The organism is Amycolatopsis sp. NPDC059235 (assembly GCF_042754125.1).
In the GTDB taxonomy this organism is placed as follows: Bacteria; Actinomycetota; Actinomycetes; order Mycobacteriales; family Pseudonocardiaceae; genus Amycolatopsis; species Amycolatopsis albidoflava.
On record NZ_JBHZAG010000051.1, the window covers coordinates 26378 to 70901 of the forward strand.

General features: G+C 70.4%; 47 protein-coding genes. 7 read left to right on the forward strand and 40 right to left on the reverse strand.

Annotated features, from left to right (window positions below; translation table 11 throughout):
* Positions 1 to 180: 180 nt before the first annotated feature.
* From ACFXI3_RS28540 to hemL, 3 genes are read right to left on the reverse strand one after another with little or no spacing between them, the layout of a single operon-like run.
* Complete coding sequence (locus ACFXI3_RS28540; protein WP_378403577.1) at positions 181 to 762, reverse strand: redoxin domain-containing protein; 582 nt, start codon at positions 760 to 762, stop codon at positions 181 to 183.
* Positions 759 to 1385 (reverse strand): histidine phosphatase family protein, encoded by a 627-nt coding sequence (locus ACFXI3_RS28545; protein ID WP_009071997.1) that lies wholly within the window; start codon positions 1383 to 1385, stop codon positions 759 to 761. The genes ACFXI3_RS28540 and ACFXI3_RS28545 overlap by 4 nt, the downstream gene beginning before the upstream one ends.
* On the reverse strand, positions 1382 to 2686 hold the full coding sequence (gene hemL, locus ACFXI3_RS28550; protein WP_378403579.1) for a glutamate-1-semialdehyde 2,1-aminomutase: 1305 nt from the start codon (positions 2684 to 2686) through the stop codon (positions 1382 to 1384). Before hemL ends, ACFXI3_RS28545 begins: the two co-directional genes overlap by 4 nt.
* Positions 2687 to 2816: 130 nt before the next feature.
* On the opposite strand from hemL, the gene ACFXI3_RS28555 reads away from it, so the two are divergent.
* Positions 2817 to 3302 carry a TspO/MBR family protein gene (locus tag ACFXI3_RS28555; protein WP_378403581.1) on the forward strand — a complete coding sequence of 162 codons (486 nt, stop codon included), beginning with the start codon at positions 2817 to 2819 and terminating at the stop codon, positions 3300 to 3302.
* Here ACFXI3_RS28555 and ACFXI3_RS28560 read toward each other — a convergent pair.
* The 17 genes from ACFXI3_RS28560 to ACFXI3_RS28640 all read right to left on the reverse strand — a co-directional run bounded on the left by ACFXI3_RS28560 (position 3299) and on the right by ACFXI3_RS28640 (position 19165).
* Positions 3299 to 3847: a DUF5666 domain-containing protein gene (locus ACFXI3_RS28560; protein ID WP_378403583.1), complete on the reverse strand. Its 549-nt coding sequence runs from the start codon at positions 3845 to 3847 to the stop codon at positions 3299 to 3301. The two genes, ACFXI3_RS28555 and ACFXI3_RS28560, sit on opposite strands and share 4 nt — an antisense overlap.
* 7 nt (positions 3848 to 3854) lie before the next feature.
* Positions 3855 to 5057 carry an ABC transporter permease gene (locus tag ACFXI3_RS28565; RefSeq protein WP_378403585.1) on the reverse strand — a complete coding sequence of 401 codons (1203 nt, stop codon included), beginning with the start codon at positions 5055 to 5057 and terminating at the stop codon, positions 3855 to 3857.
* Positions 5054 to 5752, reverse strand: coding sequence for an ABC transporter ATP-binding protein (locus tag ACFXI3_RS28570; RefSeq protein ID WP_344288210.1), 699 nt, complete (start codon positions 5750 to 5752; stop codon positions 5054 to 5056). The genes ACFXI3_RS28565 and ACFXI3_RS28570 overlap by 4 nt, the downstream gene beginning before the upstream one ends.
* Positions 5749 to 7008 (reverse strand): efflux RND transporter periplasmic adaptor subunit, encoded by a 1260-nt coding sequence (locus ACFXI3_RS28575; protein ID WP_378403587.1) that lies wholly within the window; start codon positions 7006 to 7008, stop codon positions 5749 to 5751. Before ACFXI3_RS28575 ends, ACFXI3_RS28570 begins: the two co-directional genes overlap by 4 nt.
* Before the next feature lie 65 nt (positions 7009 to 7073).
* Entirely contained in the window at positions 7074 to 7412 is a 339-nt protein-coding gene (locus ACFXI3_RS28580; RefSeq protein WP_378403589.1) for a hypothetical protein, read from the reverse strand.
* A gap of 49 nt (positions 7413 to 7461) precedes the next feature.
* Positions 7462 to 7938 carry a hypothetical protein gene (locus tag ACFXI3_RS28585; RefSeq protein WP_344288206.1) on the reverse strand — a complete coding sequence of 159 codons (477 nt, stop codon included), beginning with the start codon at positions 7936 to 7938 and terminating at the stop codon, positions 7462 to 7464.
* Positions 7938 to 8510: a hypothetical protein gene (locus ACFXI3_RS28590; RefSeq protein ID WP_378403591.1), complete on the reverse strand. Its 573-nt coding sequence runs from the start codon at positions 8508 to 8510 to the stop codon at positions 7938 to 7940. Before ACFXI3_RS28590 ends, ACFXI3_RS28585 begins: the two co-directional genes overlap by 1 nt.
* Positions 8511 to 8530: 20 nt before the next feature.
* On the reverse strand, positions 8531 to 9502 hold the full coding sequence (gene hemB, locus ACFXI3_RS28595) for a porphobilinogen synthase (protein WP_344288203.1): 972 nt from the start codon (positions 9500 to 9502) through the stop codon (positions 8531 to 8533).
* Between the two features lie 21 nt (positions 9503 to 9523).
* Complete coding sequence (locus tag ACFXI3_RS28600; RefSeq protein WP_344288201.1) at positions 9524 to 9937, reverse strand: type II toxin-antitoxin system VapC family toxin; 414 nt, start codon at positions 9935 to 9937, stop codon at positions 9524 to 9526.
* Positions 9918 to 10148 carry a type II toxin-antitoxin system CcdA family antitoxin gene (locus tag ACFXI3_RS28605; protein WP_344288199.1) on the reverse strand — a complete coding sequence of 77 codons (231 nt, stop codon included), beginning with the start codon at positions 10146 to 10148 and terminating at the stop codon, positions 9918 to 9920. The genes ACFXI3_RS28600 and ACFXI3_RS28605 overlap by 20 nt, the downstream gene beginning before the upstream one ends.
* Before the next feature lie 99 nt (positions 10149 to 10247).
* Positions 10248 to 11780 carry a bifunctional uroporphyrinogen-III C-methyltransferase/uroporphyrinogen-III synthase gene (locus tag ACFXI3_RS28610; protein WP_344288197.1) on the reverse strand — a complete coding sequence of 511 codons (1533 nt, stop codon included), beginning with the start codon at positions 11778 to 11780 and terminating at the stop codon, positions 10248 to 10250.
* Positions 11781 to 11862: 82 nt separating this feature from the next.
* Positions 11863 to 12810, reverse strand: coding sequence for a hydroxymethylbilane synthase (gene hemC / locus ACFXI3_RS28615; RefSeq protein ID WP_378403595.1), 948 nt, complete (start codon positions 12808 to 12810; stop codon positions 11863 to 11865).
* Entirely contained in the window at positions 12811 to 14124 is a 1314-nt protein-coding gene (locus ACFXI3_RS28620; protein ID WP_344288193.1) for a glutamyl-tRNA reductase, read from the reverse strand. It abuts the gene before it with no gap.
* Positions 14125 to 14925 carry a redox-sensing transcriptional repressor Rex gene (locus ACFXI3_RS28625; RefSeq protein WP_344288314.1) on the reverse strand — a complete coding sequence of 267 codons (801 nt, stop codon included), beginning with the start codon at positions 14923 to 14925 and terminating at the stop codon, positions 14125 to 14127. It abuts the gene before it with no gap.
* A gap of 872 nt (positions 14926 to 15797) precedes the next feature.
* Positions 15798 to 17354 (reverse strand): molybdopterin-dependent oxidoreductase, encoded by a 1557-nt coding sequence (locus ACFXI3_RS28630; RefSeq protein WP_378403597.1) that lies wholly within the window; start codon positions 17352 to 17354, stop codon positions 15798 to 15800.
* 58 nt (positions 17355 to 17412) lie between these two features.
* Positions 17413 to 17628 (reverse strand): glutaredoxin family protein, encoded by a 216-nt coding sequence (locus ACFXI3_RS28635; RefSeq protein WP_378403599.1) that lies wholly within the window; start codon positions 17626 to 17628, stop codon positions 17413 to 17415.
* Positions 17629 to 17659: 31 nt separating this feature from the next.
* Positions 17660 to 19165 (reverse strand): AMP-binding protein, encoded by a 1506-nt coding sequence (locus tag ACFXI3_RS28640; protein WP_344288188.1) that lies wholly within the window; start codon positions 19163 to 19165, stop codon positions 17660 to 17662.
* Positions 19166 to 19446: 281 nt separating this feature from the next.
* Between ACFXI3_RS28640 and ACFXI3_RS28645 the strand changes: the two genes are divergently transcribed.
* The 3 genes from ACFXI3_RS28645 (at position 19447) to ACFXI3_RS28655 (ending at position 22471) form a co-directional block, all read left to right on the forward strand.
* A complete protein-coding gene (locus ACFXI3_RS28645) occupies positions 19447 to 20157 on the forward strand; it encodes a sigma-70 family RNA polymerase sigma factor (RefSeq protein ID WP_344288187.1) in 711 nt (236 codons plus the stop codon).
* A gap of 97 nt (positions 20158 to 20254) precedes the next feature.
* Positions 20255 to 21343, forward strand: a complete 1089-nt coding sequence (locus ACFXI3_RS28650; protein WP_378403602.1) for a DUF5667 domain-containing protein — start codon at positions 20255 to 20257, stop codon at positions 21341 to 21343.
* A 219-nt stretch (positions 21344 to 21562) separates the two neighbouring features.
* Positions 21563 to 22471, forward strand: coding sequence for an HAD-IB family hydrolase (locus tag ACFXI3_RS28655; RefSeq protein WP_344288310.1), 909 nt, complete (start codon positions 21563 to 21565; stop codon positions 22469 to 22471).
* A 7-nt stretch (positions 22472 to 22478) separates the two neighbouring features.
* Here the strand turns inward: ACFXI3_RS28655 and ACFXI3_RS28660 are convergent, their stop codons facing one another.
* On the reverse strand, positions 22479 to 22886 hold the full coding sequence (locus tag ACFXI3_RS28660) for a RidA family protein (RefSeq protein WP_344288183.1): 408 nt from the start codon (positions 22884 to 22886) through the stop codon (positions 22479 to 22481).
* A gap of 70 nt (positions 22887 to 22956) precedes the next feature.
* Between ACFXI3_RS28660 and ACFXI3_RS28665 the strand changes: the two genes are divergently transcribed.
* Entirely contained in the window at positions 22957 to 23568 is a 612-nt protein-coding gene (locus ACFXI3_RS28665; protein WP_378403604.1) for a TetR/AcrR family transcriptional regulator, read from the forward strand.
* A gap of 3 nt (positions 23569 to 23571) precedes the next feature.
* On the opposite strand, the gene ACFXI3_RS28670 is transcribed toward ACFXI3_RS28665, so the two are convergent.
* From ACFXI3_RS28670 to ACFXI3_RS28725, 12 genes are all read right to left on the reverse strand, one after another.
* Complete coding sequence (locus ACFXI3_RS28670) at positions 23572 to 24600, reverse strand: lysophospholipid acyltransferase family protein (protein ID WP_344288179.1); 1029 nt, start codon at positions 24598 to 24600, stop codon at positions 23572 to 23574.
* A complete protein-coding gene (locus ACFXI3_RS28675; RefSeq protein WP_354746159.1) occupies positions 24597 to 25643 on the reverse strand; it encodes an NAD-dependent epimerase/dehydratase family protein in 1047 nt (348 codons plus the stop codon). The genes ACFXI3_RS28670 and ACFXI3_RS28675 overlap by 4 nt, the downstream gene beginning before the upstream one ends.
* A 261-nt stretch (positions 25644 to 25904) precedes the next feature.
* Positions 25905 to 26006, reverse strand: coding sequence for a 30S ribosomal protein bS22 (locus ACFXI3_RS28680; protein ID WP_007030867.1), 102 nt, complete (start codon positions 26004 to 26006; stop codon positions 25905 to 25907).
* Between the two features lie 142 nt (positions 26007 to 26148).
* Positions 26149 to 26364 (reverse strand): helix-turn-helix domain-containing protein, encoded by a 216-nt coding sequence (locus ACFXI3_RS28685; protein ID WP_033291067.1) that lies wholly within the window; start codon positions 26362 to 26364, stop codon positions 26149 to 26151.
* Positions 26365 to 26754: 390 nt separating this feature from the next.
* Positions 26755 to 27567 (reverse strand): pyrroline-5-carboxylate reductase, encoded by an 813-nt coding sequence (gene proC, locus ACFXI3_RS28690; RefSeq protein ID WP_344288171.1) that lies wholly within the window; start codon positions 27565 to 27567, stop codon positions 26755 to 26757.
* Between the two features lie 23 nt (positions 27568 to 27590).
* Positions 27591 to 28421: a thioesterase family protein gene (locus ACFXI3_RS28695; RefSeq protein WP_344288169.1), complete on the reverse strand. Its 831-nt coding sequence runs from the start codon at positions 28419 to 28421 to the stop codon at positions 27591 to 27593.
* A gap of 212 nt (positions 28422 to 28633) precedes the next feature.
* Positions 28634 to 29437, reverse strand: a complete 804-nt coding sequence (locus ACFXI3_RS28700) for a sugar phosphate isomerase/epimerase family protein (RefSeq protein WP_344288166.1) — start codon at positions 29435 to 29437, stop codon at positions 28634 to 28636.
* 34 nt (positions 29438 to 29471) lie between these two features.
* The gene (locus ACFXI3_RS28705) at positions 29472 to 31196 is read right to left on the reverse strand and encodes a hypothetical protein (protein WP_378403608.1); all 1725 of its coding nucleotides are present in this window, start codon (positions 31194 to 31196) and stop codon (positions 29472 to 29474) included.
* 148 nt (positions 31197 to 31344) lie between these two features.
* Entirely contained in the window at positions 31345 to 32328 is a 984-nt protein-coding gene (locus ACFXI3_RS28710) for a Ppx/GppA phosphatase family protein (RefSeq protein WP_344288162.1), read from the reverse strand.
* A 187-nt stretch (positions 32329 to 32515) separates the two neighbouring features.
* The gene (locus ACFXI3_RS28715) at positions 32516 to 33205 is read right to left on the reverse strand and encodes a response regulator transcription factor (protein ID WP_344288160.1); all 690 of its coding nucleotides are present in this window, start codon (positions 33203 to 33205) and stop codon (positions 32516 to 32518) included.
* Complete coding sequence (locus ACFXI3_RS28720; protein ID WP_344288158.1) at positions 33202 to 34440, reverse strand: ATP-binding protein; 1239 nt, start codon at positions 34438 to 34440, stop codon at positions 33202 to 33204. The genes ACFXI3_RS28715 and ACFXI3_RS28720 overlap by 4 nt, the downstream gene beginning before the upstream one ends.
* 151 nt (positions 34441 to 34591) lie before the next feature.
* A complete protein-coding gene (locus tag ACFXI3_RS28725; RefSeq protein WP_378403610.1) occupies positions 34592 to 35470 on the reverse strand; it encodes an oxidoreductase in 879 nt (292 codons plus the stop codon).
* Positions 35471 to 35545: 75 nt separating this feature from the next.
* On the opposite strand from ACFXI3_RS28725, the gene ACFXI3_RS28730 reads away from it, so the two are divergent.
* Both ACFXI3_RS28730 and ACFXI3_RS28735 read left to right on the forward strand, forming a co-directional pair.
* Complete coding sequence (locus ACFXI3_RS28730; protein ID WP_344288154.1) at positions 35546 to 36172, forward strand: DNA-binding response regulator; 627 nt, start codon at positions 35546 to 35548, stop codon at positions 36170 to 36172.
* A gap of 50 nt (positions 36173 to 36222) precedes the next feature.
* Positions 36223 to 37083 carry a hypothetical protein gene (locus ACFXI3_RS28735; RefSeq protein ID WP_378403612.1) on the forward strand — a complete coding sequence of 287 codons (861 nt, stop codon included), beginning with the start codon at positions 36223 to 36225 and terminating at the stop codon, positions 37081 to 37083.
* Positions 37084 to 37228: 145 nt separating this feature from the next.
* Here ACFXI3_RS28735 and ACFXI3_RS28740 read toward each other — a convergent pair whose 3' ends face one another.
* The 7 genes from ACFXI3_RS28740 to ACFXI3_RS28770 all read right to left on the reverse strand — a co-directional run bounded on the left by ACFXI3_RS28740 (position 37229) and on the right by ACFXI3_RS28770 (position 44375).
* Positions 37229 to 37978 (reverse strand): phosphoglyceromutase, encoded by a 750-nt coding sequence (locus ACFXI3_RS28740; protein ID WP_378403614.1) that lies wholly within the window; start codon positions 37976 to 37978, stop codon positions 37229 to 37231.
* Positions 37979 to 38398: 420 nt separating this feature from the next.
* The gene (locus tag ACFXI3_RS28745; RefSeq protein ID WP_378403616.1) at positions 38399 to 39220 is read right to left on the reverse strand and encodes a DUF4349 domain-containing protein; all 822 of its coding nucleotides are present in this window, start codon (positions 39218 to 39220) and stop codon (positions 38399 to 38401) included.
* Positions 39221 to 39285: 65 nt separating this feature from the next.
* Positions 39286 to 39798 (reverse strand): YbjN domain-containing protein, encoded by a 513-nt coding sequence (locus ACFXI3_RS28750; protein WP_344288147.1) that lies wholly within the window; start codon positions 39796 to 39798, stop codon positions 39286 to 39288.
* Positions 39795 to 41093, reverse strand: coding sequence for a D-inositol-3-phosphate glycosyltransferase (mshA, locus tag ACFXI3_RS28755; RefSeq protein WP_378403618.1), 1299 nt, complete (start codon positions 41091 to 41093; stop codon positions 39795 to 39797). Before mshA ends, ACFXI3_RS28750 begins: the two co-directional genes overlap by 4 nt.
* A 13-nt stretch (positions 41094 to 41106) precedes the next feature.
* Positions 41107 to 41928 (reverse strand): alpha/beta fold hydrolase, encoded by an 822-nt coding sequence (locus ACFXI3_RS28760; protein WP_378403620.1) that lies wholly within the window; start codon positions 41926 to 41928, stop codon positions 41107 to 41109.
* Between the two features lie 28 nt (positions 41929 to 41956).
* Complete coding sequence (locus ACFXI3_RS28765) at positions 41957 to 43144, reverse strand: Ig-like domain-containing protein (protein ID WP_378403622.1); 1188 nt, start codon at positions 43142 to 43144, stop codon at positions 41957 to 41959.
* A 175-nt stretch (positions 43145 to 43319) separates the two neighbouring features.
* Entirely contained in the window at positions 43320 to 44375 is a 1056-nt protein-coding gene (locus tag ACFXI3_RS28770; RefSeq protein WP_378403624.1) for a UDP-N-acetylmuramate dehydrogenase, read from the reverse strand.
* Between the last annotated feature and the right edge of the window lie 149 nt (positions 44376 to 44524).

Consider the following 44524-nt stretch of genomic DNA (forward strand, 5'->3'; position numbering starts at 1 on the left):
CAACGCCACATTGGGTGCGCCACATGCACCCAACGCCACATTGGGTGCGCCACATGCACCCAACGCCACATTGGGTGCGCCACATGCACCCAACGCGGCGTTGGGGCGGAACTGGGCGGGCTGAGGCGGAGCGGGCCAGGGCGGAGCGGGCCCGCTCGCGCGAAGGAGCGCGGGTCGCGGCTACTTCTCCGCGCTCAGCCGCTGCACCACCGGCACCAAGTCCGAGGCCAGCACCTGCCGCAGGAACACCGCCGCCACCCGGTGCTGCTTGTCCAGCACCAGCGTCGACGGGATGATGTTGCGCGGATATCCGGCCAGCTGCAGCAGCACGCGTCCGGACGGGTCCCAGATCGACGGGTACGTCAGGCCGCGGTCGCGCACGAAATCCTGGGCCACGTCGCGCGCCGGGTCGCGGACGTCGAGTCCGATCACCTGGGCGCCGAGCGGGGCCATCTGCTTGCTCGCGGTCTCCAGCTCGGGCGCTTCGGCGCGGCACGGGCCGCACCACTGGCCCCACAGGTTGATCACCAGGGCCTTGCCGGGGAAGTCCGCGATCGAGAGCTGTTTGCCCTCGTGCATCAGGTCGTCGCCGGCCAGCGTCGGGGCCTGCTGGCGCTCGTTCAGCGGATAGGTGATGTCGACCTTGCCGCCGGGCGAGACGAAGGTGAAGGTGCCGCCCGAGACGACCGCGTCCTTGCCGGTCGAGCAGCCCGTCACGACCAGCGCGGCGGCCAGCACCACCCCGAGCAGCCGCCGTTTCATGCGCCGGTCACCTTGGGGTCGGTGGTGCCCGCGGGCTCGCTGTAGACGATCTCCAGCAGCTCCTCGCCGTCGAAGACCAGGCTGGTGAGCGACGCCAGCGAGCACTGCCGCTGCCGCGGGTCGTGCCACAGCCGCTTCGCTTCCAAGAAGCGACGAAGCGTCCAGATCGGCAGCTGGTGCGACACGCACAGCGCTTCGCGCCCTTCGGCCTTTACGCGCGCACGGTGGACCGCGCCGAGCATGCGGTGTGCGATCTCGACGTACGGCTCGCCCCACGACGGCTTAAAGGGATTCACCAGGTGCGGCCACGCTTTCGGCTGCCGCAGCGCGCCGTCGCCCACTGCCACGCGCTGGCCCTCGAAGACGTTCGCCGCTTCGATGAGACCTTCGTCCGTCGCGATGTCGAGACGGTGCGCGCCCGCGATGGGCGCTGCGGTCTCCTGCGCGCGCTGAAGCGGCGAAGCGACGACGTACGCGAGGTCGTGCCCCGCGACCGCTTCGGCGACGGTGAGCGCCTGGCGCTGCCCGCGCTCCGAAAGCCGGAAGTTCGGCAGCCGCCCGTAGAGGATCTTCTCCGGGTTGTGGACCTCGCCGTGCCGCAGCATGTGGACAACGGTGGTCACGGGCGAACCGCCTCAGCCGCCGCGCGCGCCGCAGCCGGCAACGCAGCCTCGATGACGCCGAACGCTTCGTCGTCCATCGCGGCGTTCACGAAGTACACCTCGTACGCGCTTGGCGGCGGGTACACGCCCGCTTCGAGCAGCGCGTGGAAGAACGCGGGGAAGCGCCATGTCTCGGAGGCCTGCGCGTCCGCGTAGGTGCGTACGGGCTTGTCGGTGAAGAAGATGCTCAAGAGGTTGCCCGCGTACTGCACGGTGTGCGTGACACCCGCTTCGCTGAGCGCCTTCTCGAAGAGCCCGCCGAGACGCTTCGCGTTGGCGTCGAGCTTCGCGTACACCGCGTCGTCGGCTTCGCGCAGCGCGGTGAGACCGGCGGCGACCGCGACCGGGTTACCGGACAGCGTGCCTGCCTGATAGACGGGACCGCCGGGCGCGAGCTTCGCCATGATGTCCGCGCGACCGCCGAACGCCGCCGCGGGAAGCCCGCCGGACATCACCTTGCCGAAGGTGTAGAGGTCGCCCGCGACGCCTTCGAGGCCGAACCAGCCGGCGCGCGAGACGCGGAAGCCGGTCATCACCTCGTCCATGATCAGCAGCGCGCCGTTTTCGTGCGCGAGGTCACGCAGTGCGGCGTTGAAGCCGGGGTCCGGCGGCACCGCGCCCATGTTGCCCGCGGCGGCTTCGGTGATCACCGCGGCGATCTGGCCCTCGTTCTCCGCGAAGGACTTCCGGAGCGCGTCAAGATCGTTGTACGGCAAGACAATCGTGTCCGCGGCCTGCGCGCCGGTGACACCCGGCGAAGTCGGCGGCCCGAGCGTCGCGACGCCAGAGCCCGCTTCGGCGAGCAGCGCGTCGACGTGGCCGTGGTAGCAACCGGCGAACTTCACGATCTTGGCGCGGCCGGTGAAACCGCGGGCCAGCCGGATGGCGCTCATCGTGGCTTCGGTGCCGGAGTTGACCAGCCGGACCTGCTCGACCGGGCCGACCCGGCCGATGATCTCCTCGGCCAGTTCGACCTCGCCGATGGTCGGCGTGCCGAAGGAGAGCCCGTGCTCCGCGGCCGCGCGGGCGGCGGCCACCACCTTGGGGTGCGCGTGCCCGAGGATCATCGGGCCCCACGAGGAGACGAGGTCGACGTAGCGGTTGCCGTCGGCGTCCCACAGATGCGGGCCCTCGCCGCGGACCATGAACCGCGGCGTGCCGCCGACCGAGTTGAAGGCGCGCACCGGCGAGTTCACCCCGCCCGGAACGGCCGCCTTGGCGCGTGCGAACCATGCTTTGGACTGCTCGGTGCCAGTGCTCACCGCCCCAGTCTTGCAAATCCTCCGTTCGGGTGTCGGCGGCGCCCAAGCTGCCACCCGATTGCCACCCGGCACACCGGCCTTACCCCTCTTAAGATGGGCGCGCATGGACGGGGCGAGCCATGGAGGAGACGTGACGGCGCCCACACACCGCCGGAACCCGTGGCTGATGCTCGCGGTGTTCTTCGGGCTGGTCGGCGTCATCGCACTGGTGGGAGCGCTGGCCGCGACGACCGCGCCGGACGCCTACAACCGGTACGTGCTGCCGGAGTGGGCCCCGCCCTCGTCCCTGTTCAGTCCGGTGTGGACGGTGCTGTACGTCGTGCTCGCCTTCGCCGGCTGGGTTTATTGGCGCACCGACGGCGAGAACCAGGGCTTCGCCGCGTACGGCATCGGCCTGCTGTTCAACCTGATGTGGATCTCGCTGTTCTTCGCGGGCGGTTCCACGCAGGTCGCGTGCGTGGACATCGTGCTGCTCGATTTCACCGTGATCGTGACGATCGCGCTCTTCTACCGCCGATCCCGCACCGCGGCGCTGCTGCTCTTGCCGTATCTGGCGTGGCTGCTCTACACGACCGCGCTGAACGTCGCGATCATCGCGCTCAACGACGTTCCCTAACGGCCCGGCTGCGCCACGATCGCCTGCGCGGTCACCGAACCGTCCGATCCGGTGCGGCCCTGAACGGTCACCGTCTGGCCCGGCTTGAGGTCGCTGAGCTTGCCCGGCTGGGTCACCCCGACGGTCGTACTGTCCGAAGTGGACACTGTGACTTCGCTGCCCTGCACGGTCTTCAGCGTGACCGTGCTGCCGTCGATCTTCTCCACGGTGCCGACCGTCCCGCGACCGCCTGCCGTGCGTCCGCCGAAGCCTGCCCCCTGTTGCCCGGAACCCGCCCCAGTACCCGGACCGGCGGCCGTTCGGGCGCTGGAAGAGCCGCCCGACGGGCCGAACGCGGCATGCGTCCACGCGCCACCGGCGAACGCCAGCGCCAGCACGAGCAATCCGGCGAGCACGAGCGTCGGCTTGCCGAACGGCCGCGCGACCTGCTTCAGCTCGGCGGTGAGATCGCCCTCGACGGCGGGCTCGGCGATGAGGTCTTCCGGGCGCGGCGCGGCGGGCTCCTCCGGCGGGGTCGGAATGGGCTGGGTGGTCGACGCGGACATGACGCTCCTACTCGTGCCGGAGGGCGTCGATCGGCCGCAGCCGCGAAGCCCGGTTCGCCGGGAAACTGCCGAAGAAAAGCCCGATCAGGGCGGACACCGCGAAGGCCAGCGCGATCGACGACGGCACCACCACCGGCTGGATGCCCGCGATGCTGAACCGGCTGCCAACCACTCCGATCAGCACGCCGAGCAGTCCGCCGAAGAGGCTCAGCATGGTCGCCTCGGCGAGGAACTGGCCGAGGATCGCCGAGCGCGGCGCGCCGATCGCCTTGCGGATGCCGATTTCGCGGATCCGCTCGGTGACCGTGACGAGCATGATGTTCGTGACGCCGATCCCGCCGACCAGCAGCGAGATCGCCGCGACCGCGCCGAGGAGCACGGTGAAGGTCTGGATCGCCGACGTGCGGGTCTGCAGCAGCTGCGCGGAGTTCTGGATCTGGAAGTCCGGATTGGCCGAGGCCTGGATACCGTGCCGGGCGTCGAGAATCGCGGTGACCTCGGCTTGCGCGAGCCCGATCGAGTCGGCGTTGGTCGCCTGTACCGCGATCTGGTTCAGGCTGCCGTAGCCGGCGAGCGAGTTCTGCACCGCGCTGATCGGAGCGATCGCGACGTCGTCGGCGTTCTGCAGCCCGGTGCTGCCCTTGGTCTGCAGCACGCCGATCACGGTGAACTGGATGCTGTTGATCAGCACGTTCTTCCCGACCGGTTCGGCCGTGCCGAAGATCGACTGTGCTGTCGTCGGCCCGAGCACCACGACCTTGCGCGCCTGCGTCACGTCTTCGGCGCTGAACAACTGGCCGTCGGCGATCTGGCGGTTCGTGGTGGTGAAGTAGCTGGGTTCGGTGCCGACGACGCTGGACACGTCGTAGGAAGTCTGCCCGTACGTCGCGGTCGCACTGGTGTTCACCACCGGAGCCGCCGCCTTGACATCCGGCGCGCCCACCGGATCGACCAGCGCGTGCGCGTCCTGCACGGTGAGCGGCCGGACCTGGCTGGACTGTCCGCCGCCCCGAAGCGGCGACACGTTGACCACGTCGGTGCCGAGTCCCTGGATGCTCGCGGTGATCGCCGCCGAAGCGCCGTTTCCCACGGCTACCAACAAGATCACCGACGCGACGCCGATGGTGATGCCGAGCGTGGTGAGCACCGACCGCAGTTTGTTCGAGGCGAGGCCGCGAACCGCGAACCGCATGATCTCGACGAAGTTCACGCGACCACCCCGGCGCGGACCTCGTCCGACACGATCTGCCCGTCGCTGACCCGGACGACGCGGTGCGCGTGCCGCGCGACTTCGTCCTCGTGCGTGATCACCACGACCGTGCGGCCGAGTGCGTTGAGCCGGTCGAAGACGCCGAGGACGTCGACAGTGCTTGCGTGGTCGAGGTTTCCGGTCGGTTCGTCGGCCAGCAGCATCGCCGGCCCGCCGACCAGCGCGCGTGCCACCGCGACGCGTTGCTGCTGTCCGCCGGACAGTTCGTTCGGCAGATGCTTGGCCCGATCGGTCAGCCCGACCATCTCCAGCGCGGCCAGCGCCCGGCGGCGCCGTTCGCCCCGCTTGAGTCCGCTGTAGACCATCGGCAATTCCACATTGGACAACGCGCTGGTGCGCGGCACGAGGTTGAAGGACTGGAAGATGAAGCCGATCTTTCGGTTGCGCAGCAACGCAAGCTGGCGTTCGTTGAGATCGGCGACGGAGAATCCGTCCAGCAGGTACCGGCCTGAGGTGGGTGTGTCGAGACAGCCGAGCATGTTCAGCAGCGTCGATTTCCCGGACCCGGACGCGCCCATGATCGCCACGTATTCGCCCGGCCACACCTGCAGGTCGACCCCGCGCAACGCGTGCACCGCGGTTTCCCCGCTGCCGTAGGTCTTGCGCAGTCCGGAGACCGCGATCACCGGCTTCATCCCCGGCCCCCGCCGACGTTGCCTTGTCGGCCGCCGCCGAATCCGCCCTGCTGACCGCCGCCGAACCCGCCGAGACCGCCAGTTCCGCCGGTACGCTGCTGACCGTTGGACCCGCTCGACGTCGTCGGCGACGCAGCGGTGAGCACCACGCTGTCGCCCTCGTTGAGGCCGGACTTGATCTCCACAGTGGACTCTCCGCGCACGCCGACCTCGACCTGCCGCGTAACCGGCTGCCCGTTCTGCTCCACTGTGACCGCGTTCGTCGTCCCGCTGGTCCGCACCGCCGCGGCCGGAACGCTCAGCACGCCATCGGCTTCCGCGACCGTGATCACGACGCTCGCCGACTGGCCGGGCCGCAGCCCCGAGGGCGGATTCGTCAACGCCAGCTTCGCTCCGTAGCTGACGACATTGCTGCTCGTGGTCGGCGTGAGGTCGATGCTGGAAACGGTCGCCTGCAACGGCTGGTCCGGCGTCGCGTTCAAAGTGACCGTGGCTTTCTGACCGGTTTTCACCTTGCTCACGTCAATTTCCGCCACCGAGGTATTGACGACAAGGTTTCCCATGTCAGTGATATCGATAAAACCGCTGCTGCTACTGCTGCTGCTTGACGACGACTGCTGCCCGGATTGCCCACCAGAGCCGGAACTGGAACTCGACGAAGACGCACCCGCGGAACTGTTGCTGGAATTGCCCCCGCTGCCCGTTTGCTGCCCGACCGTCCCGTTAATCGCGGTGACTGTCCCCGCCCCCGGCGCGGTCAACGTCGTCGCGGAAACCGCCGTTTCCGCGTTGTCGACGTCCAATTGCGCTTGATCCACCTTGGCCTGAAGCGACGCGGTGCTGGTCTGCGCCTGGGTCGCGGTCTGGTTCGCCGGCGGGTTGTCCTGCGCCGTGGTGAGGTTGTCCTCGGCGACCGCGAGATTGGCCTTGGCGACCTGAAGCTGTTTGCTGGCCTGGGAAGAGTCGATCGTCGCGAGCTTCTGCCCGGCGCTCACGACGTCGCCGACCTTCACGTCGATGCCGGTGACCTTGCCGGAGGTCGTGAAGTTCGCGACGCCGGTGTACGTGCTCGCGATCGTGCCCGCCGCCGAAACGGTCTGGGAAACGTTCGCGCGCCGCACCGGAGTCGTGCGGGTTTGTGCCTGCGCTGTCGAACTCGCCGGCGAAAAGGCCTGGTAAATCCCGAAAGCCGCGCCGCCGAGCAGCACGACAAGGACTCCGTTGATCACCCAGGTTCGTGTGCGCAGCCGCGTCATGGCCGCAAGACTGCGGGGCCTGCTTAGCAGTTAGCTGTTGGTTCCCTGTGGGACAGCTGTGTAAGTCAGTCCTTCTTCTTTTTGTGCCGGGCACGCACCGCGAGCAGCAATTGCCGGACCGCGTCCACGACCAATACCGCCGACAGCGTGCCGAGCCCGAGCGCCCCGGCGATATGCCCGCCGAAGTACCGCTGCGACACCAATTGAGTGCCGTCGCCCGCCGTGGTGACGACCGTGACGATGCCGGCGTGCCACAGCGCGAACGCCGCCCACAGCACCAATCCGGCCACCACGACCTCGCCGAGCGCGACGAACGCGCGCCACGGCTGGTTCAGCTTCGTCTTCGGCTGCGTTTCCTCCGGCGGCCAAAGCCCGGCTCCGGTCGGCTGGGGCAGATCGATCACGGGGTCCAGCCTTTCAGGTTCGCCGTCGTTCCGCGTCCCTCGTGGGGGTTCAGTTCCGGGAGTCATCGGCCTGCTCCTCGGCATTCGGGTGGTTCTTCGCGGCCAGCTCGGCGAGCGCGGTCTTCAGCGCTTCGACGTCGCGGGCCCAGGCGAGCACCACCGTGCCGTCGTCCAGCTCCACCGGCAACTCGTCGTACTTCCGCGGCACCGACCAGCCACCGCCGAGAACGCGCGCCCCGACCGGCGCCCCGACGTCGCTCACCGAGGCGATCTTCTCGGCGGCCAACGTCTCCCGCCCTTGCCGCAGCCCTTCGGTGGTGACCTCCAGCGAAAGGAACCGCCGCCGCGCGTACACCCACGGCAGCGTCAGCGCGACCAGCGCGACACCGATCAGCACCCAGCCGACGACGTGCGTCGGCCCGGCGGTGGCCAGTTCGGCGAGCGCGCCCAGCAGCGCGAACAGCGGCCCCCAGACCAGGGCCGACCAGCCGACGCCAGGCTCGGAGTACAGCGTCCTTTCCGCCATTACAGGTTCTTGCCGACCTTCGGGAAGTAGCCCGCGACCTTCGGCAGGTACAGCAGGATCAGCATGGCGACGAGCACCAGCGACGCGATGAGCGAGAAGAGGCTGCGGATCACCCCGAGTTCGAACACGATGCCGAGCACCGCCAGCAGCGTCGCGATGCTGCGTGCGGACCGCGTGCCCTCGCGGGCCTTCCAGGCGAACAGCACGAGCAGCGCGCCGAAGCACAGCGCGCCGATCAGCATTGCCCACACGAAGAAATTCACGTTGGTCTGAGCCTGCTCGATGGTGAGCGCGTGGCCAGGCTGCTGCGGCTGCTTCATCGCGGCGTCAACGAGCAGATGCTTGAAAAAAATGATGACGATCTGACTCGCGACGACGACGAGCGCGGCCAGAATGGCGAGCGCGAACGCGGCATGCACCTCCAGCGGCGGCTGAGCCTTCGGCGCGGTCTCCCCCGGCAGCACCGGATCCGGCGCGCGCCCGCGCTTGCGGCGCTCGTCGTCGGTGAGCCCGGAAAGATCGTCCGAGGTCACGCTGGCTGGCTTCGGGGTGTTCTCGTCCTTCTCGACCACCCGAAAGACCCTACCCGGGCTCAGTCCAGCCAGGCCGCGGCCTCGGCCGCCCAGTAGGTCAGGATGACGTCCGCCCCCGCGCGGCGGATGGAGGTGAGCACCTCGAGGACGGTGCGCTCGCGCTCGATCCAGCCGTTCGCCGCGGCCGCCTCGACCATCGCGTACTCGCCGGAGATGTTGTACGCCGCGACGGGAACCGGCGAAATGTCGGCCGCCGCCTTGATGATGTCCAAATAGGACAGTGCAGGCTTGACCATCACCATGTCCGCGCCCTCGGCGAGGTCGAGTTCGAGCTCCCGCATCGCCTCGCGCGCGTTGCCGAGGTCCTGCTGGTAGGTCTTGCGGTCGCCCTTGAGCTGCGAGTCGACGGCCTCGCGGAACGGCCCGTAGAACGCGCTGGCGTACTTGATCGAATAGGCGAGGATCGCGGTCTCGCTGTGCCCGACCTCGTCGAGCGCCCGGCGGATCACGCCGACCTGCCCGTCCATCATCCCGCTCGGCCCGAGCACATGCGCCCCAGCCTCGGCCTGCGCGACGCCCATCTCGGCGTACAACCGCAGCGTGGCGTCGTTGTCGACCACACCGTCCGCGTCAAGCACGCCGCAGTGCCCGTGGTCAGTGAACTCGTCCAGGCAAGTGTCGGCCATCAGCACGGTCGAGTCACCGAGCTCGCTGCGCAGATCCCGCAACGCGACGTTGAGAATGCCCTTCTCGTCAACCGCGCCGGATCCCTCCGGATCCCGCTTCTCCGGAATCCCGAAGAGCATCAGCCCGCCGACCCCAGCGTTGACCGCGTCGACAGCGGCCTTGCGAAGAGTGTCGCGAGTGTGTTGAACGACGCCCGGCATGCTGGCGATCGGCCGGGGCGCGTCGAGCCCTTCGCCGACGAACATCGGCAGGATCAATTGCCGTGGCCGCAACGTGGTCTCACTGACCATCCTGCGCATTGCCGGAGTAGTACGAAGCCTGCGGGGTCGCTGCTCAGGGAACACACATCCAAGGTACTCCCGCGCTCAGACAATCTCTTCGGCGAGGGCGCTGGCCCGCGCCAGCCGACGGTCCGTCGTGAGCACCTTGGCGCCCAGGCTTGCGGCCAATTCGATATACAGCGCATCGACAAGCCGCAGGTCTCCGCGCCGCCCCCAAGCTCCTTTCGCCAATTCGACGACCGGGTGCCGGGTGAGCGGCAGGCTGGCCAACGCCTGGAGCGCGGCGTCCACTGTCGAAGCCGTCAGCACTCCGGCACGGCACAACCGGCCCAGCGCGGAGAGGACTTCAGCGTCCAGATGCGCCGGAGCGTGCAGCACCGTGCCGCGAAGCCGCGTCTTCACCTGGTTGCCACGGCAGGTCCCCGCGAGCACGTCCACCAGCGCCGACGCGTCGAGAACCGCGATTTCTCCTGGCGCTTCAGGCATCCGCGCGATCACCGAACTCGTCCTTGGCGGAATCGAGCGCGGCCATGGCGACGACGTGCGGCACCTCTCGGCTCGGCGCGGGAAGCGCGTCGAGCCAGGCGTCCGTGGCCTGCCGCTGCAACGCGTCGGACAGCGCCGACTGCACGAGCGCGCTGACGTTGAGATCAGCTTTTTTCGCTCTGGCGGCCAGCTCATCCGGCACGTAGACGTTCATCCTCGCCATACACACATCATACACACTCGGGCTCGCGGGCCGGGAAAAGCAGTGAAGGGCTCCTTGAGGGAATCTGATTCCCTCAAGGAGCCCTTCACGGACAAAACCTCAGCTGCGTCGGGTGCGCTTGGCCTTCCGCGGCGGCGGCAACGCGCCCTCCGCACGAAGCCGCGCGGCGTGCTCGGCGAGAGCGTCCACCAAATGCGGCACATCAGCCTTCTCCGGCTGAACATCCACCCGCAGACCGAATTCCACCGCGGTTTCCGCGGTCTTCGGCCCGATGCACGCGACCAACGTGCGCGTGTGCGGCTTCCCGGCGATCCCCACCAGGTTCCGCACGGTCGACGACGAGGTGAAGCAGACCGCGTCAAACCCGCCGGTCTTGATCATCTCGCGGGTCTCGGCTGGCGGCGGCGCGGCCCGCACGGTCCGGTAAGCCGTGACGTCGTCCACCTCCCAGCCGCGTTCGACCAGGCCGGCCGACAGGATCTCGGTGGCGATGTCCGCGCGCGGCAGCAGGACGCGGTTGACCGGGTCCAGCACGTCGTCGTACGGCGGGAACTCGGCCAGCAGGCCCTCGGACGACTGCTCGCCCGTCGGGACCAGCTCCGGGATGATGCCGAACGAGCGCACCTTCGCCGCGGTCGATTCGCCGACGCAGGCGATCTTCACGCCGGAGAACGCGCGCGCGTCCAGGCCGAACTCCTCGAACTTCTCCCACACCGCGCGCACCGCGTTGGTGGAGGTGAAGACGATCCACTGGTAGCGGCCGTCGACCAGGCCCTTGACCGAACGCTCCATCTGCGCCGGGCTGCGGGGCGGCTCGACCGAAATGGTCGGCACCTCGTGCGAGGTCGCGCCGTGGCCGCGAAGCCGCTCGGCCATCTCGCCCGCCTGCTCCTTGGTGCGCGGCACCAGGACCTTCCAGCCGTACAGCGCCCGCGACTCCCACCAGGACAGCTTCGAGCGCTGCCCGGCGGCCTGCCCGACCGTCACGACCAGCGGGCCGACCAGCTCGCCCGCGTCGTTCGCGACCGAGGCGAGAGTGGTGTCCAGCGTGCGCTGGGTGTTGATGGTGCCGTTCGCGGTGACCGCGACCGGGGTGGTGGCGGGCAGCCCCTTCTCGGTGAGCTGGCTGGCCGCCTCGGCGAGGTGCGCCGACGTCGCGTGCAGCACGATCGGGCCGGCGACCGCGGCCAGCGCGCCCCAGTCGACCTCGCCGCGGACGTCCGCCTCGGTGTAGGTGCCGCCGAGCGCGACCCCCGCGTACGCCGGCACCGCGGTGCCCGGCGCGACGCCCGGGATGACGTCGAACACGGCGGAGGTGCGGGCGACGGCCTGGACCTCGGCCACGACGGCCGGGCTGGTCAGCGGGTCGCCGGAGACCAGCCGCAGCGCGAGCCGGCCCGCCTTGGCCTCGGCGGTCAGGTCCTTGGCGACGTCGGACGGTTCGCCGACGGCGGGCCGGACCTCGGCGCCGGGGGCGGCGAAGGCGAGCACGCTGGCGGGCACGTCCGGGTCGGTCACCACGACCTCGGCCTTGGCCAGGAGTTCCTGGGCGCGGACGGTGAGCAGCCCGGCGTCCCCGGGGCCCGAGCCCACGAAGGCGACGCGCCCGGCGGTCTTGCGAGCAGGGGTCATCGTTGGTGTTCTTCTCCTCTTGGGCGGCCGGTGCTCCGGCCGCGGATGTCGGGCAGGTCGTGCGGGTGCGTGACGGCTGGCGTCACAGGGCGGGGCCGAGCAGCGCCCCGGCTCCCAGGTCAAGCAGTTCGGCGGCCAGTTCCCGGCCGAGCTTCTCCGCCTCGCCGATCCCGGCGATCGCGGAAGCCCGAACCATGTCGACGCCGCCGTTCTCGCCTTCGACGGCAGCGGTGCCGCGCAGCGAGATGCGTTCCACCACCGCGCCCTCGTCGTCGAGGTCCTCGACGATCTCGGCGAGCGCGCCCACCGGCGCGCTGCACCCGGCTTCGAGCGCGGCGAGCAGAGCCCGTTCGGCCGTCACCGCGACCCGCGTGCTCTCGTCGTCCACCGCGGACGCGAGCAGGTGCTCGATGTCCACGTCGGCGGCCCGGCACTCCAGCGCCAGCGCCCCCTGCGCGGGGGCGGGCAGCATCTGGATCGGGTCGAGGGTTTCGGTGATCTCGTCCACCCGGCCGACCCTGGCCAGTCCGGCACGCGCGAGCACCACGGCATCCAGCTCGCCGTCGGTGACCTTGCGCATGCGGGTATCGATATTGCCTCGGATCGGCACGATTTCCAAACCGAGACCCAGCGCGCGCAGCTGAGCCATCCGCCGCGCCGCCCCGGTGCCGACCTTCGCGCCCGGCGGAAGCTCGCCGAGGGTGAGGCCGTCGCGCGCGATCAGCGCGTCGCGCGGGTCCTCGCGCGGCGGCACCGCGGCCAGCACGAGGCCGGCCTCCGGCGCGGTGGGCAGGTCCTTGTACGAGTGCACGGCGACGTCGATCTCGTTGCGCAGCAACGCTTCCCGCAGGGCCGACGTGAACACGCCGACCCCGATCTGCGAGATCGGGGCGCTGGAGAGGTCGCCGGGCGTGGTGACGGTGACGATCTCCACCTCCGCCCCGGTGGCGCGGATGGTGTCGGCGACGATGCCGGTCTGCGCGAGGGCGAGCTTGCTGCCCCGCGTGCCGATGCGAATGACTCTGGTCACTTACCGCTTCTTCTCGGATTCCGGCGCTGTCGGGCTCGCCACGGCCGCAGGAGCCTGCGGGTCGAGGCAGAACAGTTCCCGCAACGCGTTGGCGTAGTCGGTGTCGGCCGTCTCGGCGGCCAGCTGCTTGACCCGCACCGTCGGCGCGTGCAGCAGCTTGTCGACCACGCGGCGAACCGTGCGGCCGACCTCTTCGCGAACCTGGCTGTCGAGTTCCGGCAGCCGGTTGTCCAGGCGGAGCAACTCCGCGTCCACCACCTCGGCCGCGCGCCTGCGCAGCGCGGTGACCGTGGGCGTCACTTCGGCACTGCGCTGTCCGGCGAGGTACTCGCGCACCTCGTCGAGCACGATGCCGTTGGCTTTGGCGGTCTGCCGGTCGGTGGTCGGGGCGCCCGCGTCGCGCATGCGGCGCTGGATCGTCTCCAGGTCCACCACGGTGACGTCGGCGAGGTCCGCGACCGCGACGTCGACGTCCTTGGGCAGCCCGAGGTCGCAGACGACCAGCGGACGCCCGGCGCGCGCGGGCACGTGCCCGGCGAGGAAGACCGCGTCCTGCGCCCCGGTGCACGCCACCACGAGGTCGACCTGATCGACCGCCTCGGCGAGTTCGGTCAACGGCACCGAACGCGCCGGGATCCCTTCGGCGACGACCTTCTCGGCCAGCCGGACGGCGTTGGCTTCGGTGCGGTTGGCCACGGTGATCTCGGCGATCCCGGCCTTGCGCAGCTGCGACGCGGTGAGCGCGCCCATCGAACCGGCTCCGACAATCAGCGCGTGCTTGCCCGCGATGTCACCCGCGGCGGCCAGCGCCTCGGACACGACGGACGCGCCGAGCTGGTCGAGCCCGGTCTCGGAGTGCACGCGCTTGCCGACCCGCAGTGTGGTCTGGATCAGCTCGTGCAGCGTGCGGCCGACGGTGCCGGCGTCGCGCGCGGTCGCGTACGAGGAACGGACCTGGCCGAGGATCTGCGTCTCGCCGACCACCATCGAGTCGAGGCCCGAGGCGACGGAGAACAGGTGCTCGACGGCCGCGCCCGCGTAGTGCACGTACAGGCTGTCGTACAGCTCGGCCGGCTCCATCCCGGCCTTGCGGGAGAGCACGTCCGAGACGTCGTTGACGCCGCCGTGGAACGTCTCCACCACGGCGTAGACCTCGATGCGGTTGCACGTCGAGACGAGCATGACCTCGCTGATGTGCTCCGCCTGCTGCAGGTCGTGCAGGACCTTGGTCAGCTCGTCCGCGGGGATCGCCGCACGCTCGAGCGTGCCGAGATCCGCACTGCGATGGGAGAGCCCGACCGCCAACACGCTCATTCAGCGCACCACCATTCCGAGACCGCCGTCCGTACCGGCGCCGTTACGTCCGCCGCTGCCATTGTCGGCGGCCCCGCCGGTTCCGGGTAACCCGGTATTCCCCTGGTTTTCCCCGGCGGACCCCGCGCTCGCCGCGCTGTCGGCGCGCCGGGCCACGTGGAACGAGAGGATCTGCAGTTCGACAGCCAGGTCGACCTTGCGGACCTCGACGTGTGCCGGCACCTGGAGCACTACCGGCGCGAAGTTGAGGATGCACTGGACGCCGCCTGCCACCAGCCTGTCGCACACCGACTGCGCGGCGGTAGGAGGTGTGGCGATGATCCCCACGGAAATCTCCCGTTCGGAGCAAACGCGCGGAATGTCGTCCATGTGCGAGACCGGGAGACCCCCTACGGGGACGCCGATCAGATCGGGGTCGAGGTCGAAGAGCGCCTCGACCGGGAAGCCGCGGCCCGGGAAGCCGCCGTAGTTCGCGAGCGCGTGGCCGAGGTTGCCGATCCCGACCACGGCGACGCGGTGCTGCCGGGTGAGGCCGAGGATGCGCTCGATCTGGCTGACGAGCACCTGCACCTCGTAGCCGACGCCGCGCGTGCCGTAGGAGCCGAGATAGGAGAGGTCTTTGCGGAGCTTGGCGGAGTTCACGCCCGCCGCCGCGGAGAGTTCCTCGCTGGAAACGGTGGTCGCGCCCTGCTCGGCCAAACCGGAGAGAATCCGCAGGTAGACGGCCAGCCGGGCGACGGCGGCCTCCGGGATCTGCTTCGCGCGGACCGCGGTGTCTTCCGCGTCGGAGACAGCGGGCATCTCGGCGGTCGGCGCGTTGTCGGCGTCCGGCGCGGGACGGGAGGTCCGGGCGGCGCGGCGGGTGCGGGGCTTGGCGTCGTTCTCGGCGGGGGTTTCGGCTGAGGTCTGGGCTGACGCTGCGGCTCGGGAGGTCGCGCGGCTGCCTCCGGCCGGCGCTGCGGCCCGGGTGGCGCGGCCGTTGCCATTGCTGGACGCGGCGCGGCTCGCTTCGGCTGATGCGGCGGTCGCGCGGTCTTCGGCGGCGGCCCGTGCGGTCGCCCGGCTCGCGCGGCCGTTGCCGCTGCCGGAGGCTGCCCGGCCGTTGCCCGCAGCGTGCTCGCCGCCGCCGGCGACCTGGTCGTGCCCGGCCTGCCCGTTCTCGTGTGCGGCTTCCGCCGAATTCCCGTTGCGCGCCAAGCCGTTCTCGCTCACCGTGGCTCGACGGCGGCTGCCCGCGGCGTGCCGTCCACCGCTCCGGCGTGCGGGCGGGGCGGCTTCGGATTCGTCGCGGGGAGGCGTGGCCGGCGGTTCGGCACCGCCGCGCCCGCCCCGCTGTGTCACCACGCTGACTTCTCCTCAAATCCGGCTTCGTGCCCGCGCTGTCCCCCACCTGCCTGTCCGGCAGTGGAAAACCAACCCTTGACCCCACGGCTTCCGTCCGGTTCGATGCCGGTCCTCGCGGGGACGGGTTCCTACGGTAGTCCACTTGTGAACGCATGCACAAAGTCACTGGTCACCCGCATGACCAGAAGCACAACCCCGCCCGCCGCGCGGCTTCCCTCGCTGTCCGTGAGGGGAACCCCGAGGGACTCTGAGTCCGTCAGGGTTCCCCTCACGGACAGCGAAAGCCCGCGCCCGCGGCGGGGGGCGGGCAGCGAAGCCCTGGGGGTGGTTCAGGCAGCGGTGAACGGCACCGTGTGCCAGCCGGTCGCACCGTCCGGAACCGGGTCCGCGGTCCGGTCCGTCTGCGTGTAGCCGGACTGATCTGTCGCCCGCACGGTCACCGTGTGGCTGCCCGGCGGCACCGGCACCTCGGCCCACCACATCCGCCAGGTGTCCTTGCTGACCTCGGCCGAAAGCGTCGCCGGAGTCCACGCGCCCTGGTCCACCCGCACTTCGACCTTCGCGATCCCGACGTGCTGCGCCCACGCCGTCCCCGCCACCCGGACCTTGCCCGCGCGCACCGACGTCCCGCTGGCCGGTGCGTCGATCCGCGATTCGGTCTTGATCGGGGCCTGCTCCGCCCAGCCGCGCTGCAGCCAGTACGCCTGCCGCGCGTCCCAGGTCGTGAATTCCAGGTCGGTGACCCATTTGGTCGCCGACACGTAGCCGTAGAGCCCGGGGATCACGATCCGCGCCGGGAACCCGTGCTCGACCGGCAGCGCCTCGCCGTTCATGCCGATCGCGAGCATCGCGCCGCGCGCCGGGTCCAGCGCGACGTTGGCCGGGGTGCCGCAGGTGAACCCGTCGACGCTGGTCGCGTACATCTGCTGCGCGCCCGCGTGCACTCCCGCCGCGTTCAGCAGGTCGACCAGGTCCACCCCGATGAAGTTGGCGGTGGAGATCAGGTCGCCGCCGACGTCGTTGGAGACGCAGGTGAGCGTCACGGTCCGTTCCACCAGCGGGCGGTTCCGGATGTCCGCGTAGGAGAAGCTCACCTCGCGGTCGACCATGCCGTGGATCTTCAAAGCCCAGTCCTCGGCCCGCACCTGCGGCACGACGAACGCGGTGTCGATCCGGTAGAAGCTCCCGTTCGGCGTGATGAACGGCGGCGACCCGAGCTTGTGGAAATCCGCGTCCGGCGGCAGCGGCGGAGCTTTCCGGGCGGCGACCAGCGGCCCGATCGAAGCCCGCGAGCCAGCCGCACTGCCGGTGGTCGACACGACCTCGCCGACGATCGCCGCCACCCCGGCGCCGGCCGCGATCCCCGCGCCGCGCCGCAACACCTGTCGACGGCTAAGTCCTTGTCGCAGTTCGGTTTCCGGCGGCAGCGCACGCTTGTGCAGCCAGCTGAACACCAGCAGCGAAGCACCCAGCGCCAGCACCGGAGCCAGCAACGCGAGCTGTCCGACGTCCGTGCGCTCGAACACCGCGAAGATCCCGAACGCGCCGACCACGACCACCAGCAGCTGGCCCGGCAGCGGACGGCTGCGCGAAAGCTGTCCGGCGAGCACCGCGAACCCCAGCAGCACCACAGCCAGACCGATCTTGAGCACGGTCTTGTCGGCGGTCCCGATCGTCTGCTCAGCCCACACCACGACGGCGTGCGGGCTGTGCGCGATCACGAAGTCCGCGACCGCGACGAACGGCGACGCGTTGTACCCGACAAATCCGGCGACCAGGTGCCCCACGCCCAGTGCGACGGCCAGCGAGACCAGGCCGATGAACGTCGCGATGCCCAGCGACAGGCGCGGCCGGGCGGCCGGCGGAGCTTCTTTCAACGCACTCACCCCACCATCTTCGGCGGGTCCGGTCCCGTCAGGCCCGTTGAAAGCGCTTACAGGTTGCTTACCGCAGCGCCGCGCGCAGCCGTTCTTCCTCGACGCGCCAGTACCCGTGCTCGACCCCGTCGATCAGGATCACCGGCACCTGGTCGCCGTACTCGGCCTGCCATTCCGGGTCGCTGTCGACGTCCGCGGCCTCCCACGGCACGCCCAGCTCACCGCAGATCCGCGCGACGTCCGCCTCGGCCACGTCGCACAGGTGGCATCCTTCGCGGCTCATCACGGTCACTTTGTGCACAGAGCCAGCCTAATCAGCGCAGCTTCAGCCGGCGCAGCTTCCCGGTCGCCGAATGCGGCAGCGTCTCGGCGAACTCGACGGTGTGCGGCACCTTGTACCCGGCGAGATGCGCCGTGCACTGGTCCACCACCTGCTGCTCCGACAACGCCGCGCCTTCGGCGGGCACCACGACCGCCTTCACCGCTTCGCCGCTTCGCTCGTCGACCACGCCGACGACAGCGGCCTCGGCCACGCCAGGCAGCCGCGAGATCACTTCCTCGACCTCGTGCGGGAAGACGTTGAAGCCGTTGACGATGATCAAGTCGTTGGCCCGGTCGACCAGGTGCAGGTCGCCGTCGGAATCGAGATAACCGACGTCGCCGGTCCGGAACCAGCCCTCGGCGTCCGGGCCGTGCGCGCCGTCCGGCCAGTACCCGGAGAACAGGTTCGCCCCGCGCACCGACACCAGCCCGGTGCTGCCGCCTGCCTCGAAGACGTCGTCCGGCTCCTCCGGGTCGAGCGGCAGGTCGTCGGCGGATCCGTCGGACTCCACCAGCCGCAGCTCGATCCCGGGCAGCGGCCGTCCGACCGATCCGGGCTTCGGATAGCCGGTGACCAGCGTGGACGTCACCACCGGCGCGCATTCGGTGAGCCCATAGCCCTCGTACACGTCGAGCCCGGTGGCCTCGCGGATCGCCGCGAGCACCTTCGGATGCAACGGCGCGGCACCGGACGTCAGCCGCTTCACCGTCGCCAGCCCGCGGCTCAGCTCCTCGGTGTCGAGCGAGGCGAATTCGTTGTACATCGCGGGCACGCCGGTGATCGCCGTGACGCGATGTTCGGCGCAGTCTTGCAGCGTCCGCCGGGCTTCGAAGCGTTCGGACAGCACCAGCGTCGCCCCGACCGCCGTCGCCATGAGCAGCCCCGGGCCGAGGCCGTAGACGTGGAAGAGCGGGATCGACACCAGCACGCGGTCGTCGTGCTCGGTCACACCGTCCACTTGGGACAGTTGAGTGAGGTTCGCCAGCAACGCGCGGTGCGACAACAGCACTCCGCGCGGCGGGCCGGTCGTGCCGGAGGTGTACGAAATGACCGCGATGTCCTCGCCGGAACGACCGAGGTCGACCGGGTCGCCCGCCTCGTCGCCGCGCGGCGGCAGGCCGGCAACGCCTTCGGGCAACTCGGCGTCGTCGCGCTGCACCACGCGTTTCGCGCCGCAGTGCTCCAGCAGCCGCTCCAACTCGGGCGCGGGGGCTTGCGGCGACAACGGCACGGCGATTCCGCCCGCGCGCAGCACCGCGAACAGGGCGACCGCGAAGTCAGCCGACGTCGGGAGCCGCAGCACCACCGGGTCGCCCGGCGCGACGCCGGAGGAGACCAGGCTGCGCGCCTGCGCGTGCGCGGCTTCGTCCAGCTGTCGCCAGGTCAGCGTGCTGCCCGTGCCCGTCTCGGTGATCGCCGTGCGCTCCGGCCAGCGGCTGGCCGCATCGGCGAGCAGGCCGGCGACACCGTGGGCGGTGCTGATCCGGTCCACCCCCACCCCTCTCGTTCCGTTGCGGATTCGTCATCTTGTCACCCGTAATGGGGATGCCGCGCGATCGTCGCACCTCTGCCTGACCGGGACACTACCTACTTCGCGGTAACAACACGTATGCTGCACTGCGTCGCCGGGTGGCGTTGATCACTACCGGGTGACCCGAGCAAGGGAGTCGTCGTGCCGAAGCTGCCGGTCCACGAGGAAGTGGGACATGCGCCGCGGCACGCCTTCGCGCCCTCGGGACCGCGCCCGGCAGCACCAGGGACAGCCGGAGGTGCCGCTCGATGACCCGTCCGATCACTCTGTCCGCCACCGCGCACCGCGGGCCGGTCGCGATGTTCGCCGACCGCGTGTTCGGCTCGGCCGCGGCCGCCGTGCCGCTGCCCAAGGCGGACGCCGAACCGGATCCCGCCGAGGTCGCCAAGGCCGAGGCGTGGGACCTGGTGCGGTCCGCGCAGGCGGGCGACTCCTCCGCGTTCGGCCAGCTGTACGACCGGTACGTCGACGTCGTCTACCGCTACGCGCTCTTCCGCCTCGGCGACCGCGACCTGGCCGAGGACGTCACCAGCGAGACCTTCCTGCGCGCGCTGCGCCGGATCACGTCGGTGAGCTACCAGGGCCGCGACGTCGGCGCGTGGTTCGTGACCATCGCCCGCAACCTGATCCTCGACCACGTGAAGTCCAGCCGGTTCCGGCTCGAGGTCGTCACCGACGAGGTCGCCGAACCGGGCGGCGTGCCCGGCGGCCCGGTCGGTCCGGTCGCGCAGGCCGGGCCCGAACAGCAGGCGATCGCGGGCGCGACCCGCGCCGAACTGCTGCGCTGTGTCGCGGAACTCGGCGACGACCAGCGCGAATGCATCGTGCTGCGGTTCCTGCAGGGGCTCTCGGTCGCCGAGACCGCCCAGATCATGGACCGCAACGAGGGCGCGGTGAAGGCGCTGCAGCACCGCGCGGTCCGGCGGCTCGCGCAGCTGCTGCCCACCGGCCTGCGTTGATCGTTCAACGATCGGCCGTAACTTTTTCGGCTTCTTAATCGTTTCTCACGCAGACCGGCGGTCAGGGCCGGGCGTTGGGTGGAGACGGAGCAGCACCGTGGGCGTGCCCGGGTGGTTTTCGCGTGGTCGGACCGAGAGCGAGCGGTTCGACGACGCGATCAATGCTTCCCCCGGGCAGCGGCCGGACGAGTTCGCCGAAGAGCTGGCCCTCGTCGGTGCCCTGCACGAACTGGGCCAAGCGGGCGATCCCGACCCGGCCACCCGAGCCCGGATCCGCGCCGAAATCGAAGGCCGCATCGGCGAACCGCTTCCCCGCCGACGGTGGCGGCCGCGGATGGCCGACCTCGCCGCCGCGGGCATCGCACTGATTTTGGGCCTTGGCGGGCTGACGCTGCTGCTTTCGCGAGACGCATTGCCCGGAGACGCGCTGTACAGCGTGAAGCGAGCGGGCGAAGTCACGTCGCTCGGCCTGACCTTCGGTGACGAAGCCAAGGCCGAGAAGCACCTGAAGTTCGCCGCGAACCGCGTCACCGAACTGGGCCGGATGGACGACGCCAGCCCAGCGGCGTACCAAACGGCCCTGCACGATTTCAGCAGCGACGTCCGCGCGGGCGTGGCCGAACTCACCGAACTGGCGACCACGAGCGGCAACCGCACGCGCCTGACGTCGCTGGAGTCCTGGGCGCAGAGCCAGTCGCGGCAATTGGAGTCGGAACAGGCCGACGTCCCGGCGTCCGCTCGCTCGGATTTCCAGCAAGCGCGTTTCCTGCTCGACCGGGTACAGCAGCGGACGTCCGCGCTGGGCTCGCGGCTGAGCTGCTACCAGATCACCACCGGCACCACCGACGAACTAGGCCTCCTCCCGGCGCGCGGCGCGTGCACGCAGCAACCGCTGTCGCCCGGCGGCTCGACGCCGAGCAGCCCGCCGCCCGCTGCCGGATCGAGCGTCCCGCCGACGGACTCCCCTCTGCCGGTGCGCTCGGTGTCCTCGCCGACGCTGAGCAGCCCGAACCAGCCGACTCCGACGCCGACCTCGACGGAAGTCCCGCACACGGCGACCCCGCCGAGCGTCTCGCCGCCGATCACCGCGCCGACCCCACCCCGAATCCCGACGCGGCCCGCGCCCCCGCCGGTGGTCTCGATCCCGCCGCTGCTGCCCGGACTCCCGCCGATCGTCATCGGTTGACGCCTCCGTCTGTGAAGGGCTCCTTGAAGGAATCTGGTTCCCTCAAGGAGCCCTTCACGGACCGTCAGCCGCGACGTAGGTCACTCTCGGGCGCGGTGATCGGGGCCGGTGGGCAACCCCTATCGGAGGCACGGGCCACATCTCCAACGGGTGAGTCGAGCGGTCGCTACCCTGTGCTGCAGGACCCGGTCGGCGTCGTCCGCCGGGACGTGCCCGAACCTGGAGGCGGTGTGCGTGTCAGCTTGGCGTGGCAAGGATAAGAGTCAGGAACTCGAGCGGCTCGCCACGCTCGCCGGCGAGGCGTCGGCCGAGGCGGCCTCGTCCTCGGCGCAGCTGGCGACGTCGGTTCCGCCCGCGCCGCCGGACCTCACCGCGGGCGCCTTCTTCGACGTGGACAACACGATGATGATGGGCGCGTCGATCTTCTACTTCGCCCGCGGCCTCGCCGCGCGCAAGTTCTTCACCTCCGCCGACCTCGCCGGTTTCGTGTGGGACCAGGTCAAGTTCCGCATCGGCGGGCGCGAGAACAAGGCCGACATCAAGACCCACCGCGAGCGCGCGCTGTCCTTTGTGGCCGGTCGCACGGTCGAGGAGCTCACCACGATGAGCGAGGAGATCTACGACGAGCTGATGGCGGACAAGATCTGGTCCGGCACCCGCGCGCTCGCGCAGATGCACCTCGACGCGGGCCAGCGCGTGTGGCTCGTCACGGCGACGCCGATCGAACTCGCCGCGATCATCTCCCGTCGCCTCGGCCTCACCGGCGCGCTCGGCACCGTCGCGGAAACCAAGGACGGCGTCTACACCGGACGGTTGGTCGGCGACATGCTGCACGGCCGCGCGAAAGCCCACGCGGTCCGCGCGCTCGCGTCGCGCGAAGGCCTGAACCTCAAGCGCTGCACGGCTTATTCGGATTCGCAGAACGACGTGCCGATGCTGTCGGTCGTCGGAACCGCGGTCGCGGTGAACCCGGACAGCGGCCTGCGCGACGTCGCCCGTGCCCGCGGCTGGGAGATCCGCGACTTCCGCACCGGCCGCAAGGCCGCCCGCATCGGCGTCCCGTCGGTGATCGGGGCGGGTGCGGTCGCGGGGGCGGTCGCCGCGGGGATGGCGTACCGCCGCCGCTGAGGCCGGGTCAGTCCAGCACCGCAGTCGCCTCGACCTCGACCAGGAGATCCGGCTCCGCCAGGAACGCCACACCGATCCCCGTCAACGGGGCCTGGATGGCGACGCCCAGCTTCTTCTCCGCGCGCTGCACGCCCTCGACGAACTCGCCCATCTTCTCCGGCGACCACTCGACGAAGTACACCGTCAGCCGCGCCACATCGGCGAACGTCGCGCCCACCTCGGCCAGCGCCGCGGCCACGTTCAGGTAAGCCTGCTCGACCTGCGCGGCCAGATCGCCGTCCCCGACGTGCCCGCCGTCGGCGGTCCGCGCCACCTGCCCGGCGATGTACACGGTCCGCGAGCCGGTGGCGACGGACACCTGGCGGTAGAGGCCGACCTGCGGCAGCGCAGCTGGGTTGACCAGGGTGACGGCCATGTTTCCTCCTGAAGCCGGGAATGATCTTCGGTACTTCAAACATAGCATTGCAATGCTATAGAATGCCGCCATGGCGAGGGCGAAGGATCCGGCAGTGCGCACCTTGCTGCTCGAACGGGCAGCGCAGATGCTCCGCACCCGCGAACCGATCACCCTGCGCTCGCTCGTGGCCGGGACCGGAGTGTCGACGATGGCCGTCTACACGCACTTCGACAACATGGACGGCCTCTGGAAAGCCTTGCGCCAGGAGGGTTTTACCCGGCTGGCACACCGGATGGCCGAGGTCCGCCAGTCCGCCGATCCGGTGCGCGATCACGCCGCGCTGATCTCCGCGTACCTCGGCAACGCGCTGGACCACCCCGACCTGTACCGCGTGATGTTCGACGCCAACTTCGAGCTGGAAGACGCCCAAGCCGCCGACGACACCCTCGAATACCTGGTGCAAGCCGCCGCCCGAGGCCGCGACACCGGCCGGTACCGCGAAGGCCTCGACGCGCTCGAACTCGCCACGCAAAGCTGGGCCGTCGCGCACGGCCTGGTCTCGCTGGTCGCCAACGGACCCTTGCCCCGCACCACCCTCGACCACGGCGCGCCGTTGCTGACCGCGCTGTTCGTCAGCGTCGGCGACGAACCTCGGCGCTGCGAACGCTCAGTGCGCCGCGGCTGGTGCCTGCCCGGCTGAAGCTCAGCCGCGGAAAACGCTGCGCCGCTGGGAAAGCCTGCGGTACAACGAATGCTGGATCGACTCCCGCACCTGGTCGGTGAGCGTGAACACCAGCATCGGATCGTCGACCGCGTCCGGGCCGTAGTCGTCGGTGCGGATCGGCTCGCCGAACTCGATGGTCCACTTCGTCGGCAGCGGCACCGCGCCGAGCGGGCCAAGCAGCGGGAAGAACGGCGTCACCGGGAAGTACGGCAGCCCGAACAGCCGCGCCAGCACCTTCAGCTCGCCGATCTTCGGATACGTCTCCTCGGCCCCGACCACCGACACCGGGATGATCGGCACGCCCGCGCGCATCGCCGCGGACACGAACCCGCCGCGGCCGAAGCGCTGCAGCTTGTACCGCGCGGAGAACGGCTTCCCGACGCCCTTGAACCCTTCCGGCCACACGCCGACGAGCTCGCCGTTGGTCAGCAGGCGTTCGGCGTCGGCGTTGCAGGCGAGCGTCTGGCCGGACTTGCGCGCGAACGAGCCCACCAGCGGCAGCTTGAACACCAGGTCCGCACCGAGGCCGCGCAGATGCCGTCCGCCGGTCTCGTCGTGCACCGCGACCGCGGTCATCAGCGCGTCGAGCGGCAAGGTGCCGGAGTGGTTGGACACCAGCAGCGCGCCGCCCGCGGTCGGCAGGTTCTCGACGCCGAACGTGTCGACGCGGAACCACTTCTCGTACAGCGCGCGCAGCGGCGGCAGCACGAGCGTCTCGGTGAGCTCGGCGTCGAAACCGAACTCGTCCACCGCGTAGTCGCCGGTGAGCCGGTGGCGCAGGAAGGTGAGCGCGCCGCGGACCGACTCCGACAGCGGATCGGCCGCGGGTTCGCGCACCGGACCGGACGGCTGCGCCGGGAACTCGACGACCGGAGCGTCCACGCGCTCCTCGGCCTGCTCCGGCGCCTCGGCCGGTTTCTCCCGGCCGGGTCCATGCAGCGGGATGACCTGTGCCTCAGCACCATTCACGGGATTCGCCTCACTTCCGGCCCTCGTCGCGTGGCTCATCGGCGCGCCTGCCCGGTGGCGGCGGCCTCCAGCACTTTCCCGGCCAGCCCGGCCAGCGCGCCGCCGTCGAGCACCGGGCGCAGGCCGCGGCCTGCCACGTAATCGTCGAACGCCTCGCGAGTGGTCCAGCGGGGCGTGTACCCGAATTCCTTCTTGAGCTTCGTGATGTCGACCGCGCGGCCGAAGTTCAGCAGCCGCACCTGGTCGGCGGAGAAATCGACCAGCCGCGCGCCGCGCAGCAGCTTCCCGACCGAGGGCACCACGCCGCGCGGCATCGGCAGCCCGACCCGGCCCGCCCGGCGGATCGCCTGGGACAGCGTGAGTACCCCTTCCGAGGCGACGTTGAACACGCCCGGCCGGTCTTCCAGCGTCGCCATTTCCAGCACCGACAGCGCGTCTGAACCGTGCAGCAGCTGCAGCCGGGAGTCGTAGCCGAAGACGGTCGGCACGACCGGCAGCGAGAAGTACCGGGCCAGCACGGTGTCGACCTCGGGGCCGATGATGTTCGCGAACCGGGCGAGCGTGATGGTCAGGTCCGGGCGGCGGCGGGCGAGGCCGCGCACGTAGCCCTCCATCTCCACCGCGTCCTTCGCGTAGCCGCTGGACGACGGCGGGATCAGCTCCGAATCCTCGGTGAAGACCGCCTGCGAACGCGCGCCCGCGCCGTACACCGCGGCGCTGGACTTCACCACGAGCTTGCGCACCTTCGGCGCGCGCTGGCACGCGGCGAGCAGCCGCATGGTGCCGATGACGTTGACTTCCTTGACCGCCGCCCGCCGGCTCGGCCCGGCCGGATGCGCGGTGCACGAGGTGTGCACGACGGTGTCCACCTCGGCGCTGCTGATCACCTTCGCGATGAGCGGATTGCGGATGTCGGCGCGGACGAACTCGGCGCGGCCCATCCGCTGCTGGACGTCCTTGGCAGGCGGGGCGGTGTCGACGCCGATCACCCGCTCGAGATCCGGATGCGCGCCGAGCCGGGCGAGCAGCTTCCCGCCGAGGTCGCCGGCGACTCCGGTGACGAGCACGATGTTCGAGGCCATGGAACTCCCTGATCGGCAGCAGTGTGCAAGACGGAGTGATCACTCGGGGTGCGCGAACCTGCACTCGCTGGAAGCATCGCGCTGATGCGCCCGCCATGTTACCGGCCACAGGCGCCCTTCTGACCAGGCCTTACCTGGTATTTACGAGGGACGTCCGGATTGCGATACGCGCCTCACTCGATCGGGCGCACTCAGGCCCGAACATGAGTGTGGCCCGTCCAGAGACTGGACGGGCCACGAAACCTCAACCGCGCGGACGGCTTACTTGCCGGCCTTGCGCCGCTGCACGCGCGTACGGCGCAGCAGCTTGCGGTGCTTCTTCTTGGACATGCGCTTGCGGCGCTTCTTGATCACGGAACCCATGGGCGCTCCTCTTGTCGTCGGTCACGCTGCCCGGCGCAGCGTCCAACGGGTGGAGCGCACAGGCACGAGCGGTTTACCAGGCTACTAGCGTCCCGGCGCGGGCCGGTCGGCGGGCATGGTTTGACGCATGCCCGGCGACCAGTCAGCCCACGTCGAAGTAAGCGCCTTGCAGATACTCGTGCACCGCTTTTTCCGGCACCCGGAAGGACTTCCCGACTCTGACCGCGGGAAGTTCGCCCGAATGCACCAGGCGGTACACGGTCATCTTCGAGACCCGCATCAGCGTGGCCACTTCGGCGACTGTCAAAAACTGGACCTGCCCTACCGCGGGCAAATCCTCCCTCTTGTTCGGCGACATGTTTACCGCGTCCTTCGACACGTGTCGCGCCACGAGGCTTCCCCACCTGTGGTATCGACACGCACGTGCTCTTCCGAGGGTAGCGGGACAGGTGGGACTCGTGCGACGCCTGTCACCAGGATGGGCCCTCACCTGGGGCTTCGGATAGCCCGGACGGCGCAGCGATGCCCGAAATGCCCGGATAGCCCAACCGCTCCGATGGGGCATGGGTGCGCTGAACGGACTAGCGAGCTCCCGCCATTCGCCGCAGAGGCACCGCGGCCGGGCCGGGCCAAGCAGCAGCCGGGCCGCATGACTCCGCTCCCGCCGAGGTCCGTGAAGGGCTCCTTGAGGGAATCTGATTCCCTCAAGGAGCCCTTCACGGACCCACGCGGCGTTGGGGCGGGCGGATCAGTTTTCGTGGGCGCGGCCCAGCTCCTCCGAGCGGTCGCGGGCGGCCTCGATCGCGTCGAGCAGCGCCGCGCGCACGCCGTGCTTCTCCAGTTCGCGGATCGCGTTGATGGTGGTCCCGGCCGGGGACGTCACCGCCTCGCGCAGCAGCACCGGGTGGTCCTGGCCCTCGGCGAGCATCTTCGCCGCGCCGACCGCCGACTGGATGATCAGCTGCCCGGCGAGCGCGCGCGGCAGGCCGAGCAGGATGCCCGCGTCGATCATGGCCTCGACCAGGTAGAAGAAGTACGCCGGACCGGATCCCGACAGCGCGGTGACCGCGTCCTGCTGCCGCTCCGGCACCTCGACGACCTGGCCGACGTGCGAGAGCAGCTCCTTGACCGTCGCGAGGTGCGCCGGCGTCGCGTGCTTGCCGGGTGAGATCGCACTCATCGCTTCGCCGACCAGCATCGGGGTGTTCGGCATCACGCGGACCACCGGCACGCCCGAAGCGAGACGGCGTTCGTACAGCGCGGTCGGCAGCCCCGCGCACAGCGAGACGACCAGCGACGCCGTCCCGAGCAGCGGGGCCAGCTCGTCCAGCACCGGCTCGATGTCCTGCGGCTTCACCGCGACCACGAGGATGTCCGCCTGCCGGGCGGCGTCCGCGACAGTCGCCGCCTTCATGCCCGGGTAGCGCGCTTCCAGCTCGCGCGCCCGCTCCTCGTACCGCTCGGTGAAGAGCAGGTCGCCTGGCTCGTGGCCGCCGTTGAGCAGGCCCGACAGCAGGGCTTCGCCGATCTTTCCCGCACCCAGCACCGCGATCACACTCATGCGGCCAGCGTGCCAAACGCGGCTCAGCCGCCCGGTGCCGGGGCGAGCGCCAGCTGCCGCACCTGCGCGACGAGCCGGCCTTGGGCGTCCACGACAGTGGCGTCCGAGTCGAACCACGGCTCGTGCACCGACCGCGCTTCGACGAGGATCCGCAGCCAGCCCGGGGCCGGGCGGGTCCGCACCAGCGACGTCAGCTGGACGGTCGGGGCCCAGCCGTGCCTGCCGAGGTTCGCCACCACCGGCGGGTTGAGGTCGCCCGCCAGGAGCGCGAAGTACACGTCGGGCTGGCCGACGCGCGGACGGGCCCACATCCGCAGCCGCGGCGGGTCTCCGGTCCGTCCGGATACGAACCCCGCGGTCGCCGGATCGAGTCGCACGTCGCAGGCGGCGGACAGGTGGAACGGGCCTTCCGGAGTGTCCTTGCCGAGTTGCAACGCACTGGACGGCGGTTCGGCGGGCATCTGCGGCAGGTCCGTCCATTCGGAACGGCGCATCGGCAACCGGCCGACCGTGACCCGCGCTTCGACACAAGCCCGGCCGCGCTGTTCGAGCGACACCGCGACCACCGAAACCCGGCGGCCGACCTTGCGCACATCGGTCCGCAGCAACACCGGGCCGAGCGCGGGCGCGTGCAGGAATTCGGTGCTCACCGCGAGCGGATCGACCGTCGCGTCCCCGCGCTCCTGCAACGCGGCGGCAGCGGTTTTTGCCAGCAATGCCACCAAAAACCCGCCGTGCGGATGGACCGCGATCGCCCATTCCGAACGCAACGTCGCGGTGAACGTGCCGTCCCCGAGCGACCGGACTGCGGTGGCCGCGTCGAAGGCGGTCGCGGTGTCGTCGGCCGCGCTCACGGACGACCGGCCACGGCGATACGGCGCGTGGAACCGGGTCCGGGGAAGACTGGAGACGGCGATGGCAGCGAGGTCACGCCCGCACTTTACGGTGCCCGGCCGCCTTTGCGAGCCGAGCCGGGCAGGGACCGCCCGGACAGCCGAGCAAGATCACCCGCGGACACGGCCCGAAATGCGGCTGGCCGCGCACGACCGCCCACCGCATCCGCGGCTCACTGCCCCAAATGCAACCGGGCGAACAACAACGCCTCCGCCAGCGCCCGGGCCCGCGCAGCCGCCCCCGTCGCGTGCCGGGTGTTCACTTCCAGCACCACCTGACCGGAAAAGCCGTCACTCACCAGCTTTTCCAACAATTCCGCACAAGGTTGCCCGCCATGCCCCGGAATCAGGTGCTCATCCTTCGGAATCCCCGTCCCGTCCGCCAAATGGACGTGGCTCAACCCCGCCCCCATCCGGTCGGCCAGCGCCAGCGCGTCCATCCGCGCCGCGGCCGAATGCGACAGATCCAGGGTGTAGTGCCGGAACCCCACGTCCGTGGGATCGATCGAAGGCCGGAACGCCGAAACCCGGGCGTCGCGCGAGCCGCCGGGCGGACGGACCTTGAACATGTTCTCCACCGCGACGTCCACGCCGCTGGCTTCCTCCAGCTCGTCCACGAGATCGCCGAACGCGTCGCCGTACCGGCGCTGCCAGCGAAACGGCGGGTGCACCACGACCGTGCGCGCGCCGAGTTCCAGCGCGGCGTCCACGGAGCGGCGCAGGCGCACCTCGGGATCCGGCGACCAGATCCGCTGCGTGATCAGCAGCGACGGCGAATGCACCGACAGCACCGGCATCCCGGTGCGCCGCGACCAGCGCCGGATCGCCGACACGTCCTGGCTGATCGGGTCGGCCCACACCATGACCTCGACGCCGTCGTAGCCGAGGTCCGCGGCCAGCTCGAACGCCGCGCCCGCGCGCAGCGGCCACACCGAGGCAGTGCTCAAGCCCACGGGGACGGGCGCGCTCTCACTCACGCGCCCATCCTGCCCCAGCGTCCCCGGCGGCGGGCTACTTGGCCACCAGCAACAGCGCCGCGGGCGACACCGTCACCACCAGCCCGACGAGAATCGCCAGCAGCGTCGTCTGCAGGTCCTCGGCACGGCGGATCTTCCGCACGATCCACACCAGCGCGACGATCACCAGCAGCGCGCCGACGAGCGCGGCGGGCGCGAGGTTGACCCACAGCCAGTTGAAGCCCAGCCACACGGCGGCTCCGCCGACGACGCCCAGCGCGAGCTGTCCGGCCAGCGTCAGCCACTGCTTGCCCGCCGAAACCGCGGGTTCCGGCTCGGCCTCCGGCGCGTCCTCGGCGACGGCTTCCTCGGGGTAGTCGTCGTACTCGTCGCCTTCGGCGTAGCCCTCGGCGTGTTCGTAGCCTTCGGCCTGCTCGTACCCGTAGCCGTCGTCGCCCTCGAAGTCCGGCTGGCCCTCGGGGTAGCCCGACGGCTCGGCGAACTCGCGCTCGTACTCGGACAGGTCGTCCTCGGCCGCGTCCTTGCCGCCCGGCGCGAACGGCATCGGGGCCGGGTAGCCCGCGGTCGGCGGGCCCGCGTCGTAATCCGCTGCGGCGGCCGGGTATTCGTCCTCGTAACCGTCGTCGACGTAGTCGTCCTCGGCGTATTCCGCGGCCGATTCCGGCTCCGCACCCGCGGGCGGGACGGCCGGCATCATGCCGACCTCGGTGTCCTCCAGCTGCTCCGCCTGCCGACGCTGCCGCCAGCCGGCGAGACCCGCTGGCGGCGCGTCTTCGGCGACGCCGTCGGCGGGCAGGCCGTCGACCGCGTCGAACTGCTCAGTGTGCGGCTCCTGCTTCGGCGCCGGACGGCGGGCCGGAGCACGCCGCGGCCGGTTGGGCGGAGCGGCCGGAGCGCCGGGAGCCGGGAAAGCGCCGCTCGCCATCGGCGTCGCGGGCGGTTCCGGGGAGTCGCCGTCGAGGCCGTCGAGCCGAGCCGCGAGACCACCGTCCTGCGGGGGCGGCGGAGCCGGACGGCGGCGAACTGGCGGCACCGCGCCGCGCGTTTCCTCGCCGCCTGCCTGCGGACGCGGCGGACGGCCGCGCGGCGGAACCGGCATCTGCCCGGACTCCTGCGGCGGCGCGGGCGGACGCACGTAGCCCGAGTCCTGCGGAGCCGCCGGACGCAGGTAGCCAGTGCCCTGCGGACCAGGACCGGCCGCGGGAGGCGCGGGACGGGCGAACTGGCCCGACTCCTGCGGCGGCGCGGGCGGGCGCACGTAGGCCGAATCCTGCTGGCCGTTGCCCGGGCGCGGGTACTGCCCGGACTCCTGCGGCGGAGCCGGGGGACGCGCGTAGCCGGAGTCCTGCTGGCCGTTCACCGGGTACTGGCCCGACTCCTGCGGAGCCGGGTACTGCCCGGAGGGCTGCTGCCCGTTCATCGGGTGCTGCCCCGACGGCTGCTGCCCAGGACGCGGGTACTGACCCGATTCCTGAGGCGCGGGGGGTGCCGGCGGTGCTTGCCGAGGAGCCGCGTCCGGACGGCGTCGGCCGCCCGGAGGACGCGAAGGAGGCGGCGGGGTGCCGCCCTCGGAGGCCACCCGGTCGATGATCGCCTGTGGTCCGGTGTCGGTGAGGCTCGAGCGCCGCGGGGCGGCCTCGTCCTCGTCATCGGCGGCCCTGCGCCTGCGTCGCCGTCCGCCGTCGACCTGCTGCCCGTGCTGGGCGAGCAGTTCGGCCACGGTCTTCTGGGGCTGGTCGCCGCCGGTCTGGTCCGTCATACCGTGCTGTCCAAAGCGCGCTCGGGGTTGGTTGTGGTCACTCGGGCACACCTGCCTCCGGAGCCGCGCGCAATCGACACCGTGCAGTGCATGTCCGTCACCTCTTCACCGTGCCTGGTCTTCGTCGGCCAAGTCCAGTCCGCTGCTGTCACCGGTCCTCCCCGCTCGCCGAAACGCCGGCGATGGCAGTACCAGTTTCGTCCGACCCATTGGCGTGGTCCAACCGCCGCAGGATGACACCCTCTCGCAGCGCCCAAGGGCAAATCTCCAACTCCGTGAGGGAGAGCGCCCGCATCGCGGCCTGCGCCACCAGAGCGCCCGCCACGAGCTGGTGCGACCGGCTCCCGCTGACGCCTTCCAGCTGAGCCAGATCCGCGGCGGTCATCCGCGAAATGAAGGCGATGAGCTGGCGAAGGGCAGTGTCAGTGAGCGTACGGCGCACTCGGGGGCCCGCCGCCGAGGGGGCCGCACCGGTCAGCCGGGCGAGCGAGCGGAACGTCTTGGAGGTCGCCACGACCCGGTCCGGCATGCCCTGTCCGGCGACCTTCTTCGCGAGCCCGGCGAGCTGGTCCTCGAGCCAGGCAGAGGTCGCGACGACCTCGGAGCGGGTCGGCGGGTCGTTGCGGAAGCGGGTGCGCGTGGTGCGGCCCGCGCCGAGCGGGAGCGATTCGGCGAGTTCGGGTTCCTCGTCGCGGCCCATCGCGACCTCGAACGACCCGCCGCCGATGTCCAGCACCAGCAGCTTCCCGGCCGACCAGCCGTACCAGCGGCGCACCGCGAGGAAGGTGAGCCGCGCCTCGTCCGCTCCGGACAGAACCCGCAGGTTGACGCCGGTTTCGGCGGTCACCCTGGCCAGCACCTTCGCCGAGTTCTTCGCCTCGCGCACCGCGGACGTCGCGAACGCCAGCACGTCCTCGCAGCCGAGCCGCACGGCCGCGGCCTTGGCCGATTCGACCGCCCGGACCAGGCCGTCCTCGCCGGGACGGCTCAGTTCGCCGGAGCCGGTGAGCTGTTCGGCCAGCCGCAGCATCGTTTTCTCGGAGTGCATCGGGGTCGGGTGGGCGCCACGGTGGGCGTCGACCACGAGCAAGTGGACGGTGTTGGAACCGACGTCGAGTACCCCTAGGCGCACGAGGATTCAGCGTACCGGTCCCAGTGCCAGGTCTCGAAACTGTAACCAACTCCACTCGGATCTACATCAACTCAGCGTGCGCGATCCGGCACGGTATGCGCTGAAACCCGGACAAAAGCCGTGAAGGACTCCTTGAGGGAAGCAGATTCCCTCAAGGAGCCCTTCACGGACAGTTGGAAAGTTCGGCTCAGGTCTCGAACTTGTAGCCGAGCCCGCGCACGGTCACCAGGTGCCGCGGCGAACCCGGGTCCGGCTCGATCTTCGAGCGGAGCCGCTTCACGTGGACGTCGAGGGTCTTGGTGTCGCCGACGTAGTCCGCGCCCCACACCCGGTCGATGAGCTGGCCGCGGGTCAGCACCCGGCCGACGTTGCGCAGCAGGTACTCGAGCAGGTCGAACTCCTTGAGCGGCAACGAAACCTCGCCGCCGTCCACAGTCACCACGTGCCGTTCGACGTCCATTCGCACCGGTCCGGCCGACAGCACCAGCGGAGCGAGTTCGCCGTCCGTGCCCGGCTCGCCGCCGCGACGCAGCACCGCGCGCACCCGCGCGATCAGCTCGCGCGCCGAGTACGGCTTGGTCACGTAGTCGTCGGCGCCGAGTTCCAGCCCGACGACCTTGTCGATCTCGCTGTCGCGCGCGGTCACCATGATCACCGGCACCGCGGAGCGCTGCCGCAGCTGCTTGCAGACGTCGGTGCCGCTCATCCCGGGCAGCATCAGGTCGAGCAGCACGATGTCGGCGCCGTTGCGGTCGAACTCCTCAAGCGCCTGCTGGCCGGTCACAGCCACCGCCGCGGTGAAGCCTTCCTTGCGCAGCAAGAAGGCGAGCGGGTCGGCGAAGGACTCTTCGTCCTCGACTATGAGAACCCTCGTCACAGGTTTCCTCCATGGTCTGGGCTGGAGACTTCCTGCCCGGTTGCCACGAGCCGGGGTGTCCGCTCGGGGGTCTTGTCCGGCCGCGCGGGCGCGGCCTTGCGTGCGGTGTCGGCGGGTTCGGTGCGCACGTGCGCGGGGATGCGCAACGTGAACGTCGACCCGGTGCCGGGACGGCTCCACAGGCCGACCGAACCGCCGTGGTTGGCCGCGACGTGTTTCACGATCGCCAGTCCGAGCCCGGTGCCGCCGGTGGCGCGCGAACGCGCCTTGTCCGCACGGTAGAACCGCTCGAACACGCGCTGCTGCTCGTCCTCGGCGATGCCGATGCCGCGGTCGGTCACCGCGATCTCGACCATGCCGTCGGCGAGCCGGCGCGAGATCGACACCGGGCTGCCCGGCGACGAGTACGCGACGGCGTTCTCCAGCAGGTTCGACAGCGCGGTGACCAGCAGCGTCCGGTCGCCCTCGATGAGAAGGCTGCTGGCCGCGTCGGTGGTGATGGTGATTTCCGCGGATTCGGCGGACAGCGTGGTGCGCCCGAGCGCCTCGCGCACGACGGCGTCGACCTCGACCACGTTGAGGTCCGGCAGCCGTTCGGCGCCCTGGAGGCGCGACAGCGCGATCAGTTCGGTGACGAGCTGGCCCAGCCGGGTGGACTCGCGCAGGATCTTGCCGCCGAAGCGGCGGACCTCCTCGACGTCCTCGGCGGCGTCCAGCACGGCCTCGGTGAGCAGCGCGATCGCGCCGACCGGGGTCTTGAGCTCGTGGCTGACGTTGGCCACGAAGTCGCGGCGCACGGCTTCCAGGCGGATCGCCTCGGAGTGGTCGACGGCCTCGACGACGGTGAACCCGTCGCCGAGCGGCCGGACCTCGCCGAGCACCGCCTCGGGCTGGCGGCGGCCCCGGCTCTCCAGCGGCGAAAGGTCGACTTCCATCGGCTCGTCGGTCTCGACCACCTGCTCGGCGGCCTTGCGCGCCCGCGGGTCGGCCTGGTTCACCCGGACCAGGCCGAGCTCGTACGCCCGCGGGTTGTGCAGCACGAGGTCGCCGAACCGGTTGAGCACGATGACGCCGTTGTTGGAGGAACGGATCAACCGTTCGAGCAGCTCCGCGACGGTCGGGCCGGTGGGCCGGGCCGCCTCGCGCCGGGCACGGGCCCGCGCCGCGAGGAAACCGGCGACCGCGCCGACGACAAGAGCGCCGATGGCCGTCAGCAGGACAACAGGCGTGGTCACGGGGGAATCGTAAGCATCCCGGTAGCCTTCCGGCCTAGTCCTGGAAGCCCTGTCGTGAGGCGAGTGACACCTGAGGGGTACATATTCGCCTCGGGGTCAGGCCCTGTTCACCCGATCGAGATGTTTCGGCAAAATCGACCCGCTTAGGCCTTCAGCGGGCGTCAAGGGTCTTGAGGTCCTCGTCGGTCAGCTTCAGCGCCGCCGCCGCGACGTTCTGCTCCAGGTGAGCGGGGTCACTCGTGCCCGGGATCGCCAGCACGTGCGGGCCCTGCGCGAGCGTCCACGCCAACCGCACCTGAGCGTCCGACACCTCGTGCCGCCGCGCAACCTCGGCGACCCGCTCGTCGACGTCGGACTGTCCACTCGCGACCGCGAAGAACGGCACGAACGCCACGCCCTGCTCGCCGCACAGCCGCAGCAGCTCGTCGTCCTCGCGGCGGGCGGACAGGCCGTACTGGTTCTGCACGCACACCACCGGCGCGATCGCCTGCGCCTCGGCGAGGTGCTCCGCGCCGACGTTGGAAATCCCCAGTTCGCCGATCAGCCCTTCGGTGCGCAGTTCGGCCAGCGCGCCGAAGTGCTCGGCCAGAGACCCGGTGCCGCGGTCGAGGCCGGTGCCGATGCGCAGGTTGACGACGTCGATGTGGTCGCGGCCGAGTTCGCGCAGGTTCTGTTCGACCTGGCCGCGCAGCTCGTCGGGGCGGGCGAAGGGCCGGAACTCGCCGGATTCGCCGCGCGACGGGCCGACCTTGGTGGTCAGCACGAGATCGTCGCCATACGGGGCGAGCGCGGCCTTGATCAGCGCGTTGGCCGACCAGGTGGCGCCGAAGTAGAACGCGGCGGTGTCGATGTGGTTCACGCCCAGCTCGACGGCTCGGCGCAGCACGGAAATCGCGCGGTCAGCGTCGACCGGTGCGTTCGGGTCGAGCGAGCCGCCGAGCCGCATCGACCCGAAGCCGAGGCGGTTGACGGTGCGGGAGCCGAGCTGCCAGGTGCCCGCGGCAGCGGCGGGAAGTGTCGTTTCGGTCATGTCTCCAGCCTGCTTCGCGGTCAATCCCAGCGGTGTGTTTGGCAGCAAGCTGCCAACGCGGGAACACTGGACGACGTGCCCCGAGCCGAGGAAATCGCGAACCTGCGCGACGAGCGTGAACTGGTCGAACGCGCCGGGCACCTGCTCGCCGGCGCGGACGAGTTCGCCTGCGCCGCGAACGACCTGCACACCTGGTCCGCGATGCAGAAATTCGCCCAGGAGCTGCCGAAACAGCGGAAGCTGCGGATCCGGAAGGTCTACCTCTCGCGGGTGCTGCTCGATCCGGCCGGAGCCGAGCACCTGCGGACGCTGCACCGGCTCGGCGCGGAAGTCCGGATCAGCGACCACGAGATCAACGAGACGATCCTGCTCGACGGCCGCATCGCCATCCTCGCCGCCGGGCCTGGCTACAGCGTCGTGCGCAAACCGGACCTGGTGCGCGGCATCTCGTCGCTGTTCGAGGCCGCCTGGCGCTCCTCGACCGCGTTCGAGGCGTACGAGACGCGGTTCGCCGAGCTGCGCCAGTACACGCCGCAGCTGCTCGACCTGCTGTCTTCCGGTTCCACGGACGAAAAGGCGGCCCGGGAGATGGGCGTCGGGCTGCGGACGTACCGTCGGCGGGTGGCCGAATTGATGGATGTACTGGGTGCGACGTCGCGGTTCCAAGCGGGTGCTCTCGCGCGGGAGGCGGGCCTGCTGTGAGGCGCGCTGTCCTCGCCGCGGCCCTGCTCACCGCCGGTTGCGGAGGAGCCGTGTCCGGCCAAACCGCACCGCCCGCGGCTCCCCCCGCGCCTGCTCCGGCGAATGTGGCCTATGTGGACGCCAAGGCGACCAGCGACGCGGTGTCCGGCATCAAAAAGGCCGTGGAGTCCGCGTTCACCTACGACTCCGCCAAACCGGACGAGGTCGCGAAAACCGAGCAGGAGTACCTGACCGGCGCGGCCCGCGCGCAGTTCGACAAGACCTTCGCCGAGGTCCGCACCGAGCCGGTGAGCACGCAGACGCAGGTCGTGGAAACCGGGCTGGCCGAGCTGACCCCGGACCGCGCGCGGATGCTGGTGGCGGCAACGCAGCACAGCAAACGTCCCGACGGAGCCGCGAACCAGGCGGGCGCGCTGATGCTGGTCACCGCGGTCCGGACGAACGGGCACTGGCTGTTGCAGGACTTGAACTTCGACCCGCGCGGCCCGATCGCTTCGGCCGCGGCTGGAGCGAAAGGCCTTGCGGCGGCTAGGGATTCCGCGGTCGAGGCGGCTCGCCGGGACGGCGGGATCCTGATGACCGTCGACCCGCAGAACATCGACGCGAACTACACGGCCTGGGAGAACGTCGCCGCCGAACCGCTGCTGACGGAGTTCCGCAAGAGCCGGCAGGAGACCGTGGACCGGATCAAGCAGACCGGGAAGAAAGCGAGCTACGGCCCGGATTCAACGGCCGCGCTGACCGAACTCAGCCCCGACGGCACGCACGCGTCGGCGGTGCTGGCCGCGCTGCTGACGACGAGCGGCGGCCAAAACCCCGGCGACAACCGGCTGCCGGTGCACCTCGACCTCGTGCGGCAGGGCGACGAGTGGAAAGTGTCCGGGATGAAGGCGATCACCGGGGGCTCGTGAGCGGCAAGGCCGGTTCTAACCGGTGCCGCCACTCACGACACCACACGGGCCCGGGCCGCCCTCGGAGGCCAAGCCGCCGCCCGCTCGTGAGCGCTGATGCCGGTGAGAACCGGCGCCGCCACTCACGAGCCGAGCGTGCGAGGGCTCAGCGGCCCTGGTTCGCGACCGCGGCGGCGGCTTCCTTCGCCGCTTCCGGGTCCAGGTACTCGCCGCCCGCCTTGACCGGCTTGAGGTCCGGCGTCAGGTCGTAGCGCAGCGGGATCCCGGTCGGGATGTTCAGCGCGGCGATGGCGTCGTCGGAGATCCCGTCGAGGTGCTTCACCAGCGCGCGCAGCGAGTTGCCGTGCGCGGCCACCAGCACCGTGCGGCCGGCCCGCAGGTCGGGAACGATCGCCGACTCCCAGTACGGCAGCAGCCGGGCCACGACGTCCTTCAGGCATTCCGTCAGCGGGGCCTGGTCGCCGAGGTCGGCGTAGCGCGCGTCGCCGGCCTGGCTGAACTCGTCCTTCGGGTCGATGGCGGGCGGCGGCGTGTCGTACGAGCGGCGCCAGAGCATGAACTGCTCCTCGCCGAACTCGTCCAGCGTCTGCTTCTTGTTCTTGCCCTGCAGCGCGCCGTAGTGCCGCTCGTTGAGCCGCCAGTCGCGCTTGACCGGGATCCAGTGCCGGTCGGCGGCGTCGAGGGCGATGTTCGCCGTGCTGATCGCCCGGCGCAGCAGCGACGTGTGCACCACGTCCGGCAGCAGCCCCGACTCGGCGAGCAGCTGCCCGCCCTGGCGGGCCTCCCGCTCGCCGGTCTCCGACAGGGGCACGTCCACCCAGCCGGTGAACAGGTTTTCCGCGTTCCACGTGCTCTGTCCGTGCCGCAGCAGCACCAGGGTCCCAAGTTCGGCCATGGCCACCAGCCTGCCAGAGCGCGCGAGCGCTGCCAGTAGTGCGTCCACCCCTCTACCCAGAGTGCGTTACCCGGGAGTAACACCTTCACCCGACGCGCAGCCGGGTTGCCGACAAGCAGGTCAAAGAGTGCAAGGCGCTGCACACTGTTATCCCCGTGAGTGAATTTCACTCGAACGGAGTAACCAGTAGTCTTGTGATTACTGGTCGACATCTGACAGGTTGGGCATGTCCCGCTCAGCCGGATTCCACGCACTCCCGGCTGATCACGGGCAGTGACCGCGGCTCGTCTCCCCCCTGCCGAGCCGCGGCCCGCCGGCCCCGTTGGCATCCCCCTCGTCACCGGGTCCAGCAAGGCGGGACCTGCAGCGGGACGGCTCGAGATCGCGACTCCCCCCTCCCTCGAGCCGTTCCGCCAGCCCTCATTCCGCGGGCCTGGCCCCGCGACGGCGCCGGAACCACCAGAACACCGCGCCCGCCGGAATCCCGAACGCGATCGCGAACGGCAGCAGCACGCCCAGCACCCGCACCAATCCGTTGCAGAACGCGACGAACGCGTCCCATCCCCCGGACAGCCCGGAGAGGAAGCCGCCCGCCGGTGCCGCAGGCGCCTCCTGCTTCGTCACCGACAGCGACACAGTTGCCATCGCGACCTGCCCGGCCAGCGAAGCCTGTTGCCGCTCCAGCGACTCCAGCGTGGCCTGCCTGCTAGTCAGCTCGCTCTCGACGGACGCGATCTCGGACACCGATTGCGCCTTCGCCAGCAACGCGCGCATCCGGTCGACGCTCGCGCGCTGGGTCGCCAGCCGCGCGTCCACGTCGACCACCTGCGCGGTGACGTCCTGCGCGCTGATCTCCCGCCGCTTCACCTGGCCGAGCCCGCCGAGCTGGTCGAGCACGCCGTCGAGCTTCTCCGCGGGCACCGACAAGGTCAGCGACGCGGAATCGTCCGTCGCGCTTTCCTGCCCCGGATAGCCGCCCGCGCCGGTCGCGATCGCCTTGGCGCGGGACACGACGTCGTCAGTCTTCGGTGTGGTCAGGTCCAGCCGTGCGCTGCGCGCCAGCTTGCGATCGGTCGCGCCGGGCGCGGGCACCGACGCCTGCGCGTTGCCCTGCTTAGGCGCCGCGCCCTGCTGCTGCGCGGGCGCGATCGCCGACCTCGCCGAATCCGCGCTGTTGCTGCTGCATCCGGCCAGCAGAAACACCGCGGCGCCGGCGAGCGCGTATCTCCATCGAGTCCGCATCCCCGTCTCCCTCCAGTCGTCGGCGGTGAGACGAGACGACCGGAGAAGGCGTTGCACGGAATCGGTTACGAGTCGGTCAACCCCGGTTCGTGGCCGTCGGCCGGTTCCGCGAGGTGTTTGAACGCCTGCAGGTTCGCCAGCGATTCGCCGCGCGAGACGCGCCAGTCCCACTCGCGCTTGATCGACGTGGCGAACCCGATTTCCAGCAGCGGGTTGAAATCGCCGTCGGCGGCTTCGAGCACCTGGCCGAGGATCTTGTCCAGTTCGGACTCGGTCACCGTCTCCTTGCCGAAGCGGCCGACCAGGTAGATGTCGCCGAGACTGTCCACTGTGTAGTGCACGCCGTAGAGCCGGGCGTTGCGCTGCAACAGGAACCGGTACACGTCCTCGTGCCGTTCGTCGGGACGGCGGCAGACGAACGCCTCCACCGAGAACGCGTGGTCGCCGTCCACGAGCCAGCAGTTGGTCTGCAGCTTCTTGGTTCCCGGCAACGTCACGAAATAACGGCCTTCGCCGCGACGGTCGTACTTGAGCCCACTTGAGTCCAAAGTGGACTTGATAGTCGCGTCAAGGCTCACACTGCCACCTCCGCCCGCAGTTCCAGCGCCTGCCGGAACGCTCTGGTCGCCTGAGCATAGATGTCGAGCAAGGAATCCGTGGTGCGCCGCCAGGAAAACCGCTGCGCGTGCCGCACCGCGTTGGCCGCGAGTTCGGCTCGGCGATCCGGCCGCAGCGCGACGGCGGCGAGCGCGTCGGCCCATTCCTCCGCGCCGTGCGAGGGAACCAGCAGCCCGGACACCCCGTGCGGCACCGCGACCGGCAGCCCGCCGACCTCGGCCGCCACCACCGGCGTGCCGCACGCCTGCGCTTCGAGCGCTACCAAACCGAAGGATTCGTTGTAGCTCGGCACCGCGACGACGTCGGCGGCGCGGAACACCGTGCGCAGCTTCAGCCCGCTCTGCGGCGGCAGGAAGCGCACCTGCTCGGCGATGCCCAGCGACACCGCCAGCTCGCGCAGCGCCTGCGGCTGCTCCAGCCCGGTCCCGGACGGCCCGCCGACCACCAGAACCACCAGCCTCGACGCCAATTCCGGCCGCCGCCGCAGCATTTCCGCCGCCGCGTGCAGCAGGACGTCCGGGGCCTTGAGCGGCTGGATCCGTCCGGCGAAGGCGAGCACCACCGCGTCCCGCGACAGGTTCAGCTCGCGGCGCGCGTCCTGCTGCGAGCCGGGCGTGAACCGTTCGAGATCGACCCCCGGCGGCACGGCGTGCACCGCGGGCGCGGCGGCCCCGTAGAGATCGACCAGCTGCCGAGCTTCGACCTGCGTGTTCGCGACGAGGCAATCCGCCTCGGCGACCACCTGCTCCTCGCCCATCACCCGCGTCCGCGGCTCGGGCTTGTCGCCCTCGGCGAGCAGTGAGTTCTTGACCTTGGCCAGCGTGTGCGCGGTGTGCACGAGCGGCACGCCCCAGCGGTCCCGAGCGAGCCAGCCGACCTGGCCGGAGAGCCAATAGTGCGAATGGATCAGGTCGTAGTAGCCCGGCTCGTGGAACGCTTCCGCGCGCAGCACGCCCGAGGTGAAGGCGCACAGCTGCGCGGGCAGCTCGTCGCGCGCCAGCGGCTCGAACGGCCCGGCCGGCACGTGCCGCACCGTCACGCCGGGCGCCAGCTCGGCCAGCGGCGGCTGGTCCGACGACGTCGCCCGGGTGAAGACCTCGACCTCGATGCCGCGCCGCGCCATCTCCTGCGCGGTCTGGCTGACGTACACGTTCATCCCGCCGGCGTCGCCGGTGCCCGGCTGCTCGAGCGGGGAGGTGTGCACGGACAAGACCGCGATCCGGCGCGGCTGCGCGATGAATCCCTTGAGGGTCACCTAGTCACTCCTGCTACTCGGCTGCGTCCCCGGCGAACCGCCGCAGCACGGAGTTGAAGTCCTCCGGCTCCTCGACGAACGGCAGATGCCCGGCCTCAACGAACCAACGCAGGACGGCCCCCGGAATCTTCCCGGCCGAATACTCTGCCGCCGAAGGATCCACCACACCGTCGGCCGAGCCGTGCACCACGAGCGTCGGCTTGTCGACCGCGGCAAGCACCTCACCACTGCCGATGTCCCGCCGGAACAGCGCGCCGCGCACCGCGGGCGGCACCGAAAGCGAACTGCCGAGCATCGCCTGTGCGTACCCACCGGGCACCTTTGCGCTGGCCTGGGCGCGGGTGAACTCGACCAGCGCGGGGATCGCCACCTCGGCGTCGTCCGAAAGCGCGGCGGGCAGCGCGGCCCGCATGATCGGCCCGGTCGCGCCGCCTTCGCGCTTGCGGCCGATCTCGGTGATCGCGCCCACCAGCACGATGCCGCCGAGCCGTGCGGTGCCGTGCTCGCGCAGGTAGTCCGTGATCACCAGCCCGCCGTAGGACCAGCCGACGACGATCGCGTCCGGACCGGCGAAATCGAGCACCGCGGCGAGGTCGCCCGCCCACTGCGCCGGGTCGTCGTAGCCGTCCTTCGGGACGTCGGACGCGCCGTGCCCGCGCAGGTCCATCGCGACGAGCCGGAACTGCCCGCTCAGCGCCGGGTCGGCCAGCTGAGCGGACCAGGCCGCGGCGGACTGGGCCCAGCCGTGCACGAAGACGATCGGACGCGCGTTCTCCGGGCCTTCGACGCGCAGTGCGATCCGCACGCCGCCGGCCCCGGTTACCTCAGTGTTCACTTCTACTTGTTAGCAGACGGCCAGTGGATCACTTCGCGGCCGAGAGCGACTTCCAGGTCGACCAGTCGTAGAACCAGTCCTTGACGTCGGAGTTCGTCGGGCTGCCCAGCTTCGAGCCGGTGACCTCGACCGGGTCGCCGATCATCGCCGTGTCGAAGTAGGCCTTGGCGTCCGCCTCGAGCAGGTTGACGCAGCCGTGCGAGTTGTTGGTCTTGCCGATCGCGGCCGCGTTGTCCTGGTTCTCGTGGATGAACTCGCCGTGGTTGGAGAACCGGCAGGCCCACTTCTTGTTGACGTTGGTGTAGCCGTAGCGGGCGTTGTCGAACACCGCGTGCGGCTCCTTCGACATGATGATGAAGGTGCCGTTCGGGGTGTTGCGGTCGACGACCGAGTCGAGCCCGTTGGAGCACGGGTAGCTCGCGCTCTCCGCACCGCCGCGGTAGACCTTCATCACATGGTCCGGCGTGTTGATCTTGACCACCTGGTTGCGGCCGATCTTGAACTTGGTGCTGACGTCCGATTTCACGAAGACGCCCCCGCCGAGGTCCACGCCGTACAGGTTCGCCTCGACCTCGACGCTCGTGTTGGCCGGCCAGTACTCCTTGGGCCGCCAGTCGACCTGGTTCGCCGACATCCAGGCCCACGAGCCCTCGACGTCCTTGCTGGTCTTGACCTTGAGCGCCTTCTCGACCGCGGCCCGGTCCTTCGGGGCGGCCCCGTTGAACTTCACGCTGATCGGCATCGCGACGCCGACCTCGGCGTTGTCGCCCGGGTTCAGCGTGGCGCGCACCGTCTTGGCCGGGCTGATCGTCGCGAACGAGCCCTTGAGCTCGGCGGGCCGCTGGTCGGTGCCGGTGGCCTTGGCCGCGTAGTTGTAGGTCTTGCCGTAGCCGAGCGGTTCGGAACTGGTCCAGGACAGGCCGTCGGCGGCGATCTCGCCCTTGATCTCGTCGCCGCCCTCGTTGGTCAGCTTGACCTCGGTGAGCTTGCCTTCGGCGACCTTCACCACCACCGGCTCGCGCACGCTCGCGTCCTTGGCCCCGACGGCCGGGGTCGCGGTGAGCTTCGCCACCGGGGCGACCGGCTTGCCGCCGTTGTCGCCGCTCCCGCCCTGCGGCGAGGCGGTGCCGTCGTTGCTGCCGCCCGAGCACGCGGCGGCCAGCGCCGCCGCGCCGGTCGCGAGAACGGCCTTGAACACCGTACGGCGCTCGATCACGGTCTTACCTCCACTTGTCCCCCGCACCGGCATCTCCCACGCACATCAGCGTCGGTGAGCGCTTCGACGTTACCTGCGAACCGGAAATTCCTCTCCATCCCGCAAGACGTTTCACCCGGCGCCCGGTTGCCGCCGATTTCCTGTCACCTGGCTCACCTGGGTTACCCCGATGGCGTCAGAGCGAACAGTTGATCAGCAGTGGTTCCGGCCGCAGCCGCACGCCGAACCGCTCTTCGACCCCGTCCCGGACCTCGCGAGCCAGCCGCAGCAGGTCTTCCGTACTGGCCCCGCCGCGGTTCGTGAGCGCGAGAGTGTGCTTGGTGGACAGCGAAACCCGCCCCCCAGGCCCGGGGTACCCCTTGCCGAACCCGGCCCGCTCGATCAGCCACGCGGCGGACAACTTCACCCCGCCGCTCGCCGGGTACTGCGGGATCTTGCCCTCGGTCGACTCCGCGATCCTCTCGAGGACGGCCGGCGCTTCTTCTTCGGGGACGATCGGGTTGGTGAAGAACGACCCCGCACTCCAGGTGTCGTGATCAGCGGCGTCGAGCACCATGCCCTTGCCACGCCGGAGTCCGAGCACCGCTTCCCGAGCCTGCGCGGCGGGGACTTTCGCGTCGATCTCGACACCCAGCGTGCGCGCCAACTCGGCGTACCGGATAGGCGCGGACTGCCCGCTCGGATCGATCCGGAACCGCACACTCAGCACGACGCCGCGATCGGTGCCCTTGAGCACGCTGGTGCGATAGGCGAAGCCAAGCTCGTCAGCCTTGACCGTGCGCACTTCTTTCGCCGCCCGGTCGTACAACTCGACGGAAACGATCGACTCGGCCACCTCGCCGCCGTACGCCCCCACGTTCTGAATCGGCGTCGCCCCCACTGACCCCGGGATCCCGGAGAGACACTCGAGCCCGCCAAGACCGTTGTCGACCAGCGCGGCAACGAACGCGTCCCACTCCTGCCCGGCGGCCACCTCGACGATGTCGCCATCGCGGGTCCAGCCAGTGTTGGCGATCCGCACGAGGGTCCCGTCGAAGCCTTCGTCGCCGACCACGAGGTTCGACCCGCCACCGAGCAACAGCACGGGCTCGCCCGCGTCGTCGGCGTCGCGCACGGCGGAGACGAGTTCCACGGCGGTGGTCGCGATGACGAACCGACGCACCGGCCCGCCGAGGCGCAGCGTCGTGTACTCGGCAAGGTGAGCCGGACCAGGCGTTTCAGCGATGTCCACGAAGCTTGACGGTACTGCCCCGCTCCGCCCCCGCCCCCCGAGGACCGTCCGTGAGGGGAACCCTCACGGACTCTGAGTCCCCCAGGGTTCCCCTCACGTCCTTCCACGGTCTGTGAAGGGCTCCTTGAGGGAATCAGATTCCCTCAAGG

What these genes read in the sequence shown, in the direction of transcription:
- ACFXI3_RS28540 (WP_378403577.1), bottom strand. Translation starts at nt 762, where the DNA reads ATGAAACGGCGGCTGCTCGGGGTGGTGCTGGCCGCCGCGCTGGTCGTG.
- ACFXI3_RS28560 (WP_378403583.1), bottom strand. Translation starts at nt 3,847, where the DNA reads ATGTCCGCGTCGACCACCCAGCCCATTCCGACCCCGCCGGAGGAGCCC.
- ACFXI3_RS28570 (WP_344288210.1), bottom strand. Translation starts at nt 5,752, where the DNA reads ATGAAGCCGGTGATCGCGGTCTCCGGACTGCGCAAGACCTACGGCAGC.
- ACFXI3_RS28575 (WP_378403587.1), bottom strand. Translation starts at nt 7,008, where the DNA reads ATGACGCGGCTGCGCACACGAACCTGGGTGATCAACGGAGTCCTTGTC.
- ACFXI3_RS28585 (WP_344288206.1), bottom strand. Translation starts at nt 7,938, where the DNA reads ATGGCGGAAAGGACGCTGTACTCCGAGCCTGGCGTCGGCTGGTCGGCC.
- ACFXI3_RS28605 (WP_344288199.1), bottom strand. Translation starts at nt 10,148, where the DNA reads ATGGCGAGGATGAACGTCTACGTGCCGGATGAGCTGGCCGCCAGAGCG.
- ACFXI3_RS28610 (WP_344288197.1), bottom strand. Translation starts at nt 11,780, where the DNA reads ATGACCCCTGCTCGCAAGACCGCCGGGCGCGTCGCCTTCGTGGGCTCG.
- ACFXI3_RS28620 (WP_344288193.1), bottom strand. Translation starts at nt 14,124, where the DNA reads ATGAGCGTGTTGGCGGTCGGGCTCTCCCATCGCAGTGCGGATCTCGGC.
- ACFXI3_RS28625 (WP_344288314.1), bottom strand. Translation starts at nt 14,925, where the DNA reads ATGCCCGCTGTCTCCGACGCGGAAGACACCGCGGTCCGCGCGAAGCAG.
- ACFXI3_RS28635 (WP_378403599.1), bottom strand. Translation starts at nt 17,628, where the DNA reads ATGAGCCGCGAAGGATGCCACCTGTGCGACGTGGCCGAGGCGGACGTC.
- ACFXI3_RS28645 (WP_344288187.1), top strand. Translation starts at nt 19,447, where the DNA reads ATGACCCGTCCGATCACTCTGTCCGCCACCGCGCACCGCGGGCCGGTC.
- ACFXI3_RS28660 (WP_344288183.1), bottom strand. Translation starts at nt 22,886, where the DNA reads ATGGCCGTCACCCTGGTCAACCCAGCTGCGCTGCCGCAGGTCGGCCTC.
- ACFXI3_RS28665 (WP_378403604.1), top strand. Translation starts at nt 22,957, where the DNA reads ATGGCGAGGGCGAAGGATCCGGCAGTGCGCACCTTGCTGCTCGAACGG.
- ACFXI3_RS28670 (WP_344288179.1), bottom strand. Translation starts at nt 24,600, where the DNA reads ATGAGCCACGCGACGAGGGCCGGAAGTGAGGCGAATCCCGTGAATGGT.
- ACFXI3_RS28675 (WP_354746159.1), bottom strand. Translation starts at nt 25,643, where the DNA reads ATGGCCTCGAACATCGTGCTCGTCACCGGAGTCGCCGGCGACCTCGGC.
- ACFXI3_RS28680 (WP_007030867.1), bottom strand. Translation starts at nt 26,006, where the DNA reads ATGGGTTCCGTGATCAAGAAGCGCCGCAAGCGCATGTCCAAGAAGAAG.
- ACFXI3_RS28685 (WP_033291067.1), bottom strand. Translation starts at nt 26,364, where the DNA reads ATGTCGCCGAACAAGAGGGAGGATTTGCCCGCGGTAGGGCAGGTCCAG.
- proC (WP_344288171.1), bottom strand. Translation starts at nt 27,567, where the DNA reads ATGAGTGTGATCGCGGTGCTGGGTGCGGGAAAGATCGGCGAAGCCCTG.
- ACFXI3_RS28705 (WP_378403608.1), bottom strand. Translation starts at nt 31,196, where the DNA reads ATGACGGACCAGACCGGCGGCGACCAGCCCCAGAAGACCGTGGCCGAA.
- ACFXI3_RS28725 (WP_378403610.1), bottom strand. Translation starts at nt 35,470, where the DNA reads ATGACCGAAACGACACTTCCCGCCGCTGCCGCGGGCACCTGGCAGCTC.
- ACFXI3_RS28740 (WP_378403614.1), bottom strand. Translation starts at nt 37,978, where the DNA reads ATGGCCGAACTTGGGACCCTGGTGCTGCTGCGGCACGGACAGAGCACG.
- ACFXI3_RS28745 (WP_378403616.1), bottom strand. Translation starts at nt 39,220, where the DNA reads ATGCGGACTCGATGGAGATACGCGCTCGCCGGCGCCGCGGTGTTTCTG.